Annotated in this window: 56 protein-coding genes and 3 pseudogenes (1 of these 59 running past the window's edge); 28 read left to right on the forward strand and 31 right to left on the reverse strand. The window is 69.7% G+C overall.

All coding sequences use genetic code 11. The annotated features are described in order from the left end of the window. Positions 1-659: 659 nt before the first annotated feature. Together ABD908_RS06395 and cofG are read right to left on the reverse strand one after the other, a co-directional pair. Complete coding sequence (locus ABD908_RS06395) at positions 660-2,144, reverse strand: flavin-containing monooxygenase (protein ID WP_344992547.1); 1,485 nt, start codon at positions 2,142-2,144, stop codon at positions 660-662. Further along, positions 2,141-4,504, reverse strand: coding sequence for a 7,8-didemethyl-8-hydroxy-5-deazariboflavin synthase CofG (cofG, locus tag ABD908_RS06400; protein ID WP_344992550.1), 2,364 nt, complete (start codon positions 4,502-4,504; stop codon positions 2,141-2,143). The genes ABD908_RS06395 and cofG overlap by 4 nt, the downstream gene beginning before the upstream one ends. A 233-nt stretch (positions 4,505-4,737) precedes the next feature. On the opposite strand from cofG, the gene ABD908_RS06405 reads away from it, so the two are divergent. Next, the gene (locus tag ABD908_RS06405) at positions 4,738-5,550 is read left to right on the forward strand and encodes a class I SAM-dependent methyltransferase (RefSeq protein WP_385923064.1); all 813 of its coding nucleotides are present in this window, start codon (positions 4,738-4,740) and stop codon (positions 5,548-5,550) included. Between the two features lie 44 nt (positions 5,551-5,594). On the opposite strand, the gene ABD908_RS06410 is transcribed toward ABD908_RS06405, so the two are convergent. Further along, the gene (locus ABD908_RS06410) at positions 5,595-5,840 is read right to left on the reverse strand and encodes a hypothetical protein (RefSeq protein ID WP_344992553.1); all 246 of its coding nucleotides are present in this window, start codon (positions 5,838-5,840) and stop codon (positions 5,595-5,597) included. A 5-nt stretch (positions 5,841-5,845) separates the two neighbouring features. Beyond that, a complete protein-coding gene (locus ABD908_RS06415) occupies positions 5,846-7,072 on the reverse strand; it encodes an MFS transporter (protein ID WP_344992555.1) in 1,227 nt (408 codons plus the stop codon). A gap of 53 nt (positions 7,073-7,125) precedes the next feature. Here ABD908_RS06415 and ABD908_RS06420 point away from each other — a divergent pair, with 53 nt between their 5' ends. Then, positions 7,126-8,337: an ROK family protein gene (locus ABD908_RS06420; RefSeq protein WP_344992558.1), complete on the forward strand. Its 1,212-nt coding sequence runs from the start codon at positions 7,126-7,128 to the stop codon at positions 8,335-8,337. 6 nt (positions 8,338-8,343) lie between these two features. Here ABD908_RS06420 and ABD908_RS06425 read toward each other — a convergent pair whose 3' ends face one another. Together ABD908_RS06425 and ABD908_RS06430 are read right to left on the reverse strand one after the other, a co-directional pair. Then, a complete protein-coding gene (locus ABD908_RS06425; protein WP_344992561.1) occupies positions 8,344-8,682 on the reverse strand; it encodes a DUF1801 domain-containing protein in 339 nt (112 codons plus the stop codon). A gap of 32 nt (positions 8,683-8,714) precedes the next feature. Beyond that, on the reverse strand, positions 8,715-9,605 hold the full coding sequence (locus tag ABD908_RS06430) for a DNA-3-methyladenine glycosylase family protein (RefSeq protein WP_344992563.1): 891 nt from the start codon (positions 9,603-9,605) through the stop codon (positions 8,715-8,717). Positions 9,606-9,739: 134 nt separating this feature from the next. On the opposite strand from ABD908_RS06430, the gene ABD908_RS06435 reads away from it, so the two are divergent. Then, positions 9,740-9,916, forward strand: a complete 177-nt coding sequence (locus ABD908_RS06435) for a hypothetical protein (protein WP_344992565.1) — start codon at positions 9,740-9,742, stop codon at positions 9,914-9,916. Between the two features lie 18 nt (positions 9,917-9,934). On the opposite strand, the gene ABD908_RS06440 is transcribed toward ABD908_RS06435, so the two are convergent. Beyond that, on the reverse strand, positions 9,935-11,146 hold the full coding sequence (locus ABD908_RS06440; protein ID WP_344992568.1) for an alpha/beta hydrolase family protein: 1,212 nt from the start codon (positions 11,144-11,146) through the stop codon (positions 9,935-9,937). A 115-nt stretch (positions 11,147-11,261) separates the two neighbouring features. Between ABD908_RS06440 and ABD908_RS06445 the strand changes: the two genes are divergently transcribed. Then, positions 11,262-11,867, forward strand: a complete 606-nt coding sequence (locus ABD908_RS06445; protein ID WP_344992570.1) for a TetR/AcrR family transcriptional regulator — start codon at positions 11,262-11,264, stop codon at positions 11,865-11,867. A 33-nt stretch (positions 11,868-11,900) separates the two neighbouring features. Here the strand turns inward: ABD908_RS06445 and ABD908_RS06450 are convergent, their stop codons facing one another. After that, positions 11,901-12,776, reverse strand: a complete 876-nt coding sequence (locus tag ABD908_RS06450) for a helix-turn-helix domain-containing protein (RefSeq protein ID WP_344992573.1) — start codon at positions 12,774-12,776, stop codon at positions 11,901-11,903. Positions 12,777-12,957: 181 nt separating this feature from the next. Here ABD908_RS06450 and ABD908_RS06455 point away from each other — a divergent pair, with 181 nt between their 5' ends. Both ABD908_RS06455 and ABD908_RS06460 read left to right on the forward strand, forming a co-directional pair. Next, on the forward strand, positions 12,958-13,995 hold the full coding sequence (locus ABD908_RS06455) for a zinc-binding dehydrogenase (RefSeq protein ID WP_344992576.1): 1,038 nt from the start codon (positions 12,958-12,960) through the stop codon (positions 13,993-13,995). 50 nt (positions 13,996-14,045) lie between these two features. Next, the gene (locus tag ABD908_RS06460; RefSeq protein ID WP_344992579.1) at positions 14,046-14,465 is read left to right on the forward strand and encodes a (R)-mandelonitrile lyase; all 420 of its coding nucleotides are present in this window, start codon (positions 14,046-14,048) and stop codon (positions 14,463-14,465) included. Positions 14,466-14,501: 36 nt separating this feature from the next. On the opposite strand, the gene ABD908_RS06465 is transcribed toward ABD908_RS06460, so the two are convergent. Then, a complete protein-coding gene (locus ABD908_RS06465; RefSeq protein ID WP_344992582.1) occupies positions 14,502-15,173 on the reverse strand; it encodes a TetR/AcrR family transcriptional regulator in 672 nt (223 codons plus the stop codon). Positions 15,174-15,291: 118 nt separating this feature from the next. Between ABD908_RS06465 and ABD908_RS06470 the strand changes: the two genes are divergently transcribed. After that, on the forward strand, positions 15,292-16,134 hold the full coding sequence (locus ABD908_RS06470) for a class I SAM-dependent methyltransferase (RefSeq protein ID WP_344992585.1): 843 nt from the start codon (positions 15,292-15,294) through the stop codon (positions 16,132-16,134). On the opposite strand, the gene ABD908_RS06475 is transcribed toward ABD908_RS06470, so the two are convergent. Further along, positions 16,110-17,648, reverse strand: coding sequence for an adenylate/guanylate cyclase domain-containing protein (locus ABD908_RS06475; RefSeq protein WP_344992588.1), 1,539 nt, complete (start codon positions 17,646-17,648; stop codon positions 16,110-16,112). The two genes, ABD908_RS06470 and ABD908_RS06475, sit on opposite strands and share 25 nt — an antisense overlap. Positions 17,649-17,777: 129 nt before the next feature. Then, positions 17,778-18,023 (reverse strand): hypothetical protein, encoded by a 246-nt coding sequence (locus ABD908_RS06480; RefSeq protein WP_344992591.1) that lies wholly within the window; start codon positions 18,021-18,023, stop codon positions 17,778-17,780. Positions 18,024-18,145: 122 nt separating this feature from the next. Between ABD908_RS06480 and ABD908_RS06485 the strand changes: the two genes are divergently transcribed. Together ABD908_RS06485 and ABD908_RS06490 are read left to right on the forward strand one after the other, a co-directional pair. Continuing rightward, the gene (locus tag ABD908_RS06485; protein ID WP_344992594.1) at positions 18,146-18,316 is read left to right on the forward strand and encodes a zinc-binding dehydrogenase; all 171 of its coding nucleotides are present in this window, start codon (positions 18,146-18,148) and stop codon (positions 18,314-18,316) included. After that, positions 18,313-18,996 carry an alpha/beta fold hydrolase gene (locus ABD908_RS06490; protein ID WP_344992597.1) on the forward strand — a complete coding sequence of 228 codons (684 nt, stop codon included), beginning with the start codon at positions 18,313-18,315 and terminating at the stop codon, positions 18,994-18,996. The genes ABD908_RS06485 and ABD908_RS06490 overlap by 4 nt, the downstream gene beginning before the upstream one ends. A 451-nt stretch (positions 18,997-19,447) precedes the next feature. On the opposite strand, the gene ABD908_RS06495 is transcribed toward ABD908_RS06490, so the two are convergent. Beyond that, a complete protein-coding gene (locus ABD908_RS06495; protein WP_425584346.1) occupies positions 19,448-19,690 on the reverse strand; it encodes a hypothetical protein in 243 nt (80 codons plus the stop codon). Positions 19,691-20,119: 429 nt separating this feature from the next. Further along, positions 20,120-20,242: pseudogene (locus tag ABD908_RS27600) on the reverse strand (IS3 family transposase); the annotation flags it as partial. Positions 20,243-20,264: 22 nt separating this feature from the next. Here ABD908_RS27600 and ABD908_RS06505 point away from each other — a divergent pair. Beyond that, positions 20,265-20,936: a transposase gene (locus ABD908_RS06505; protein ID WP_425584347.1), complete on the forward strand. Its 672-nt coding sequence runs from the start codon at positions 20,265-20,267 to the stop codon at positions 20,934-20,936. A gap of 350 nt (positions 20,937-21,286) precedes the next feature. Here ABD908_RS06505 and ABD908_RS06510 read toward each other — a convergent pair whose 3' ends face one another. Genes ABD908_RS06510 through dnaB form a run of 3 tightly spaced genes read right to left on the reverse strand, consistent with a single transcriptional unit; the run spans position 21,287 to position 23,443 of the window. Then, a complete protein-coding gene (locus tag ABD908_RS06510; RefSeq protein ID WP_344992600.1) occupies positions 21,287-21,706 on the reverse strand; it encodes a type II toxin-antitoxin system VapC family toxin in 420 nt (139 codons plus the stop codon). Then, complete coding sequence (locus ABD908_RS06515) at positions 21,703-21,996, reverse strand: type II toxin-antitoxin system Phd/YefM family antitoxin (protein WP_344992603.1); 294 nt, start codon at positions 21,994-21,996, stop codon at positions 21,703-21,705. Before ABD908_RS06515 ends, ABD908_RS06510 begins: the two co-directional genes overlap by 4 nt. Positions 21,997-22,051: 55 nt before the next feature. Then, positions 22,052-23,443 carry a replicative DNA helicase gene (gene dnaB / locus ABD908_RS06520; RefSeq protein ID WP_344992606.1) on the reverse strand — a complete coding sequence of 464 codons (1,392 nt, stop codon included), beginning with the start codon at positions 23,441-23,443 and terminating at the stop codon, positions 22,052-22,054. A gap of 593 nt (positions 23,444-24,036) precedes the next feature. On the opposite strand from dnaB, the gene ABD908_RS06525 reads away from it, so the two are divergent. Beyond that, a complete protein-coding gene (locus tag ABD908_RS06525) occupies positions 24,037-24,537 on the forward strand; it encodes a hypothetical protein (protein ID WP_344992609.1) in 501 nt (166 codons plus the stop codon). Positions 24,538-24,650: 113 nt separating this feature from the next. On the opposite strand, the gene rplI is transcribed toward ABD908_RS06525, so the two are convergent. The 4 genes from rplI to rpsF are packed head-to-tail and all read right to left on the reverse strand — an operon-like array spanning position 24,651 to position 26,284. Then, a complete protein-coding gene (gene rplI, locus ABD908_RS06530) occupies positions 24,651-25,103 on the reverse strand; it encodes a 50S ribosomal protein L9 (protein WP_344992612.1) in 453 nt (150 codons plus the stop codon). A gap of 11 nt (positions 25,104-25,114) precedes the next feature. Next, a complete protein-coding gene (gene rpsR / locus ABD908_RS06535; RefSeq protein ID WP_344992614.1) occupies positions 25,115-25,372 on the reverse strand; it encodes a 30S ribosomal protein S18 in 258 nt (85 codons plus the stop codon). 53 nt (positions 25,373-25,425) lie between these two features. Beyond that, positions 25,426-25,974 (reverse strand): single-stranded DNA-binding protein, encoded by a 549-nt coding sequence (locus ABD908_RS06540; RefSeq protein WP_344992617.1) that lies wholly within the window; start codon positions 25,972-25,974, stop codon positions 25,426-25,428. 25 nt (positions 25,975-25,999) lie between these two features. Next, positions 26,000-26,284, reverse strand: a complete 285-nt coding sequence (gene rpsF / locus ABD908_RS06545) for a 30S ribosomal protein S6 (protein WP_344992620.1) — start codon at positions 26,282-26,284, stop codon at positions 26,000-26,002. A 221-nt stretch (positions 26,285-26,505) separates the two neighbouring features. Between rpsF and ABD908_RS06550 the strand changes: the two genes are divergently transcribed. Then, positions 26,506-26,973: a hypothetical protein gene (locus ABD908_RS06550; protein WP_344992623.1), complete on the forward strand. Its 468-nt coding sequence runs from the start codon at positions 26,506-26,508 to the stop codon at positions 26,971-26,973. 25 nt (positions 26,974-26,998) lie between these two features. Here the strand turns inward: ABD908_RS06550 and ABD908_RS06555 are convergent, their stop codons facing one another. Continuing rightward, positions 26,999-28,198 (reverse strand): TetR/AcrR family transcriptional regulator, encoded by a 1,200-nt coding sequence (locus ABD908_RS06555; protein WP_344992626.1) that lies wholly within the window; start codon positions 28,196-28,198, stop codon positions 26,999-27,001. A gap of 137 nt (positions 28,199-28,335) precedes the next feature. Between ABD908_RS06555 and ABD908_RS06560 the strand changes: the two genes are divergently transcribed. Then, on the forward strand, positions 28,336-29,256 hold the full coding sequence (locus ABD908_RS06560; RefSeq protein WP_344992629.1) for an oxygenase MpaB family protein: 921 nt from the start codon (positions 28,336-28,338) through the stop codon (positions 29,254-29,256). A gap of 158 nt (positions 29,257-29,414) precedes the next feature. Here ABD908_RS06560 and ABD908_RS06565 read toward each other — a convergent pair whose 3' ends face one another. Further along, positions 29,415-31,028, reverse strand: a complete 1,614-nt coding sequence (locus ABD908_RS06565; RefSeq protein WP_344992632.1) for an AMP-binding protein — start codon at positions 31,026-31,028, stop codon at positions 29,415-29,417. Between the two features lie 133 nt (positions 31,029-31,161). Between ABD908_RS06565 and ABD908_RS06570 the strand changes: the two genes are divergently transcribed. Both ABD908_RS06570 and ABD908_RS06575 read left to right on the forward strand, forming a co-directional pair. Continuing rightward, a complete protein-coding gene (locus tag ABD908_RS06570; protein ID WP_344992748.1) occupies positions 31,162-32,370 on the forward strand; it encodes an acetyl-CoA C-acetyltransferase in 1,209 nt (402 codons plus the stop codon). A gap of 9 nt (positions 32,371-32,379) precedes the next feature. Next, complete coding sequence (locus tag ABD908_RS06575) at positions 32,380-34,581, forward strand: 3-hydroxyacyl-CoA dehydrogenase NAD-binding domain-containing protein (protein ID WP_344992635.1); 2,202 nt, start codon at positions 32,380-32,382, stop codon at positions 34,579-34,581. A gap of 68 nt (positions 34,582-34,649) precedes the next feature. On the opposite strand, the gene ABD908_RS06580 is transcribed toward ABD908_RS06575, so the two are convergent. Beyond that, entirely contained in the window at positions 34,650-34,907 is a 258-nt protein-coding gene (locus ABD908_RS06580) for a type II toxin-antitoxin system PemK/MazF family toxin (RefSeq protein WP_344992638.1), read from the reverse strand. Positions 34,908-34,948: 41 nt separating this feature from the next. Then, complete coding sequence (locus ABD908_RS06585; RefSeq protein WP_344992641.1) at positions 34,949-35,179, reverse strand: hypothetical protein; 231 nt, start codon at positions 35,177-35,179, stop codon at positions 34,949-34,951. Positions 35,180-35,360: 181 nt separating this feature from the next. Between ABD908_RS06585 and ABD908_RS06590 the strand changes: the two genes are divergently transcribed. Both ABD908_RS06590 and ABD908_RS06595 read left to right on the forward strand, forming a co-directional pair. After that, positions 35,361-35,825 (forward strand): MarR family transcriptional regulator, encoded by a 465-nt coding sequence (locus ABD908_RS06590; RefSeq protein ID WP_344992644.1) that lies wholly within the window; start codon positions 35,361-35,363, stop codon positions 35,823-35,825. 49 nt (positions 35,826-35,874) lie between these two features. Continuing rightward, positions 35,875-37,659, forward strand: a complete 1,785-nt coding sequence (locus ABD908_RS06595; protein ID WP_344992647.1) for a chloride channel protein — start codon at positions 35,875-35,877, stop codon at positions 37,657-37,659. A gap of 173 nt (positions 37,660-37,832) precedes the next feature. Here the strand turns inward: ABD908_RS06595 and ABD908_RS06600 are convergent, their stop codons facing one another. Further along, positions 37,833-38,618, reverse strand: coding sequence for an enoyl-CoA hydratase (locus ABD908_RS06600; RefSeq protein WP_344992650.1), 786 nt, complete (start codon positions 38,616-38,618; stop codon positions 37,833-37,835). A gap of 209 nt (positions 38,619-38,827) precedes the next feature. Continuing rightward, positions 38,828-39,004, reverse strand: a pseudogene (locus ABD908_RS06605) (nitronate monooxygenase); the annotation flags it as partial. A gap of 190 nt (positions 39,005-39,194) precedes the next feature. Here ABD908_RS06605 and ABD908_RS06610 point away from each other — a divergent pair. The 4 genes and pseudogenes from ABD908_RS06610 to ABD908_RS06625 all read left to right on the forward strand — a co-directional run. Further along, on the forward strand, positions 39,195-39,371 hold the full coding sequence (locus ABD908_RS06610; protein ID WP_344992654.1) for a hypothetical protein: 177 nt from the start codon (positions 39,195-39,197) through the stop codon (positions 39,369-39,371). Next, positions 39,372-39,896 carry an aldehyde dehydrogenase family protein gene (locus ABD908_RS06615; RefSeq protein ID WP_344992751.1) on the forward strand — a complete coding sequence of 175 codons (525 nt, stop codon included), beginning with the start codon at positions 39,372-39,374 and terminating at the stop codon, positions 39,894-39,896. Beyond that, entirely contained in the window at positions 39,893-40,276 is a 384-nt protein-coding gene (locus tag ABD908_RS06620) for a hypothetical protein (RefSeq protein WP_344992657.1), read from the forward strand. The genes ABD908_RS06615 and ABD908_RS06620 overlap by 4 nt, the downstream gene beginning before the upstream one ends. 572 nt (positions 40,277-40,848) lie before the next feature. Further along, a pseudogene (locus ABD908_RS06625) lies at positions 40,849-41,385 on the forward strand (glycosyltransferase 87 family protein); the annotation flags it as partial. A 263-nt stretch (positions 41,386-41,648) separates the two neighbouring features. Here ABD908_RS06625 and ABD908_RS06630 read toward each other — a convergent pair. From ABD908_RS06630 to ABD908_RS06640, 3 genes are all read right to left on the reverse strand, one after another. Beyond that, on the reverse strand, positions 41,649-43,220 hold the full coding sequence (locus ABD908_RS06630; protein ID WP_425584352.1) for a glycosyltransferase family 87 protein: 1,572 nt from the start codon (positions 43,218-43,220) through the stop codon (positions 41,649-41,651). Positions 43,221-43,291: 71 nt separating this feature from the next. After that, positions 43,292-45,547, reverse strand: coding sequence for a transglycosylase domain-containing protein (locus ABD908_RS06635; protein WP_344992757.1), 2,256 nt, complete (start codon positions 45,545-45,547; stop codon positions 43,292-43,294). A 787-nt stretch (positions 45,548-46,334) separates the two neighbouring features. Next, a complete protein-coding gene (locus ABD908_RS06640) occupies positions 46,335-46,733 on the reverse strand; it encodes a DUF5318 family protein (protein ID WP_344992661.1) in 399 nt (132 codons plus the stop codon). A gap of 184 nt (positions 46,734-46,917) precedes the next feature. On the opposite strand from ABD908_RS06640, the gene ABD908_RS06645 reads away from it, so the two are divergent. Both ABD908_RS06645 and ABD908_RS06650 read left to right on the forward strand, forming a co-directional pair. Next, positions 46,918-47,481, forward strand: a complete 564-nt coding sequence (locus ABD908_RS06645; protein WP_344992664.1) for a PadR family transcriptional regulator — start codon at positions 46,918-46,920, stop codon at positions 47,479-47,481. Then, entirely contained in the window at positions 47,474-48,571 is a 1,098-nt protein-coding gene (locus ABD908_RS06650; RefSeq protein ID WP_344992667.1) for an inositol-3-phosphate synthase, read from the forward strand. Before ABD908_RS06645 ends, ABD908_RS06650 begins: the two co-directional genes overlap by 8 nt. Before the next feature lie 84 nt (positions 48,572-48,655). Here ABD908_RS06650 and ABD908_RS06655 read toward each other — a convergent pair whose 3' ends face one another. Further along, the gene (locus ABD908_RS06655; RefSeq protein WP_344992670.1) at positions 48,656-50,641 is read right to left on the reverse strand and encodes an OPT family oligopeptide transporter; all 1,986 of its coding nucleotides are present in this window, start codon (positions 50,639-50,641) and stop codon (positions 48,656-48,658) included. Positions 50,642-50,758: 117 nt separating this feature from the next. On the opposite strand from ABD908_RS06655, the gene ABD908_RS06660 reads away from it, so the two are divergent. Together ABD908_RS06660 and ABD908_RS06665 are read left to right on the forward strand one after the other, a co-directional pair. Then, complete coding sequence (locus tag ABD908_RS06660) at positions 50,759-51,640, forward strand: LLM class flavin-dependent oxidoreductase (RefSeq protein WP_344992673.1); 882 nt, start codon at positions 50,759-50,761, stop codon at positions 51,638-51,640. 273 nt (positions 51,641-51,913) lie between these two features. Then, positions 51,914-52,327, forward strand: a complete 414-nt coding sequence (locus ABD908_RS06665; RefSeq protein ID WP_344992676.1) for a helix-turn-helix domain-containing protein — start codon at positions 51,914-51,916, stop codon at positions 52,325-52,327. A gap of 393 nt (positions 52,328-52,720) precedes the next feature. Here ABD908_RS06665 and ABD908_RS06670 read toward each other — a convergent pair whose 3' ends face one another. Beyond that, a complete protein-coding gene (locus ABD908_RS06670) occupies positions 52,721-53,254 on the reverse strand; it encodes a phosphoribosyltransferase (protein ID WP_344992679.1) in 534 nt (177 codons plus the stop codon). A gap of 131 nt (positions 53,255-53,385) precedes the next feature. Here ABD908_RS06670 and ABD908_RS06675 point away from each other — a divergent pair, with 131 nt between their 5' ends. From ABD908_RS06675 to ABD908_RS06685, 3 genes are all read left to right on the forward strand, one after another. Continuing rightward, entirely contained in the window at positions 53,386-53,961 is a 576-nt protein-coding gene (locus ABD908_RS06675) for a TerD family protein (RefSeq protein WP_344992682.1), read from the forward strand. Positions 53,962-54,088: 127 nt separating this feature from the next. After that, the gene (locus tag ABD908_RS06680; RefSeq protein WP_344992685.1) at positions 54,089-55,198 is read left to right on the forward strand and encodes a DUF475 domain-containing protein; all 1,110 of its coding nucleotides are present in this window, start codon (positions 54,089-54,091) and stop codon (positions 55,196-55,198) included. Between the two features lie 17 nt (positions 55,199-55,215). Beyond that, on the forward strand, positions 55,216-55,961 hold the 5' portion of the coding sequence (locus ABD908_RS06685) for a hypothetical protein (protein ID WP_344992689.1). The gene runs 448 nt beyond the window's last position; the window shows 746 of its 1,194 coding nt (coding positions 1-746); the start codon lies at positions 55,216-55,218; its stop codon lies beyond the right edge, outside the window.

A 55,961-nucleotide genomic window follows, 5' to 3' on the forward strand; every position in this document is an offset into this window, starting at 1 on the left:
TTCTGTGAGCCAAGGAGTTGGGACTAGTGGTTGTCTTCCTAAGACCGCTTGGCCTCCGACTTCGACGACGATGCCGTCCGCCACCCGTCCGGCCCGGCGGGCGGTGACCGGGCCGCCGGCCCAGATCTGCACGGGCGGGGCGTCACCGTCGGCCCACAACCGGCTGCCCTCGAGCCGGAAGTGCGGGCCGGCGTGCCGCACGTCGGCGCCGCGCCGGACGGTGCCGAGCAGCTTGCGGATCACCTCGTGCGCCTCGAACAGCCGCTCCGCGCGCTCCGCCGCCTCGGGCCAGTAGGCGCCCACCACGTGCTCGTCGATCGCGTCGCCGGAGGACAGCAGCAGGCGATGGCGGCCCGGGTGCAGCGATGCAGCGGTCGCGGCGGCCTGCGCCACCGACGCCGGGTGCGTGCGGTAGCCGGGGACGGCGGATACCGCGACCCAGCCGGCGGTCCGCTCCCCCAGCGCGCCGGCGACCGTCCATACGTGGGACGCGTGCCCGTGCGCGGGCAGCCACGGCTGGAACCGGTCGGCCACCACCACCCCGTCGAAGCCGTGCTCGCCCGCCGCCGTGGCGAGTTCCACCGCCTCTCGGGGGGAGAACTGCTCGAGCGACGACACGAAGCCGATCTCTGCCATGCCCGTGACGGTACCGGCCTGGCTCAGACGGGGACGCGGGCGCCGATCTCAGCGGGATCGGCGTCGCACGGGCCGAGCCCGCACGGAGCGGGTTCGAACGGCCGCGGGTCGAAGGTGCCGTTGACCCGTCGGAACAGCCCGGCACGCTCGGGCCACAGCAGGGTGAGCCGGTGGGAGTCCTCGTCGAGGTACCAGCTGGCGCAGCCGCCGCGCTTCCAGACGGTGCGATCGGCGAGCTCGTCGATGAGGGCGGTGTACGCCGCCTCAGCCGCCGCCGTCACCTCGAGCGGGCGTAGCCCGGCGGCGATGTACTCCAGAGCGCCTAGGACGTAGTCGATCTGGGCCTCGATCACCTCGAAGGCCGAGTGGTGGCCCAGCGCGGAGTTGGGCCCGTCCAGAACGAACATGTTGGGGAACCCGCTCACGACCGTGGACGCGTGACTGGTCATCCCGTGCGCCCAGTGCTGCGCGAGGGTCTCGCCGCGGCCCGTCACGAGCCGCGCGAACGGCGGCCTCGTGGTCTCGAATCCGGTGGCGAACACCAGGACGTCCACCGCGTGCCGGGCCCCGGAGGCCGCGACGGCAGCGCCCGGCTCGACCGCCGCCAGCTCGGTCGGCTCCAGCGTCACGTGCGGCAGTTGCAGCGCGGGGAGGTAGTCGTCGCTGAACACCGCACGCTTGCAACCGATCGCGTAGTCGGGGGTCAGGCGGGCCCGCAGCCCGGGGTCGGCGACCTGGCGGTGCAGATGCTCGCGGGCGCGGGCCTCGAGCGCCGCCGCGGGCCGGGAGTCGGCGATGCGGGCGGCGAACAGCTGTTCCGCCTCCGCGCTCAGCGCCGCGCGGGTCGGACGAGGCTCCTCCGCCTCGTAGGCGCGGTCGCCGCGGGGCAGGACCCAGGCGGGGGTGCGCTGGAACACGACCACCGACGCCGCCTCGCGGGCCACTTCAGGAACGATCTGCACGGCGCTGGCGCCGGTGCCCACGACACCCACGCGGAGCCCGGCGAGCGAGCCGGCGCGCCAGCGCGCGGAGTGGAAGGCGTTGCCCACGAACGTGTCCAACCCGGGAACGACGGGGATCCGGGGCTCGCTGAGCCGCCCGGCCGCCAGCACGAGGGCTCGGGCGGCGAGCCCACCCGAGCCGGTCTCGAGCCGCCAGCACCGTGCGTCGGCGTCCCACCGGGCACCGTCGAGGGGCGTGTCCAGCCGCAGGTGCGGCCGGAGGCCCTCGTCGCGCGCCGCGGCGCGGAGATACTCGTGCAGCTCACCGCCGGTGGCGAAGCGCCGCGCCCAGTCGGCCTTCGGCAGGAACGAGTACTCGTACAGGTGGCTCGGGATATCGCATGCCACACCGGGATACACGTTGTCCCGCCACGTGCCGCCCACATCGTCGGCGCGCTCGAGGATCACGAAGTCGTCGCGACCGGCGCGCGCCAGCCGGATCCCCATGCCGAGCCCGGCGATTCCCGCGCCGACGATCACGACGTCGTGGATCCGATTACTGCTCATGGGATCTCGCCGTACACGGTGGTGCGCTGCCGCACCGGCCGGCCCAGCCCGTCGGCCAGCGCAGTCACGTCGTCGACGGTGAGCTGCCGCCCCTGCTCGGGACCCGCGTGCGGATCGAGCGCGCCGTCCAGCAGGACACCACCGAGATCGTCGGCGCCGCCGGCCAATACGAGCTGCGCGGCCCGCAACCCCAGCTTGGTCCACGCGGCCTGGATGTGATCGATCCGACCCGCAAGCATCATCCGCGCCACGGCGTGCACCGCCCGCGACTCCCGCAGACTCGGACCGGGACGGGCCCCCGGCACCGGCAGGGGCGACTCGATCGGCAGCCACGGCATGGGGATGAACTCGGTGAATCCGCCTGTCTCGTCCTGGATCCGGGCCAGGCGCCGGAGGTGGGCCACCTGCTGGGCGGCGGTCTCGACATGCCCGTAGACCATCGTGGCCGTCGAGCGCAGCCCCGCGGCGTGGGCCGCGCGGATGGACCGCTCCCAGTCGTCGGCGGGGATGTCCGTGCCCGCGGTGAGCCTGCCCCGGACCTCGTCGTCGAGGATCCGCGCCGCGGTGCCGGGGACGGTGTCGACGCCGGCCGCCCGCAGCCGCTCCAGCCACCGCTCCACCGGGACGCCCGCGCACCCGGCACCGTCGAGCACCTCCGCCGGGCGGAACGCGTGCAGGTGGATCGCGGAACCAGCCGCGGCCGCACCGGCTTTCACGGCCCGCGCGAACTCGAGGTAGCCGCCGTCGGGCGCCGGGCCCTGCGCGCACACCTCGGTCGCGCCGAGCGCGACGGCCTCGGCCACCAGCTCGCCGATCCGCTCCGCGGACAGCCCCAGTGTGGGGTCGAGGTTACGGTTCACGGCGTAGGTGACGGTGTCGCCGACCCGCGCGGACCGCACCCGATCCGCCAGCCCCGCAAGTGATTCCAGGTCGTCACCCGCGGCGTGTAGGAGCGCGACGTACTCGGCGTCGGTGAGCCCCGCGGGGTCCTGCTCGGCGCGCCGCAGCACCGATTCGAGGTACGCGTCGCGCCGAGCCAGCCCGTAGTCGTCGGCGAGCGCCAGCAGGCGCGAGGCTAGCCGGTCGTCGAACCAGTCCGTGCCGTGCGCACCCCGCCCGTCGACCGCGCCGCGGGCCGCGCGGAGGTAGTGCGGATGCGCCGTGAGCCGCTCGCGCAGGACGTACCCGCCGAGCGCGGTGAGGCGGGCCAGCTCCTCGATCTGCGGCCACGGCCGTTCGGGGTTGACGTGGTCGGGCGTGAGCGGGCTGACACCGCCCCAGTCGTCGATGCCGGCACGGATCAGCAGCGACAGCTCGGCGGCGTCGGTCAGGTTGGGCGGCGCCTGTACGCGCATGCCCGGCCCGAGCAGCAGGCGGGTGACGGCGACGGCGGCCGCATACTCCTGGGTCTCGAGATCGACGACCCCACGCATGGCGGTCGCGGGCTTCGCGCGGAAGTTCTGGACGATCACCTCCTGGATGTGGCCGTGGCGGTCGTGTGCGGCGCGCAGCGCGAGTACTGCGTCGACGCGGTCGGCGTAGGTCTCGCCGATGCCGAGCAGCACGCCGGTGGTGAACGGTATCCGGGAGCGACCGGCGTCCTCGATCGTGCGCAACCGCACGGCGGGGTCCTTGTCCGGCGAGCCGTAGTGTGCCTCGCCCCTGGTCTCCCAGATCCGGGTGGACGTGGTCTCGAGCATCATGCCCATGGACGGGCCGATGGGGCGCAGGCGCTGCAGCTCGGCCCAGCTCATGACGCCCGGGTTGAGATGCGGCAGCAGGCCGGTCTCGTCCAGGATCCGGCGGCCGACGGCGGCGACGTAGTCGAGCGTCGAGGCGTAGCCGTGCTCGTCGAGCCACGCGCGGGCCTCGGGCCAGCGGTCCTCGGGCCGGTCACCGAGGGTGAGCAGGGCCTCCTTGCAGCCGAGCTCGGCGCCGGCGCGCGCGACGGCCAGCACCTCGTCCTCGGTCATGTACATGCCCCGCCCGGCGCGGGCGAGCTTGCCGGGGGTCTGCACGAAGATGCAGTAGTGGCAGCGGTCGCGGCACAGGTGGGTGAGCGGGATGAAGACCTTGCGGGAGTAGGTGATGACCGCGGGGCGCCCCGCCGCACGCAGGCCCCGGTCGCGGACGGTGCCGGCAGCCGCGAGCAGGCGTTCCAGGTCGTCGCCGCGGGCGGTCAGCAGCAGCTCGGCGTCGGCGCGCGACGGCGCCCGGTACGGCTCATGCCCGGCGTCGCTACCGCCTACGACGTCGCCGAGCCGGTCCAGCGCCGCATCCAATCCGGCGGGTCGCTCCGACACGGCCGCCCGGGTCGGCGCGGCACTGAGCGTGAGGTCGATCGATGTGGGGACGGCCATGGATCTCCCGGTACCTGCCGCTGGTGCGGCGCGCTGGTCCGCGGGCATGGTTCACCCCGCAGGCTGACGGTGCCGGTCCCGCGCCCGCCAATCCCGGCCGACGCGTCCCGGCGGCCCAGGACCGGGCCGAATGAGAACACTCCCGTCCGAGTGTAGCCACCGTCGCCTGCGGGCCGGGATGCGCGCGGGCCGGCACCGTCGACGGCCGGGCCCCGCGGACCTACAGTGGGCACGTGTCCGCGTCCTCACCTGAGCCTCCTCGGCCGCCCGAACTGCACCGCGCCCGGGCGATGGCGGAGTCCTTCGGCACCGATGCAGCGGCCTACGACACGGCCCGCCCCGGCTACCCGGTCGCCCTCATCGCACGTGTCGTGCACGGACTGCCGGACCGGGAGGTGCTCGACGTCGGCTGCGGGACGGGGATCGCCGCTCGGCAGCTCCAGGCCGCCGGGTGCGCCGTCCTCGGTGTCGAACCGGATCCGCGGATGGCCGCATTCGCTCGGTCCCGTGGGATTCCGACCGAGGTGGCCACCTTCGAGGAGTGGGAACCGGCCGGACGGACGTTCGACGCGGTGACGGCGGCGCAGTCGTGGCACTGGGTGGATCCCGAGATCGGCGCGGCCAAGGCGGCGCGTGTGCTGCGTCCGGGTGGTCGGCTGGCGGTGTTCGGCCACGTCTTCGAGCCACCCGCCGAGGTAGCCGAGCCCTTCGCCGTCGCGTATCGGACCGCGGTGCCCGACTCCCCGTTCAGGGGCCCCGCGCGCCGTCCAGTCGAGGCGTACCGGCGTCTGTACGACGATGTCGCGGACCGGATCCGCGGGACCGGTGCGTTCGACGAGCCGCAGTCCTGGCGATTCGACTGGGAGCGGCGGTACACGCGCGACGAGTGGCTCGCGCTGCTGCCCACCACGGGCGGCCTCACCCGCCTGGCCCGCGGACTCCTGCAGGGGATCCTGGACGCGGTGGGCGCCGCGATCGACAGCCTGGGCGGTGGATTCACGATGGAGTACACCACGCTGGGCACCGCCGCGGTCCGCGTCGGCTGACGCCTCGGGCGCCGTCCCCGCCCGGCGCGCGACTCGCGCGCCGATCAGCTCGAGTGGCGGATGAGATACTCCGCGACGGCCTTTCGCACGAGCTCGGACGGGGTCGTCCCCTCGGAGCGGGCGGTGTCGACGAGGCGGCAGTCCATGTCGGTCGGCAGGCGGAATGTGCGGACGGGGCTCTGCCCCCGGCGCTCGCCACCTGCCGGCCGGCCGATCTCCAGGTGCGCTGCGAGCGCCGCCGAACGCTCCGCCCCGGGGTCTCCAGCGGTCCTCCGGATCGCTCGCGCCATCTGCCTCACCCCTCCCGCACGCGCGACTCGTCGCGGCGTGCATCTCCTTCCAGCGCACCGGAGAACGCGCGCCGCGCCGCGGCCGCCACGCCCGATCCGGTCAGTACCAGGACGGCTCCGACCAGCGTCAGATGCGCTACGGCGGAACCGGACCGCAGGATCGACCCGCCGATCAGGGCGCCGGCGGCGATACCGAGATTGGACGTCGCGTTGATCCACGCTCCGGCCAGCTCCGGCGCGCCCGACGCCGCCCGCCCCGCTGCGGCCTGAAACATCGACGGTGTACCGCCGAACGCTCCGCTCCACGCCGCGACGGCGATCACGGTCCCGACGAGCCAGCGATGCGCGACCCCGACACCGAGGATCGACACGGCGAGCGCCATGAGCACGACGAGCACGGTGGCCCGCATCCGGCGGTCGATCCACCGGCCCGTGCACCACAGCCCGACCAGCCCGCACACTCCGCACACCATCAGCAATGGGCCGATCGCCGCCTGCCGGGCACCTGCGGTGACCAGGACGACGCTCACATAGGTGTACACCGTGTAGTGCCCTACGAAGGTCAACATGTTCGACGACGCCACGAGCCCGAGATCGACACGACCCGTGCGACTCTCGGCCCGCTCGCTCGGTCCCCCGCTCCCCACGGGGGGCAGGAGGCGCGTGATCCCGACGATCGCGAGCGCCAGCACCACGGCCAGGACCAGGAACGACGCGCGCCATCCGACCGCCGCCCCGAGCACCGTCGACAGCGGTACACCGAGGACGAATCCCGCTGTGGAGCCGCCCGCGACGATCGCCAATCCCCGTCCCACCTGCCCCGGCTCCACCAGCCGGAAGACGTACCCGATCGCCACCGCGAAGAACAGCGCGTGCGCCAGCCCGCCCACTGCGCGTCCGACGGCCACCATCGCGAACGTCGGTGCCACGGAGATCAATACATTGCTCGCCACGTAGGTGCTCACCGTCGCCAGGATCAGCGGCTTGCGCGGCAGCCGGCGGGTTGCGATCGCGAGCGGGACGGAGAAGGCTGCGACCATCCCGGCGAACGCGGTCACGAGCAGCCCGGTGGTCGACGGGGCGACGCCGAACGTCGCGCCGATCGACGGCAGCAGGCCGACCGGCAGCATCTCGGTCGTCACCGCGAGACAGGTGGCGAGCGACAGCGACAGCAGGCCGACCACATTGTCGCGGACACCGGACCGGGTGGCTCCGGTCGGCGTGGTCAGCATGGGCGAAAATATACTCGTATATCGAGTTTATTGGAAGTGGGATCATCGGCACCGTGGCGCGTCAGTCAGGAGATTCACAGCAGAGCCCGGCAGCGTCGGCGCGCGCACTCACCGCGGCCAGGCTGGTCGAGTTGGTTCGCGAGCGGCCGGGGATAACCCGGACGGCGGCGGCCGCGGGGCTCGGGATCCGCAGCGGGGCGGCGACGGAGCTGCTCGCTCGCCTCCGCGAGGGCGACGTCGTGGACGAGACCCCCGCCCCCGCCCAGGGCCGAGGCCGACCCACCACGATCCTGCGGCCACACCCACGCGGGCCGCTGGTGATCGCAGCGGAGCTGACCGTTACCGGCTGGCGGGTGGGACACGCGGACATCGGCGGCGAGCCGGTGATCGACGCGCAGGCGACACGTCTGCAGGGAGACCCCGAGCGGGTCCTCGGCGACATGGCCGACGCCATTCGGGAGATCCACGCGCACCACGCCGACCGCGTCCGGGCGGTATCGCTGTCGGTGGCGGGGACCATCAGTGACGACCGTCTGGTGCAGTTCAGCTCCCGTGGGTGGCGGGACGTCGACCTGTCGCGGCTCACGGCCCAGCTGCCCACCGACGTCGATCTGCCCGTGCTGGTCGGCAACGACGCGACCCTGGCCGGGCTCGCCGAGGCGCGGACGGGCTCGGCACGCGGGGTAGGCACGGTGCTCCACCTGATGGTCGGGGCCGGCATCGGCGGCGCGCTGATCGTAGGCGGCGTGCCCGCGATGGGCGCGCACGGCGGCGCCGGCGAGTACGGGCACGTTCCGTTCGGGGACCGCACGCGGCTGTGCCCGTGCGGCGCGTACGGCTGTTGGGGCCTCACCGTCGACGGTCTGGCGCTCGCTGCGCTCCTCGGCGAGCGGCCTCCGCGGAACCCCATCACCTACACCCGCCGGGTGATCACCCGAGCGCGTCGGACGGGCTTCGACGACGTGGCCCGGCGCGCCTTCGACACCGTCGGCGCCTCGCTGGGCAGCGGTATCGCCGGGCTGGTCAACATCCACGATCCGGACATGGTCACGCTGGGCGGGCTCGCGACGCCGCTGCGCGACGCGGCCGTCACCGCCTTCGACGAGGCGTACCTCGCCGGCCTGATGGCGTTCCGCAAGCAGGCGCCGCCGCCGGTGGTCGACGGTGTCCACGGCGAGGACGGACCGCTGCGCGGCGCCGCGATCCGCGGCATCGACCACATCACGACCGCCGACGCTCTGGCGCTCTGGATCGAACGACGGTGACTGCCCCTACCCGCGGTTGAGGTCGGCCGCCTGACGGATCAGCGCGACGAACGCGTCACCGTCGAGCTCGTCGGACTCGTGGATGTCGATGGCGCGCCGCGTGCCCGCGCCGAGGCTGGCGTTGAACAGACCGGCCGGGTCGTCGAGCGATGCGCCCTTGGCGAACGTGACCTTGATCTTGTCCTTGTAGGTCTCAAGGGTGCAGATCAGCCCGGACAGCGAGAACGTCGGTACGCCATCAGGATTCGACGGCTTGCGCCACTTGCTCTCCTCGACCACGTCGGGCTCGGCCCGGGTGATCAGCGACCGCACCGTGGCCGCCCGCTGTTCCCGCCAATCGCTCATGGCCGCCACGCTACACAGGCGCCGCCGCAGGCTCAGTGCGGATCGGTGGTCGCCGAGGGCCCCGGGCCGGCCATCTCATGCGTGCGCTGCTCGCGCAGCGCGCGCAGGTGCACCGCCGCCCAGGTCCGGAACGGCCGCCACGCCTCGGCTACCTCGTCGAGAGTCTGCGCCGCACCGTATCTCTCCTCGATCTCGGCGTCGAGGCGACGCTCGTTGTGCGGCAGCGCATCCGGGGCGTTCGCGCCGCGCAGCACCACGAGTTCGGCGGCGAACGGGCCGATCCCCTTGATCGTCTGCAGCTCACGCACAGCCACCTGCGGGTCGGCGGCATTGAGCGTCGCACCGTCGAGCCGGCCGTCCAGCGCGGCGTCGGCAACCGCGTGCAGGTACTCCGTCTTCCGCCCGGGCAGGTCGAGATCGAGGGTGAGTAGCCGGGCGGGCGCGGGGAACGCGCCCTGGTCGCCGTGGTCGCGCACGAGCGCCGCTCGCAGCTTCGCGGCGTGAACGACCCGCAGTCGCTGGGACAGCACCGCCCAGGCCGCGGCCTCGTACGGGGAGTGGAAACCGCACGGGCGCAGTCCCGGAAGTCGGGCCTGGGCGTCGGCGATCACGGGGTCCCGCCGTCCGACCTCGGGCCACCGGGTCGCGTCGACATCGAGCGAGAGGAAGCGCGCGACCTGCGCCGCGGCGGCGTCGAGGTCGCCGTCGCCCTCGACGGTGACGATCGCGGTCTGCCCGTCCTGGGTCACCTCGGCCGCGGCCGCCGTCCAATCCGCGTCGACGCGGAAGACGGTGCGCAACGTGCCGGCGGCGTCTCCGATGCTCGCCTGGAGAGCCGCGGGCGTGAAGCCCTCCCAGAACACGCGGCTGGTGGCGAGGGACCAGGGACCGCGGACTCGCGTATGGACGGTGTGCCGAGCCATCGGTGGCGCCTCTCGGGTCGGGTCCGGTCGTTACCAGGTATACGCCGCATACCGGCTCGGCGTGGATACTCCGAGCAGCGGCGGTGGTGCGCAGATCGCGAGCGTACGAGTGGCCGCGGGCGTACAACGGACTCATGGGACGGCAGGCACCGATCGTACTGACCGTGATCGCAATGGTGGCGGTCATCGTGGGTGTCGACTTCCTGGTGTTCCGGCACCACTTCTGGCCGCGACTGATGGTGAACGTGGGGATCGTCCTCGTGTTCGGCGCGTTCTATCTGCGCTACATCAGCCCCACGAAGGGCGCTTAGCCGGCCGTAGTCGCCGAGTCAGGACCGCTTCGACGCCGAGACGTCGTCCAGCCAGTCGAACATCACCTGGTGGGAGTAGCCGGTGGCGCCGACATGACAGTGCTCGCCGGCCCCGTCGTACTCCGTCAATGTGACAACCGTGCTGGGAGCGGCGCTCATCGCCGCTTGTAGACGTTCCGGCTGTCCGCGGAAGAAGGCGTCGTTCTCGGCGTCCATGACCAGGGTCGGCGCCTGGATCCGGTCCGCGACGCCCTCGAGGGTGTAATCGGCGACCTTGCGCAGGTACTCGGCCGGCGTGGCGGCGCCGAGGACCCACAGGCCGTTGTCGATGCCCCAGCGCACCTGGGTGTTGCCGGCGGCGATTCGACCGATAGCGTCATTGAACTCTGCGTCACGCCCGCCATGGAGAGCCGCGAGTAGGGCCGGGGGGATCTTCGTCTCGTAGGCCGCGCTGAAGCTGAGGAAACCGTCGTCGAGGATCACGGCGTGCACCCGATGATCGAATGCCGCCGCGCGAGCGACCAGGTAGGCGCCGAGGCTGTAGCCGAAGAGCGTGATCTCATCCGCCTTGATCTCGGGGCGCGTCAGAGCGAAGTCGATGACCGGGTGGATGACGTTCTCCCAGTCGTGGCGGAAGACGAGACCCTGCTCCCGGATGACCTCCCCCTGGCCCGGACCGTCGAACGCGAGCACGTTGTAGCCCCGGCGTAGTGCACCGGCGCCGACGGCGAACCACGACTCCTCCAGTGTCGAGTCGAAGCCGTTGTTGTAGACCACGGTCGGCCGGGCCACGCGGTCACCGTCGACCAGGAACAGGTAGCCCGGCAGGGTCGTGTCACCGTAGGGGATCGCGACCCGCTCCACTGGAGCGTCGAAGAACGCGACCGCGGCGGCGAACGTCTCGCGGGAGAGCCTCGAGAGCTCCTCGACCACCGGATCGTTGCCCGGGTCCGCACGCCGGAAGAACTCCGATGTCCGGTAGTAGTTGGACGCCCGCAGGTACGCCTCGCGGGCACTGACGCGGTGACCGGCGCCGCGGGCACCGTCGGCGATGCCGTGAACGCGTCGCGCGAGTGCACTCCACTCGTTCAGCCAGCTCTCCTCGTCGCCATCCGTCACGCGGCCCGCGAGTGCGATCACCTCTCCGAGCTGCGCTCCGCCGTACTCACTGAAACCGGTGGTCCGCAGGGTCTCGAAGGAGAACGCCTCGTCGTCGAACAGGAACTTCATGAGCTACGCACCCTTCAATGAAACGATTTCGTCGCTACGCATACGTTTCGACCTAATTCAGCGTAGGTCGCCTAACGTCGATACGCAAGCGTTGCGACGCAGTAGGATCTCCGACATGGCCCAGACCCGAGCCGGCGGACGGCGTCCCGCAGGCGCCGCAGTGCCGAGTGAGCGCGTGACGGAGGCGATCCGCACGGCGACCTTCGCGTTGTTGGCCGAGGTCGGCTTCGGTCGGCTGTCGATCGAAGCAGTGGCGGAGCGTGCCGGGGTGAGCAAGACGGCGATCTACCGCCGCTGGTCCTCGAAGCAGGAACTCGTCGTCGGTCTGGTCACGCCCGTGGCGATGACCGGCCTGACCGTGCCCGACACCGGTGCATTCGTCACCGACCTGGAGGCCTACCTCCGAGCGGGGCGCGACGTTCTGTCGCATCCACTGGTCGGCGTGATCGCACCGGACCTACTTGCCGAGGCCGCACGTAACCCGGAGCTGTCGCAGTCACTGGTGGAGGCCCTACGCGAGCCGCGCCGGGCGCAGGCAGCCGGCCTCCTCGACCGCGCGATCGATCGGGGCGAACTGCCGGCGGACACCGACGTCGACCTCGCTCTCGACCTGGTCGCCGGCCCCTTGTACTGGCGGCTCGCCGTCACCCACAGCGAGGTGAGCGACGACTACCTTCAGCGGCTCGTCACGGCGCTGACCAGGGCATTCGATGCGCGTTGAGCACCGCGTCGGCGAACCGGAGCGGCAACCGCGTCAGTCGCGTTGCACCGCGACCTCCGCGAGGCTCTCGGTAGCCGCCCAGCTGCCCAGCAGATCGAGGGCGTCGGCGGTGGGAGTACCGGTCGGGGCGGTGTAGACGAGCAGCGTCAGCCCGGGATGGGAGGGAAACTCCATCGCCTCGAAATCCAATTCGAGGTTCCCGACGATCGGGTGGTGGAGCTTCTTCTGCCCCGCGCGATGGAACCTGACGTTGTGGGCGGCCCAGCGTCGACGGAACTCCTCGCTGCGCGTCGACAGCTCCCCGATCAGTTCGATGAGTTGCCTGTCGTGCGGGTTGCGTCCGGCCTCGGACCGGAGCATGGCCGCGATATCGTCGGCGGCGCGTTCCCAATCGGTGTAGAAGTCGTGCGCCGCAGGGTCGAGGAAGACGAACCGCGCGTTGCTGGCAGGACGCCGCGGGTCTGCCAGCACGGGGGCGTACAGGGCGCGGGCCATGCGGTTCGCAGCGAGCATGTCGTGGCGCGCGTTTCGCACCCACGCCGGTGAGGTGATCGCGTCCAGGACCTGTTGGATCCCCGCGGTGACGCCGACCGGTTTCGTTCTGCGCTTGCCAGCCGGGGTGGGTTGGGCGGCGCGAGCGAGATCGAACAGATGGCTCCGCTCCGCCTCGTCGAGGTGCAGGGCGGTGGCCACGCCTTCCAAGACGGCATCGGAGGCCCCGGACAGGTGTCCACGCTCCATCCGGACGTAGTAGTCGATGCTGACACCCGCGAGCAGCGCGACCTCCTCCCGGCGCAGGCCCTTGACCCGCCGATTACCACCACCGTAGGCGGGCAGGCCCGCCTGGGCGGGGGTGATGCGCTCGCGGCGTGAGCGCAGGAACTCGCGCACCTGGTCTCGGTTGTTCATGCCTCCACCGTAGGTCTGCGCCCGGGTACGAGGGAGGTACCGGCGGTACCCGGAAGACCAGGCACTCCCGCATGCGGTGAGTAGGGCATTGACTGGATGACGCGCACTCACCGCCACGCGGCACGGGCCCCTGCGCTCGAATCCCGCCGAAATGACCATGAACCACGAGGAGGAAGACCCCTTGCGAGCAACCTTCATGTACGGCGCCGGTGACGTCCGCGTCACCGAAGTCCCCGACCCCGCCATCGTCGACCCGACCGATGCGATCGTGCGCGTCGTGCGGGCATGCATCTGCGGATCCGATCTGCACCCTTACCACTCGTTGCCCGACACACCGACGGGCAGCTCGATGGGCCACGAATGCGTCGGCGTCGTCGAGGACATCGGCGCCGAGGTCACCACCATCGAGAAGGGCGATCTGGTGATCACGCCGTTCGCCTGGTCCGACGGCACGTGCGAGTTCTGCCGTGCAGGCCTGCAGACCTCCTGCCGCCACGGCGGATTCTGGAATGCGGGCGATGTCGCCGGAATGCAGGCCGAGGCCCTGCGGGTACCGCTCGCCGACGGCACCCTCGTCGCCGTCCCGGTCGACGAGAACTCGCCGCTCATCCCGTCGCTGCTGACGCTCTCCGACGTGTACGGGACCGGATACCACGCCGCGATCAAAGCCGGGGTCGGCCCGCACACGACGGTCACCGTCATCGGTGACGGCGCCGTCGGACTCATGGCGGTGCTCTCCGCCAAGCAACTCGGCGCCGAGCGCATCATCCTGATGGGCCGCCACACCGACCGGACCGACCTCGGACGCGACTACGGCGCCACCGACGTCGTCACCGAACGGTCGGACGAGGGCATCGCGCGGGTCCGCGACCTGACCGGCGGAGACGGCACCCACGTCGTCATCGAGGCCGTCGGGCATATGCCCGCCTACGAACAGGCAGTCGGCACCGTCCGCGCCGGGGGCGTGATCAGCCGCGTAGGCGTCCCGCAGTACGAGGAGGCCCCCATCGGGTTCGGCAGCCTCTTCGGCCCGAACATCACCCTCACCGGTGGTCCCGCGCCCGCCCGCGCATACATCGACACCCTGCTGCCGCGCGTGCTCTCCGGCGACGTCGACCCCGGCCGAGTATTCGATGCGGAAGTGCCCTTGGCCGACGTCGCACGCGGGTACCAGGCGATGGATTCCCGTAGTGCGTTGAAAGTCCTTGTCACACCATAAGTTCCATATCACCCTGAACACAGATCACCCCGAACACAGGAGGAGTACCGATGAACCTGACTCCCGTCACCCCGACCGCCAAGGGCCCTGCCGACCGCTTCACCGGCGACGTGTACGTCACTCCGATCGCGGCCCCCGCCGCGCCGGCATACCTGTCGGCCGGCATCGTTCATTTCACCCCGGGCGCCCGCACCAACTGGCACGTGCACCCCAACGGGCAGACCCTGCACGTGCTCGAGGGGATCGCGCTCGTCGGCACCCGTGACGGCGACGTCATCGCAGCCCGCGCCGGCGAGACGGTGGATTGCGACCCGGGCGTAGAGCACTGGCACGGAGCCACCTCCCAGACTTTGGCCGTCCACGTCGCGGCGGTCGTCGCCAGCGCGTCCCACAGCGGCACGGATTGGAACGACGCCGTATCGGACGACGACTACGCCGGCGCGCAGAGCGCGGTGACCGAACAGCGCTGACCACCGGCGGGTATATGCCGTCAGGTCCTGATCCGTTCAGCCGGGTGGGCCGGACCGGTCACGGCGCTGGACGAGGGGAAGCTGGACGAGGGGAAGCTGGACGAGGGGAAGCTGGACGAGGGGAAGGAAGACCTGGTCGACGATGTCGTCGACCGCCTGCGGCGACGGTGGGCTGCGGCGCACGAGCAGTTCGTGGCGGAACAGGTCGACCGGTAGCGTAGCGACCCGCGCGGGGACGTCCGCCACGATCTCGCCTCGCGCGCGCGCCCGGTCGAGGATCGCGGCCATGACATCTGCCTGGATATGCAGCACATGCTCCTGGACGCGGGAGACCATCTCGGCGTCCGCGAAGAAGTCACCGAGCAGCCCGAAGACGGTTTCCGGCCCGAGCTCGGTCAGCCGCTGTGCCACGCGGGTCAACAACGCGCGCACATCCCCCCGCAGACTCCCGGTGTCCGGCGCCTCACCGGAGAGCATCGGGCGGTGCCGGCGCAACGCGGCGATCATCAACTCCGGCCGGTTGCGCCAGCGTCGATAGACCACCGCGCGACTCGTCCCGGCCCGCGCGGCGACGGCGTCGATGGTCACGGCGGCGTACCCCACCGCCGCCAACTCCTCCCACGCCGCGTCCAGCAGTGCCTGCTCCAGAACGGCGCCGCGGCGACGTGACCGACCGTCACCGCCCGCCTCTCCGGACCGAACCGACATCGACGACATCACCCTCCTTAAGAGACGCTTGTATCCTAACCCGTGTGGTGATTAGATACGTGTGTATCTAATTACCGGAGGCTGCACCAGCAGTGCCCGACCTCGGAGGGAGCCGGCCATGGCCGACAAGATCACCGCTCAGCTCGGCGGCGCCGAAGAGACCCTGTTCATCCCGCTCGCCGCTCGCGCCCGCGAGACGGGTAAGCGACACCCGCTCCTATCCGACCCGAGAGCGGTCGAGCTCGTGCAGTCGATCGACCTCCCGGTCGGCAAGTACGACCGCGGCCGGGGCTCGGTGGTCATGGTGCTGCGCACCGCGCTGTTCGACGCGTGGGTGCGCTCGTTTCTGGACACGCACCCGCACGGCACGGTCGTGGAGATCGGTACCGGACTCAACACCCGCTTCGACCGCGTCGACAACGGCACCGTGCACTGGTTCGACCTCGACCTCCCCGACACCATCGCACTACGCCGTCGGTTCTTCGCCGACACCGACCGCCGCCACAGCTTGGCCGCGTCCGTACTCGACGACGACTGGATGGACCGGGTCGCTACCAGTCCGGGGCCGTATCTCTTCGTGGCCGAGGCCGTGCTGGTCTATCTGCCCGAAGACGACGTGCGGCGCACGCTGACCCGGATCGCGCACCGCTTTCCCGACGCCGGCATCGCACTGGACACCTACAGCCGCCGCATGATGCGCATGCAGCACAATCGCGTCGAGGCGGCTGGTTTGGACGCTCGATGGGGATGGGCCTGCGACGATCCACGCGCCCTGGAATCACTCGGCCTGCGCCTTGTCGAGTCGACCACCATCGCTCGACCACCCCAGCCACTGCGCCGCCGACTCCCCCTCGGCTACCGGATCACACTGCCCCTCCTGCACCAGTTCCTACTGCGGATCGGCGCGTTCCGGGTGGCCCTGCTGCACACCCGGCCTCACCCTGATGGTCCGGGCGCGTAGAGCGCGACCGGTTCGGTCTTGCCCTTCAGCGGAAGCAGTGGCCTGGCAGCCATCGTGGCCTGACGGGGTGTAGGCAGCATGCGGTGAGTGTGTTCGCTCAGGAGCACCGTGTCACCGGTCTGTCGGGTCGCGGATTCGACGCGCGCGGCGACGTTCACCGCGTCGCCTATCACGGTGAAGTCGAATCGTCCTGCTCCGCCGATGTTTCCGACCACGACGGTGCCGGAGTTGAGACCGATACCGATCCTCGGTTCGTCGCCGGGGCGGGCGTCGACGGCCGCGGCGATGGCGAGCGCCGCACCCAGCGCACGCTCGGCGTGGTCGGGGTGGCGGTACGGGACGCCGAACACAGCGAGTAGCCCGTCGCCGACGAACTTGTCCACGTACCCGCCGTGCGCACGGATGATCGGGACGGCGGTGGCGAACAGCCGATTCAGCATGGCGACGACCTCGCGGGCCGGGTGGTGCTCGGTGTAGCCCGTGAAGCCTCGCACGTCGAGGAACATGGCGGTGATCTCGACCTCCTCGCCTGTGGCGAGCGAGTCGTCGCCGACCGCGAGGATGTGGTCGGCGACGGAGCGGTCGACGTAGGTGCCGAACGCGGTGCGGATACGTTCACGTTCGCGGAGCCCGGCGACCATGGCGTTGAAAGAGCGTGCCAGGGTGCCGATCTCGTCGGTAGCGGTGACCGGTACCCGCACGTCGACGTCCCCGCCGCTGACCCGGTCGGCTGCATCACGCAGGTCGGCTATCGGCTCCGTCACCGACCGGGTCACCAACAGCACGAGCGCGCCGGCGATGGTGACAGCGACCCCGATCGATACACCCGCACCGATCGCGACGGTCGCGATGGTGTGATCGCCGACGACCCCCGCGACTACGGTTCCGGCGATCACGGTGATTGCCGGTATTGCGAGGAAAAGCCTCTGCGCCAGCGTGATCCGCACCGCGACCGGGGTGTCGACGCTGCCCTCGCCGGTGACGCTGATATCGGCGAGAATCGGGCGCACCAGCTGCTCGACGAGCATGAACCGTAGTGCCAGCCAGTACAGCCAGAACAGGATCGCTCCGGGAACGAACAGCGGTAGCTCCCTCGCAGGAAGGCTCTGCAGCGCCACCATCGCGACGATCCACGCCGCGTTGAGCGCGGCGACGAACAAGGCCGTCCGGCGGCGGCCCAGCGTCGCGAACGGCACATCGGCGGCCGCCTGCCACGCTGTCGCAGCGGTCGCGGGGTCACGCGTGCGCAGCCACTGCTCGAGTGTGCGCAGGTGCGGGCCGACGGCGACGGTGGCGAAGACGATGTCGGTCACGCAGATGGCGAGCGCGAGCCCGGCCAGGATCAGCAGATCCGCGACCGTCAGGTCCGGCGCGAACAGTCGGGTCAGCAGCGGGCCGACGGCCGCGAACACGACGGCGACCCCCAGCTGGCCGAGCAGCATCGCGCGCCGCAGGAATCCGACCCCGTGCCGGGTGTAGGCCGCGGCGACGCCGCGCATGATCGGCGGATGCACGGGTCGATCATCCTCGCTCAGCGGGCTCTCCGATCGAGAAGGACGGGACGTCCCGCGGGCCGAACCCGAGGATGTCCGTGACGCGCACCCGGGCCGGGCCGGGCCGACGGGTGACGGCTTCCTCGCAAATCAGGTACGACCTGCGACAGGTGGCGACTGCCGGGCAGTCGGTGGTTCGGTGACGTCGTCGACGGCGGAGGCGTGGCGGTTGAGGAATTCCAGTTCTACCCGAAGAACGTCGGCATGGTCGATGCCGCCGAGGTAGACGTCGTAATGTCCACGGCGGCTGCGGTACAACTCGCCGCGCGGCGCGCGGGCGGCCATGCGAGTGGCCGGCTTGGTGGGGGCCATGGTGTCGGTGTCGGCGACCACCATGAGCAGCGGGCAGGGAATCCGGTGAGCTCTGCGGGCCGGACGGTGGCGAGCGATCTCGAGCCCTCGGCGCCCGGGTCAACATCGATGAGTTCCGACCCGGCCTCACTCCGCTGACCGGTCTGATGTCGGAGTATGCGTCCCTGGCCGCACAGGGAGCGTTCCGACTTCCGATCGCGAAGTCCTTCCCGTTCGAGCAGTGGCGCGACGCCGTCCAGCTCAGTCTGTCTGGGAATCCGCACGGCAAGGTCGTGCTGCTCCCCAGCCGGCTCGGCCGCGCAGAGGTGTCGGCATGACCCAGCTGTGGTCGGACACCCTCGAGGTCCGGCGAGCAACGCTGTCCTTCGACGTTCGAGAGGGACACGGCCCCACGGTCGTCGCGCTGCACGGCCTCGGCTCGTCGCGAGCGAACGATGTCGCCTCGGGGATCTTCGACTGGTCACCCGCGATCGGACACGGGCGTCGCCTGGTGCGCTATGACGCGCGCGGCCACGGCGACTCCGCCGTGAAGCACCCCGCGCCGGACGACTTCACCTGGCCCCGGCTCGCCGAAGACCTGCTCGACCTCCTCGACGTGGTCTCGCCGGAGGAACGAGTCGATGCCGTGGGCGTATCGATGGGCGTGGGCACGCTGCTCCACGCGGCCGTCCGCGCACCCGAACGCTTCCGCTGTCTCGCGTTGGTGCTCCCGCCCACCGCCTGGGCCACGCGCGTAGCCCAGCGCGAGATGTACCTGCAGATGGCTGGGCTGGTCGAAACACGAGGTGCGGCGGCACTCGCGGCCCTCATGACCATCCACCAACCGGTGCTGCTGCGCCCGTGGATCAACGACCCCGCACACCCGATCTCGACCGCTGAGCGTCTCGCCGACCTGCTCCCGAGCGCCGGCATCGACACCGTGGCCACAGCAGCGCAGGTGCGAGCGCTCACGGGCGAGGTCGCCACGTTCTTCGAAACACACGAATCCGAGGAGTAGGACGACGTCGACTTCGGCGGATACGGTGACCACCGAATACGCCGGACCCCGAGGCCACCTCGCCACCGATCAGAGGCCCTGGCCGAGTCCTCGTCAGATGAGGCGGTTCTTCGCCGGCCCGATCCTGCTCGACCGACTGCTCCACCGCTCTGTCGTCCTCAAACTCGACTCTGTCGTCCTCAAACTCGACGGCGACAGCTACCGCCTGCGAGATCACCACGCCCGCAACGAAACCCACCGAACAGCGATCGCACCCAGCCGACGCCCCTTATAACGGCGTCGCACCCAGGTGGGGAATTTCGATGAGCCTCATCGACTCGTCCAGACGGGTCTGTGAGCCACTGTGAGAGGTAACCCGTAGATCACTACGCGATGACCCACACGCCCCCAGATCGGGAGCGACACACCCCCGCTCGACGCAGGCTCGGGCCCTGCCGCGATTCCCACTACCTCAGGGGTGAATCGCCTGAGGTTTCGTGCCGTCCCTATACGGGTCGACACTCGAGTTCGCGGGTAGCGTAGCGGCCTCGGACTCGATAGGTGGGACGAGGCCGATGCTGTGGTGCAGGCGGTCGTCGTCGTACCAGCTCACCCAGCCGGCGGTGGCGTACTCGATGTCGGCGAGGGCGTTGTCGTACGCGTCGGCGACGGACCCGATCGACGCGACGTCTCCTGGAGCTGCGGGCGTTGCCACGATCCGCCTCGAGAAGGTGCCGATGATGAACACCACGTATTCCCAACAGGATTCAGTCCTCACGTAGGTGAATTCGGTGACCCGTTTGCGGTTCGGTTCGGTGTCGCCGAAGTTGCGATGCAGCAGTTCCGGGCCCGTGTCGCTGCCGGATCCGCCACCGTGATCCGGACTCCCTTAGACCACCGGATAACCTGCAGTCCAAGGTATCTCATCGCCAGTTCCACCGAGCCCGGGGTCGCGTCGGGCAGGTGCCGACGGTGGACGAGGGCGGTCATCCTCCTCCGGCCGTACAGGCTCTCGAGGTCATCCTGCGGCGACCGTCGACGGCGACCGTGAAGACGATCGCGATGACGACGTCGATGACCTTCGCGTCCATGATCGTGCGCGACGAGGCCGGTCGGGTGCGCCGGGCGCAATCAGCGCCCGTGCCTTGAGGCGATTGATCTCCTCCGACTCCGCCGAGGTGGTCTCGGGGCGTCGCCCGGCGTCGATCTGCGCCTGGGCGCCCCAGCGGCGCACGCTCTCGGCGCCGACACCGAGTTGCTTGGCGACGCCGGGCACGACACGCTGCTCGATGCGGAGGCCGCCGCCGCGGCCGGGCCAGGCCGGCACCTCGACCCGCAGACCGGGCAGCGGGTGTGGCGGGATCGGTTCGACACCTGCATCGTCGACGCGACTGGCCGCGCCGGGCAGGGGGCAGGTCGAAGGTCGCACGAGCAGCGACGTCATCGCGTGGCCGGCCGCGCAGCCGTGGTGCTGGCGGCAGCGCATCCGGTACGTCACCCTCGACATGTCCACCACGTATGCGAAGGTCGCGCGGGAGGCGCTGCCGCACGCGCAGATCGTCATCGACCCGTTCCACGTGACCGCTGCGGCCAACCGGATGGTCGACGAGGTCCGCCGCCGGGTCACCCGCGACCGGCGTGGGCGCCGCGGCCGCCGCCACGATCGGGAGTGGCAGCTGCGCCGCCGGCTGCTGCGCGGTGCCGAGCATCTCACTGACGCCCAGCAGTCTGAGCTGCTCACCAGCCTGCATCGGGTGGACCCCGACGATCAGATCTTCGCTGCCTGGATCGCCAAGGAACTGCTGCGCGGCGTCCTCGCCTGCGCCGCGGTCGACGACCTGGCCGCCCGACGCCGCGCGTTGCGGGAGGCGTCGAGGTGCTCTACCGGTTCGCCGCCGACACCACTGTTCCCGAGATCCACACCCTCGCAACCACTGTCGACACCTGTCAGCAGCCGCTGATCGCCGCGGTCGTCACCGGATAAGCAACGCCACCGCCGAAGGCCTCAACCGCCTCGCCCGGCACCTCGGCCGCATCGGCTACGGCCACCGCATCCGCATCCGCATCCGCCGCCGTCGGATAGCCTGTGCCTGCACCCGTCCCCCAACGACGGGGAATCACCTGGGCCCCGACAGCTACGCCCCTGCTAAATCGGAAGAGCCGGTATAGGAGGTAGACGGACTGCGACCGGAGCGGTAGGTGCGGCGCGCACCGCGGAGATGAGGTGCCGACGCTCGTCGAACACCCTTGGGGACGTGGCGTTCGACCCGTCTCTTTTTGGACATCACGTACTGCGCTGCCCGCGTGTCGCTCAGGGCCGGTCCGGCAGGTCGATCACCGCCAGTGCGGAGTGCAGGCCGGTGAAGTCGTCGCCGTTGCGGGTCAGCAGTATCAGGCCGTGTTGCACTGCGGACGCGGCGATCTGCAGATCCATGCGGCGTGGCCGCGGGTTGCGGCCGTGCTGGCGCACGAGGCCGGCCAGGGCGCCGTAGTACTCGGCTGTGGTCGCGTCGAACGAAAGCACCTCGAACCGGTCGAGGATCGTCTGCACACGTCGCCGCCGAGACATCTGGGTCAGCGGGTCGCTCGCGACGGCGACACCATATTGCAGTTCGGCGATGGTCACCGCGGACACCGCGACCTCGTCGGCGACGTCGGCGATCTGCGCAGCCGGGTAGTCGATCACCACGGAGGTGTCCAACAGGGCACGACGAGGCTCGTCGGGGGTCAACGGCTGCGCCGCTCGAACGGGTCGGTAGGTACGTCGAGGCCGTGGAACTCATCGGCGGCGGCCAGGTCGGTTCGCCAGCCCGCAGGGTCGTGCACCGGTTCCGCGGCGAAGGCCGCGGCGGCTTCGGCGACTGGAAGGAACCGACGCCGACCCGTCTCCCGCCGATGCGGCACTACATCGGCGACGGGACGCCCGTTGACGGTCACCACAAAGGACTCACCGTTAGCGACCCGGCGCATGACTGCCGCGTTGTCGTTGCGCAATTCGGACTGCCGTATCACCACGCTCATAGCGTTATAGTAGCGTTTGGTTAGCGTCGCCATCGGGTAGGACAGCAGCAGCGCCCTACCCCTTCGCCATGTCCACGAATCGTGAATAGTGCAACTGGTGGGCGACGGTGACGGTGGACGTCGGCCCGGCACGGTGCTTGCCGAGGATGATGTCGCACTCGCCGGCCCGCGGGTCGTCGCGCTCGAAGGCGTCGGGGCGGTGCAGCAGGATCACCATGTCGGCGTCCTGCTCCAGTGATCCGGACTCGCGAAGATCTGCCACCTGCGGCTTCTTGTCGGTGCGCTGCTCGGGACCACGGTTCAGCTGTGCAACCGCGATCACCGGCACCTCGAGCTCCTTCGCCAGCAGCTTGAGCTGACGGGAGAACTCGGATACCTCCTGCTGCCGGGACTCGACCTTCTTGCCGGACGTCATCAGCTGCAGATAGTCGATCGCGATCAGCTTCAGGTCGTGGCGCTGCTTGAGCCGCCGCGCCTTCGCCCGGATCTCCATCATCGTGAGGTTGGGCGAGTCGTCAATGAACAACGGCGCCTCGGAGATCTCCGACATCCGTCGCGCGAGGCGCGTCCAGTCGTCGTCGTTCATCTTGCCCGAGCGCATGTCCGCGAGCTTGATCCGTGCCTCCGCCGACAGCAGGCGCATGACCACCTCGGTCTTGCTCATCTCCAGCGAGAACAGCGCGCTGGCCATCCCGTGCTCAATCGAGCAAGATCGTAAGATATCCAAAGCAAGAGTACTTTTGCCCACACCCGGCCGGGCAGCGATGATGATCATCTGCCCGGCGTGCAGGCCGTTGGTGACGGCGTCGAAATCGGTGAAGCCGGTGGGTACGCCCTGGCTGATGCCGCCGCGGGACGCGATCGCATCGATCTCGTCCATCGTGGGCTGCAGCAGCTCCTCGAGGATCACGTAGTCCTCGGAGGTGTTGCGCTCGGTGACGTCGTACACGGCGGCCTGTGCGCGGTCGACGACCTCGGCAACGTCGGCGCCCTCGGAACCGGAGTAGCCGAACTGCACGATGCGCGTGCCGGCCTCGACGAGCCGACGCAGGATGGCCTTCTCCGCGACGATCTCGGCATAGAAGCCCGCATTGGCCGCGGTGGGCACCGTCGAGATCAGGGTGTGCAGGTAGGGCGCCCCGCCGATCCGCTTGAGCTCGCCCCTGCGGTCCAGTGAGGCGGAGACGGTGATCGCGTCCGCGGGCTCACCCGCGCCGTACAGGTCCAGGATCGCGTCATACACGGCCTGGTGCGCCGGCTTGTAGAAGTCACCCGGCCGGATCAACTCGAGCACGTCGGCGATCGCGTCCTTGGAAAGCATCATCGCGCCCAGCACCGACTGCTCGGCAGCGATGTCCTGTGGGGGCTGCCGGCCGAAGTCCTCGGGGGCCGGCTCGGCATCGCGTGCACCCGGCGGTGAGAACTCCCGATCGTCCACGACCGCCATGTGTGCTCCTTCATCTCAGCCTCTGCGGCGTACCGCACGGCCGCCACCGTCGTCACACTCACCGTCACCCGAACCAGAGATCGAGCGCGCGTTCGACTCCGTCACACGTTCTACCCGCACCCTCCGACAGGTTCGATCGGGCGTACGCGGGCGACGACGGGGAACGGTATGCGCATCGCCGGATCCGATCAAACGGACCTGTGGACGGATCTGTGGAGCATGTGTGGAGAACACGCGGCAGCCATGGGGACCCCGGTGTGGACCATTGGGGAGAACCTGTGGACAGATCGTCGGATTCTGAAGAGTTCGCAGGTCAAAGCTATCAGCGAGATGTGGACGTCTGTGGAATGAAATGCTTCCGCGTGTCGCAGCGATCTTTCAGCCGGGCGTGTCGAGCAGACGTCACGGCGCCGGGCATGACCCCGAGGCGTGATGTCGTTTTCCGGAAGTTCACCAACAGCCACGATGCGTCACCTGTCGGTCACCTAACCAACTCGTGGACCTGCACGAATGCTTTGCTGCGCTCACCGAGAGCCGGATACCGGCGGGCGCGTACGCTGAGCACCGACTCTCGAACGGAAGGACGCACCTCGATGCGCACATTCTCGACCGCGGCCCGCGCAGCCGCCGCGACCCTCGGACTCGCAGCCGCCCTCACCGCCAGCGCCGGCGCCGCACAGGCCGCCCCCGCCAAGCCGCGGCCGCAGCCGAGCGCTCCGACAGTCGCCACCGGGCAGTGCTCCAGCCTCGATCCTGTGGGCCTGCTGACGCAGAGCCGGGTGCAGTGGACCCTGAAGCTGGTCGTGACGCGCCCGGGCGTGGTCACCGTGTCGGGCACTGCCACCGTCGGCCAGCGTGACGTGATCATCCAGACGTTCGGTAGCACCGCTGTGGTGAGCTGGAACAACACGACCACCGGCAAGTACGGGACGGTCGTCCTCCGCGGCACCGGTCCGAACCCCGTCCTGGACCCGACGCCGATCGTGACGGGTAAGGGCCCCGTCACCGTCAACGCCGTGATCAAGGTCGGGGCCGGCGCAACCTGGATCGCACCGCAGACCTCCACGCCCTGCGTCGCGACGGTCGTCGCGTAGCCGAGCAGTCACCGTAACCCAGGCAGTCGCGTAGTCAGCGCATACCGCAGATACCCCCACGACCTCACGGCCGCGGGGGTATCTGCTGTGTCCGGTGCGTACCGGCGGCGGCGTTACTTGGCGCCGACGGTGAGCGAGAACGTCGCGCGCACATCCGGGTGCAGCGAGACCTCGACGGGGAACTCACCCGTCGACTTGATGTGGCCCTTGGGCAGGCCGATGATGCGCTTGTCCACGGTGGGGCCACCGGCGGCCTTGAGCGCGCCGGCGACGTCGGCCGCGGTCACGGAGCCGAACAGCTTGCCGGACTCCGAGGTCTTGACCGCCAGGGTGACGGTCTCGAGACCCTCGATGCTCTGCTTGAGCTCGTTGGCATGCTCGATACCGCGGACCCGCTTGGCCTCCTGGCTGCGGCGGATGCCCTCGACCTGCTTCTGTGCGCCACGGGTGGCGAGGATCGCCAGGCCGCGGGGCAGCAGGTAGTTGCGGCCGTAGCCGTCCTTGACCTCGACGGTATCGCCGGGCACGCCGAGGTTCTCGACGTCGGCGGTGAGGATGAGCTTCATGGAAGGCCCCCTTATCGCGTGGTCGACGTGAACGGCAGCAGGGCCACCTCACGCGAGTTCTTGACGGCGACGGCGACGTCGCGCTGGTGCTGGACGCAGTTGCCGGTCACCCGACGGCTGCGGATCTTGCCGCGCTCCGACAGGAAACGACGCAGCAGCGTGGTGTCCTTGTAGTCGATGACGAGGTTCTTCTCTTTGCAGAAGGTGCAGGCCTTAGCCTTGACCGTCTTCTCGACGCGCGCCTTCCGCCCATTGCCCTTGCCGGCCATGGTGGTAGCTCCTTATTGATGCAAAGTGTTTCTGGTGATGTGGTGCGGGCCGGTCAGAACGGGGGCTCCTCCGAGCCACCGCCGAAACCGCCGCCCGCTGCCGGGGCGCTGCCCCACGGGTCGTCCTGCGGCTGGTTCTGCCGCGGCGCCGGCTGCTGGGCGGCCGGCTGGTTGCCGTACCCGCCCTGCGATCCGCCCTGGCCGCCGCCGTAACCGCCGCCACCGCCTCCGCCGCTCCGCTGGGTGCGGTTCGGCTTCGCCGTCGCGTACCGGAGGGAGGGACCGATCTCGTCGACCTCGAGCTCGACGACGGTGCGTCGCTGACCCTCGCGGTCGTCGTAGCTGCGCTGCTTGAGGCGGCCCTGCACGATCACGCGGGTGCCCTTGGTCAGCGACTCGGCCACGTTCTCGGCTGCCTCGCGCCAGATGTTGCAGCGCAGGAACAGCGCCTCACCGTCCCGCCATTCGTTGCTGTTGCGGTCGAACGTGCGCGGCGTGGATGCCACGGTGAAGTTCGCGACAGCCGCGCCCGAGGGGGTGAAGCGGAGCTCGGGGTCCGCGGTCAGGTTCCCGATGACCGTGATGATCGTCTCGCCTGCCATGTGTCTCTCCCAGTCCGGTTAGGGGTCAGTTCTGACGCAGGACCTTAGTGCGCAGCACCGACTCGTTGAGACCGAGCTGGCGATCCAGCTCGCTCACGGTGGCCGGCTCGGCGGTGATGTCGATGACCGCGTAGATGCCCTCGGAGTTCTTGTTGATCTCGTAGGCCAGGCGACGCTTGCCCCAGATGTCGACTCCACGGACCGTGCCGCCATCCTTGCGGACCACGTTCAGGAACGTCTCGAGCGACGGAGCGACGGTGCGCTCGTCCAGGCTGGGATCCAGGATCACCATCAGTTCGTACTTACGCATAGGCTTTGAGCCTCTCCTCCTGTGGACTATGCGGCCGCGGACTTTCCGCGGCAGGAGTGTGACCGCTTAGCGGCAACCGCCCCAGGGTACATCAGTGGCCTTCTACCAGCGAAATCGCACGCGGCGACTCCTCTCGTCGACCTCTCGTTCGCCGATCGGCCGGTTTTCGCCCGCGGCCCCTCTGTGTCACGCTGGTTGTGCGTCGTTGAGGAGCCTCACCGATGTCGATCAGCCCTGGCTGGACTGTGGAAACGATCCGTGAGTTCGTGTACGGGTACCAGCGTATGCCGCACGGGACGAAGGTCGCTTTCATGCGGGAGCGCGGGGTCACCAGGCGTCAGTTGACGCGGTGGTGCGATGCGGTGTTCGACGGCGATCTGGACGCGGGCCTGATCCCGCGAGAGGGTGGGCAGGTGACGAAGGCACCCCAGCGGCGGGTTGCAGCTCGGGCGCAGGCGTCGCGGGACGCGGAGGTCGACCAGCTGCGGAAGCTGGAGGCGACGAACGAGGCGTTGGGAAAAGCTATCGGGCTCTTGCACAAGCTGAACGCGGCCGACTCCGTGTACTCCGTGACCGTCGACCGCGGTCAGAACTGGCTGATCACCCAGGTGGGCGATCCCACTTCGGGTTTCGCGCTGCGCGGAGACGGCCCGGCCCCCGGCGCGGCTGCACCGTCCGGTACCCGATAGACCGGCCCCGCTGCTGCCGAGCGTGTTACGCCGCGGGGCCCAACAGCACCTGACGCACCAGGCCCAGCAGCAGCTCCTGGAACTCCGGCGCCGGGTCGAAGCGGCGGGTGCGGCCCACGTCGAACACCACCGCGAACGCGGCGTGCACGAGGTAGGTGGCCTCGGCGGACGACAGCTCGGGCCGCACACCGCACACCGCGGCGGCGTACCGCCCGATGTTCTCCCGCTGCAGCGCCGCGAGCCGGCGACGCTCGGCGTCGGGCACGTTGCCGATCTCGCGGAAGTACACCGTCATCACCTTGCTGGCGGTGAACGACAGTCGGACGTATGCCTCGCACAGTTCGTCGACTACCGCGCGTGGATCGCCGTCCTCGGAGGTCGCGGACTCGATCGCCTGCGCAACGCCCGCGGCCGCACGGTCGAGCACCCCGACGAGGATCGCAGCCTTCCCCGGGAAGTACCGGTACACACCCGACGGCACGATGCCTGCGGCCGTGCCGATCTGGCCCATGCTGACACTGTGGTACCCCTTGGCGAAGAACAGCTCGACGGCGCAGTCCAACAGTTGCTCGGCGCGGGTGCCGGCAGAGCCGGGCTCCGGATCGGTCGGCGGTCGGTAGACGGCCGCCGGGACCGGGGCGGGGTCGAACAGCGACCGCGCCGCCTCGAGCAGGACGATATCGGCCTTGCGCTGCGCGAGCACCGTGCGGTGGGCCGTGACGCTGCCGAGCACCGATGTGGCGGCCACCGCCCGCAGCTCCATATCGCTCCGCGGGACCGCCGGGTACACCTGATCGGCGACATCCGTGATGTCGCTGATCATCTCGTTCAGCTGCTTGCGGATCCGAGCGCGGTCGTCGGCCTCGAGGATCCGCTGCTCCCAGCGGAACAGGCCACCGGTGTTGCGTCGCTCGAAGGAGACCTCGAGGATCGCCGCGAGCGCAGCGTCCAGGCGGTCCGACGGTGACGCGTCCCGATCGCCGTCGATCGCACTCGACACGGCGTCGCACATGGCGTCGGACAGCGTGGTGATCGCGTGCTCCAGTAGCGCGTATTTATTGGGGAAGTGTCGATACACCGCGGGGCCCGAGATGTCGAGGGCCGCAGCGATGTCCTCGATGCCGACGCCGTGGTAGCCGCGCCTGCTGAAGTCGGCCGCGGCCGCCTGCGCGATCTGTGCGCGACGGTCCTTGGGCCGTTTGCGCCGCTCGGGCGTCGCCGTCATGAGAGCGGAGTTTCCCTTCTCCTCGAAGGATCCCAGCGTACCGGGCCCGTCGCCTGCCTCGCCGGTGTACGGTCGCAGGAAGTAAGTAAGTCACTATTCTTTCACCTATCGGGCGCCGCCGTAGCGAAAGGCCACACATGATCGCCGTCGAAATCCGTTCCGGCACCGGACGAGACGATCCCAGCCCCGCACAGCGGGCCGGATGTCGCATCGTGATCGCCGCGCCGCACCGGCCCGAGCACGTGCTCTCCCGCTTCCGGGACTCGGCCGAGGGCCTCTCCGTCACCGCGGGGCCGGCCAATGTGATCATGCAGCTGTCCTGGCCGGGCGTCGGCTACGGCGTGATGGAGTCGCGCGTGCACTCCGGCGCCCTGTTCCGCCATCCGATCAAGCGCACCCGCACCACGTTCACCTACCTGGCCGTGGTGATCTTCGGCTCGGACGCCGATCGTGCGAGCTACCGCGCCGAGGTGGATCGCCAACACCGCCAGGTGTTCTCGGATCGCGACACCGCCAGTCCCGTCAAGTACCACGCCATGGACCCGCACCTGCAGCTCTGGGTCGCGATGTGCCTGTACGTGGGATTCGAGGACACGCACGAGCTGCTGCGGGGGCGGATGAGCGACGAGCAGAAGGAGCTGTTCTACGTCGGCTCGGAGAAGCTGGGGACGACCCTGCAGGTGCGCCCGGGCATGTGGCCGGCGACCCGCGCCGAGTTCGAGACACGGTGGATCGAGATGTGCCAGAAGATCCTCACCACCGACGCGACGCGGGGATACCTGCGGTCGATCGTCGATATGGACTTCGTCAGCACCTCGCCGCTCCTGGGCCCCCTACGGCGCGTCCAGCGCTTCCTCACCGCCGGCTACCTGGCGCCGGTGTTCCGCGAGGCGATGCAGATCGAATGGTCCGCTCGAGACCAGCGGAGCTTCGACCGCACGCTCGCTGTCCTTGCGCGTGTCGAGCGCGCGATCCCGCTGCCGCTGGCGCAGCTGCCCTACCGGATGCTGGTGTGGGACCTGCGGATCCGACACCGGCTGGGCCGGTCCGCCGTCTGATCCCCGGCAGCTCTGATCCCCGACAGCGGCACGCACTCCGGAACTCGGGGTGCACACCGCCGAGCGGCCGATCTCGCCGCTCGAGGTAGAACTCCTGACTGTGCGGCTCGGTGCCGCCGCCCGAGCGCGCGTCGCGCTGCTCGCTCGGGTCGGCCCGGTCAGCTGATGCCGGCCGTGCCGAAGTCGGTGCGCAGCGGCGCCTTGGTGATCTTCCCGGCGGCGTTGCGGGGCAGGGTGTCCACGACGATCACGTCGCGGGGGTGCTTGTAGCGGGCGATGCGTTCGGTGAGGAACTGCGACATCTGCTCCGTGGTGACCGGCTCGGCCCCCGGCCGCAGCTGCACCACGGCCACGACCGTCTCGCCCCACTTCGGGTCGGCGCGGCCGATGACGGCGGCGTCGAGCACGGACGGGTGCGCGGCGACGGCGCTCTCGACCTCGACGCAGTAGATGTTCTCGCCGCCGGAGATGATCATGTCCTTCGCGCGGTCGATGATGTAGACGAAGCCCTCCTCGTCCTGGCGCACCAGGTCACCCGAGTGGAACCAGCCGCCCGCGAACGCGGTCTCGGTGGCCTCCAGGTTGTTCCAGTAGCCGGCCATCAGATTCGGCCCGCGGTAGACGATCTCGCCGACCTCGCCGACCGGCACGTCGTTCATGTCGGGGTCCACGACGCGGGCGGCGCAGGTCCGGACGACCCTGCCCACCGAGCCGATCTTGCGCAGCGTGTCGTCACCGGTGAGCGCGCAGGTGATCGGCGACATCTCCGTCTGACCGAAGACCGCGCAGACGGTGGCCTGCGGAAACGTCTCGTACAGCGACTCGAGCAGGGTCCGCGAGGCGGGTGCGGCACCCCACCACACATACTTCAACGCCAGCCTCCGCGGCCTGGCCTGCTGCTCGAGCACTGCCTGCTGCCATTGCGCGGGCACCATGAACATGGTGGTGATGCCCTCGGCTTCGAGGGTGTCGAGCACCTCGGCGGCGTCGAACGCCCCGAGCGGGAAGATCACCGCGAGTACGCCGTCGAGCAGCGTCGATGCGAGTACGCCGAGGGCCGCGATGTGGAACATCGGCACCGCGACGGCGCCGATCGCCGCGTGGTCGACGCTACCGGGTGCCAGCAGATTGTTGAGGGCCTGCGCCTGCATGTTGGCGTGGGTCAGCACCGCGCCCTTGGGGCGACCCGTGGTGCCCGACGTGTACATGATCAGCGCGGGGGTGTCGTCCGGCACGTCGACGATCGGCGCGGGCCGTCCCTCGGCGACGAGATCGTCGAAACCCTCCGACCGGACACCGTCGGCGCCGTCCCGCGCGCCGTCGAACCTGATCCGGGCGCCGAGCGCCGCGCCGCTCGCCGCCGTCGCCTCGACCAGCCGGTCGAACGGCGCCTCGTAGACGATGGCGGCCGCGGCGGTGTCCTGGGCGAGGAACGCCACCTCGGGTGGGGCCAGCCGGAAGTTGACCGGGACGGCGATCGCGCCCAGCGCGGTGACGGCGAGCACCGCCTCGACGTACTCGGGCCGGTTGAGGCCGAGCACCAGGACCCGGTCGCCGAAACCTACGCCGCGTTCGGCGAGCGCGCCCGCCAGCGCGCCGACGCGATCGGCGAGCTGCGCCCATGTGCGCGTCGCACCGCGGTACCGCAGCGCGGGCGCGGCACCACGCATCAGCGCATGTACGCGGACCTGGTTGTTCCAGTTCCTGCGCTGGGAGAATCGAGGCTCTTCGACCTGGGGGAACCACGGGATCCGGGCGTCTGAATCTGTCATGCATGTGATTGTGACCCGGGCCACGACGATCCGAGCGGAAAACCGCCGAAGTGAGAGAATGTTGCTTAACTTCTTTGAGGTGGCGTCGAGTATCGTGGGCGAGAGCAAGCACGACGAGCAAGGAAGGCACCCCGTGTCCGAGGCATTCATCTACGAGGCGATCCGGACGCCGCGCGGTAGGCAGCGCGGCGGATCGTTGCACGCGACCAAACCCATCGACCTCGTGGTCGGTCTGATCGACGAGATCAAGGCCCGCTTCCCGACGCTCGACCCCGCGTCGATCGACGACATCGTCCTCGGCGTGGTGTCACCGGTGGGCGAGCAGGGTGGCGTGCTCCCGCGCGCGGCGGCGATCGCCGGCGGCCTACCGGAGACGGTGGCGGGCGTGCAGATCAACCGGTTCTGCGCCTCCGGCCTCGAGGCCACCAACATCGCTGGTCAGAAGGTCAAGGCGGGCTGGGACCAGTTGGTCCTGGCCGGCGGCGTCGAGTCGATGTCGCGCGTGCCGATGGGTTCCGACGGTGGCCCCATGTTCCAGGACGTCACCACCAACTACGACAGCTACTTCGTGCCGCAGGGCATCGGCGCCGACCTGATCGCGGCGATCGAGGGGTTCTCCCGCGAGGACGTCGATCGCTTCGCCGCCGAGTCGCAGGCCAAGGCCGCGCAGGCGTGGGACGAGGGCCGGTTCGCCAAGTCGGTCGTCCCGGTGAAGGACCAGAACGGCCTGCTGGTACTCGACAACGACGAGCACCGACGCCCCGGCACCACGGTCGAGAGCCTGGCCAAGCTCAAGCCCGCGTTCGAGGGCATCGGCGCCATGGGCGGCTTCGACGCAGTCGCGCTGCAGAAGTACTACACCGTCGAGAAGCTGCCGCACGTGCACACCGGCGGCAACAGCTCCGGCATCGTCGACGGTGCCGCACTGCTGCTGATCGGCAACGAGAAGGGCGGCGAGAAGGCCGGCCTGACCCCGCGCGGGCGCATCGTCGCCACCGCGGTCACCGGCTCGGACCCGACGATCATGTTGACCGGTCCGACCCCGGCCACCGAGAAGGTGCTGGCCCTCTCCGGCCTCTCGAAGGACGACATCGACGTCTGGGAGCTCAACGAGGCCTTCGCGTCCGTGGTCCTCAAGTGGATGAAGGACTTCAAGCTCGACCGCGAGCAGGTGAACGTCAACGGCGGCGCGATCGCCCTCGGCCACCCGCTCGGCGCGACCGGCGCGATGCTGGTCGGCACCGTCCTCGACGAGCTCGAGCGCACCGGAGGCCGCTACGGCCTGATCACGCTGTGCATCGGCGGCGGCATGGGTATCGCGACCATCATCGAGAAGCTCTGAGGTAACCAGATGTCTGACAACATGATCCGCTGGGAACAGGACGCCGACGGCGTCGTCGTGCTGACCATGGACGACCCGGCCAGCTCCGCGAACACCATGACCGAGCTGTATCGCACGTCGATGCGGGAGACCGTCGACCGGCTGGAGGCCGAGAAGGACTCCATCACCGGCGTCGTGCTGACCTCCGCCAAGAAGACGTTCTTCGCGGGCGGCAACCTCGAGCTGCTGAGCAAGGCCACGCCGGCCGATGCCCAGGCCTTCTACGACGAGTCGATGGGCATCAAGGCCGACCTGCGCCGCCTGGAGCAGCTGGGCAGACCGGTGGTGGCCGCGATCAACGGCGCTGCGCTCGGCGGCGGCCTGGAGATCGCGCTCGCGACGCACCACCGCATCGCGGCCGACGTCCGCGGCTCGCTGATCGGTCTGCCCGAGGTGACACTGGGCCTGCTGCCCGGTGGCGGCGGTGTCGTTCGCACCGTCCGGCTGCTCGGCCTGCAGGGCGCCCTGATGGGCGTGCTGCTGCAGGGCCAGCGGATGCGGCCGGCGCAGGCGAAGCAGGTCGGGGTGGTCGACGAGGTCGTGGGGTCGGTCGACGAGCTGCTGCCCGCCGCCAAGGCGTGGATCGCGGCGAACCCCGAGGCCACGCAGCCGTGGGACAGGAAGGGGTACAAGATCCCGGGCGGATCGCCCAACTCCCCCGCGATCGCGGCGAACCTGCCGGCGTTCCCCGCGAACCTGCGCAAGCAGCTCAAGGGCGCGCCGATGCCGGCGCCGCGCGCGATCATGGCCGCCGCCGTGGAGGGCGCGCTGGTCGACTTCGACACCGCCGCTGTGATCGAGGGCCGTTATTTCGTGTCGCTGGTGATCGGTCAGGTCGCGAAGAACATGACGAAGGCGTTCTTCTTCGACCTGCAGCACATCAACGGCGGCGGGTCGCGGCCCGGGGGCGCCGGGAGCGGGCCCGACGCAACCGTGTACGACAAGTACACCGCCAAGAAGGTCGGCGTGATCGGCGCCGGCATGATGGGCGCGGCGATCGCGTACGTCTCGGCGAAGGCCGGCATCGAGGTCGTGCTCAAGGACGTCTCCCTCGAGGCCGCCCAGCGCGGCAAGGGCTATTCCGAGAAGCTCGAGGAGAAGGCCCTTGCGAAGGGCCGCACCACCGCCGAGAAGTCGGCCGAGCTGCTGGCGCGCATCCACCCGACCGCCGACGCCGCCGACTTCACAGGTGTCGACCTCGTGATCGAGGCCGCCTTCGAATCGGTCGACGTGAAGCACAAGGTGTTCCAAGAGATCCAGGACGTCGTCCTGCCCGATGCCGTTCTCGGCTCCAACACGTCCACGCTGCCGATCACCGTGCTCGCCGAGGGCGTCAAGCGCTCCGAGGACTTCATCGGTATCCACTTCTTCTCCCCGGTCGACAAGATGCCGCTGGTCGAGATCATCCGCGGCGAGAAGACCTCGGATGCGGTGCTGGCCAAGGTGATCGACTACACGCTGCAGATCCGCAAGACTCCGATCGTGGTGCACGACAGCCGCGGCTTCTTCACCTCCCGCGTGATCGGCACCTTCATCAACGAGGCGATCGCGGCCGTCGGCGAGGGCGTCAGCCCGGTGCTCATCGAGCAGGCCGGCGCGCAGGCGGGCTACCCGGCGCCGCCGCTGCAGCTGATGGACGAGCTCACCCTCACGCTGCCGCAGAAGATCCGCAAGGAGACGTTCGCGGCACTCGAGGCTGCGGGGAAGCCTGTGCCGGAGCATGGTTCGACCGCGGTGGTCGACTGGATGGTGGACAACGCGCGGACCGGTCGGAAGGACGGCGCCGGCTTCTACGACTACACCGACGGCAAGCGCACCGAGCTCTGGAAGGGCTTCCAGGAGCACTACCATTCCGGGTCCACGCAGATCCCGTTCCAGGACATGAAGGACCGCATGCTGTTCGCCGAGGCGATCGAGACGGTGCGCTGCCTCGACGAGGGCGTGCTGACCTCCGTCGCCGACGCCAACATCGGCTCGATCTTCGGCATCGGCTTCCCCGCCTGGACCGGTGGCGTTCTGCAGTACATCAACGGCTACGAGGGCGCCGACGGCTCGATCGGGCTCAAGCCGTTCGTGGCCCGCGCGCAGGAACTGGCCGCCGAGTACGGCGCGCAGTTCACCCCGCCCGCGTCCCTGATCGCCAAAGCGGAGGCCGGCGAGACGTACGTCTAGCCTGACCGACCGGCTGCGGCACGGCTCCCCGTGGAGCCGGGCCGCAGCCCCGCAGAATCGAGAAGCCGCTACCTGTCCGGCGTGGCGAGGATCTTGAAGAGCATGTTGTTCACTCCCGTCAGGATCTGGACGTCGACGCGGCGGACGATCTCCGCCAGCGCCGACTTGCGCAGGCTGGTTATCAGGCCGGGGGCGGCCCACGACGAGTCCCCCAGCAGCACACCGAATCCGGTATCCGGGTCGTCGGCGAACACCGGGACCACGACCACCGTGGGCTCGCTGGGGATCTCGTTGTAGACCGTGGACGAGATGACCAATACATCCACTCCGGCGGCGGTCGACCAGATCTCGCCTCGGCGCGGTGGACTCAACGCTCGCCCAAGTCGCCGAGATTTCGGTCGGCCCACGCCTCGCTGAACGCGACAGACTCCGGATGTTGCTGCATCCACCGATCGTGGGCATCGCATCGGCGCCGCATGTCCTCGACGTCGAGCACTCCTTCGATCCAGGTGTTCATCGAGGTGCGATCGGCATCGGCGTACCTCTTCACCGCCTCGTAAGCACTGTCGGACAGGCGCAGCGTCACAGTCTTTGCCATTATCAGATGATAGCGACGATCGATGGCAGATACCGATGCAGACCGTGATGACGCGGGCCGCGAACCCGACGATGGTTGCACGGCAGGCGACGGCCGGACGCGGGCGGCACCAGCACTACTGCCGATGTGGCAGGCTGATACGAGGCGGCGAGGAGGCGGAACCATCGAAAGCCAGCGCGGTGTGGCAGCGGGCGACGACGTGGATTCGATCACCGACGCGATAGTGACCGCCTCGCGTGTGCTGGTCTCCCTTTCTGCGCGATCGATCGCCTCCGTAGACCCGCAGTTGACGATCCCTCAGTTCCGGGTGCTCGTGATCCTCGAGACGCTCGGCGTCGCCACCCTCACCGAGCTCGCCGGCCGCCTCGACGTCCAGAAGTCGACGGCGGGCCGCATGGTCGACCGGCTGGTGCAGTCGGGCACCTTCACCCGCACCGAGAACCCCGAATCCCGCCGCGAGCGCAACGTCGAGCTGACCCCCGCGGGACGGCGCATCGTCGAGCGGGTCACGCGGCGCCGTCGGGCCGAGATCGGCGAGATCGTGGCGGGTATGCCCGACCGCCAACGAACGGGTCTCGTCCGGGCCCTGGAGGCCTTCGCGGCGGCGGCGGACGAACCCGCTGTGGACGCCGCGTACTGGATGTGAGACGGGCCCTCACCTAGATAAGCCATAGCAACTGTTGCATACTGCTATCGTGTCCTTCTCCTTGCCGTCCCGGTGGTCCCCGCGCGCCCCGATCACGGTTCCGCACCGGGTCCCCGTGGGCCGGTGGATCCGCGAGAGCCCCGCGGCCATCGTTCCGCTCGCGCTGTTCGTGGGCTCGGGAACGGGGCTCGGGGCGATCGCGTTCCGCTGGTTGATCACCGCCGCCACCCGGCTGTTCACCGGAGTCTCCGACTACTCCGCCGTCGGCCGGGTCGGCAACCCGTACCTGCCGTCGCTCGGTGTCTGGTTCGTCCTGGTGGTCCCGGTGATCGCCGGCGCCGTGTACGGGCCGCTCGTGTACCGGTTCGCGCCCGAGGCCCGCGGGCACGGCGTGCCGGAGGTGATGTACGCCGTCGCCGAGCGCGGCGGCCGGATCGCGCCCCAGGTGTCGGTGGTCAAGGCGCTGGCGTCGGCGCTGTGTATCGGCGGCGGCGGATCCGTCGGGCGCGAGGGACCGATCGTCCAGATCGGCTCGGCGCTCGGCTCCACGGTTGGCCGCCTCACTCGGCTCGGCACGCCCCGGATGCGGATGCTGGTCGCCTGCGGAGCCTCCGGCGGCATCGCGGCGACGTTCAACGCCCCGCTCGCCGGCACCTTCTTCGCGATGGAGCTGATCCTGCGCGATTTCACGGCGGAGTCGTTCGGAGCGGTGGTGCTGTCGTCGGTGACGGCCAGCGTGGTCGGGCGGTCCGTGCTGGGCGACCACCCGTTCCTCACGCTGCCACCGTTCAGCGTGCGCCACCCCGCCGAATACCTGCTGTTCCTGCTGCTCGGCGCGGTGGTCGGCGCGATCGGCGTGTGCTTCTCCAAGGTGCTCTACCTGATCGAGGACGTGTGCGACTGGGCGTGGCGGGGCCCGGAGTGGCTGCGCCCGGCGGTGGGAGGCATCCTGCTGGGCGCGCTGCTGCTCGCGCTGCCGCAGATGTACGGCGTGGGCTATCCGGTACTCGAGTCGGCCGTCGAGGGCCACTACATGATCGGGATGCTGGCGCTGCTGCTGGTCGGAAAGATGGTCGCCACCAGCCTCACGATCGGCATCGGCGGGTCCGGCGGGGTGTTCGCGCCGACCCTGTTCATCGGGGCGATGGCGGGCACCGCGTTCGGGGACGTGGTCCACGACCTGCTGCCGTCGATGACCGCCGCACCCGGCGCCTACGGGTTGATCGGGATGGGCGCAGCGCTGGCGGGTGCGACCCGGGCCCCGATCACGGCCGTCGTGATCCTGTTCGAGATCACCGGCGAGTACACCATCATCCTCCCGCTCATGGCTGCGGTCGCGCTCGCGGCGGGGGTCAGCCATCTGCTCAGCCGGGACACGATCTACACACTGAAGCTGCTCCGCCGCGGCGTCGACATCGATCGGCCCCGAGCCGGCGCGGCACTCACCGGACTCACCGCTGGGCAGATCAGCAGTCCCGTGCCACCGCCGCTCCCGGCGACCACCGACATGGCGCACGCGGCGCAGGCGCTGTCGCACTCGCCACTCGGCATGCTCCCGGTCGTGGACGCCTGCGGCGAGTACACGGGCTGCGTGACGGCCCGGTCCGTGGCCGAGGCGCTGAGCGACCCGGCGAACGACACCGCCACCGTCGGCGCCCTGGCCGAGCTGCCCCCGACGGTGACCGACGACGAGCACGTCGCCGACGTGCTCCGCAGGCTGGCCGACCACCCCGGCACCGGCCTGCCCGTCTTCGATCACGACCGGACGCGCCTCACGGGGTGGATCTCGCACGAGGCGGTGCTGGCCGCCATCCATCCCACTGATACCCACTGACGGAGTCCCCATGTCGCGCATCCACCCCGCTCGCTTCGATCTCGGTGAGCGCCCCGAAACCGACGGCGAGCTCCCGGCGCACCCGCTGCGCGGCGGCGGGATAGGGCAGTGCGACAGACCGACTGAGGGCGACGCTCACCTCGGAGACGCCCACCGGCTCAGTGAAGGTCGAGTCAGCGGCCGAAGACCGCCTTGCGTTTACCGAGCATGGCGGCGACCCCCTCGCGGTGATCGTCGGTCCCGAGCAGGACGATCTGGTCGCTGGTCTCGCGATCGAGCGAGGGACCCAGCTCGCCGAGGGTCGCAGCGTTGATCGCGCGCTTGGTCGCGCGGATCGCCTGCTGCGGGCCGGACGCCAGGCGCTCGACGACACCGTCGACCTCCGCGTCGAGCGCACCGTCTGCGCACACGCGGGTGATCATGCCCTGCGCCAGCGCCGCGGCGGCACACACCCGATCACCGAGCAGTGCCATCCCCAACGCGCGCATCCGTCCGACCCCGGCGGGCACGAGCGCGGTGGTGCCGGCGTCGGGCATGAGGCCGATGCCGACGAACGGCAGGAGAAAGTAGGAGGATTCGGCGGCGATGACGATGTCGCACGCCAGCGCTAGGCCCACGGCCATGCCCGCGCACGGCCCGTTCACCTTGGCCACCACGGGAATCGGTGCTGCGGCGATCGCGCGGACGTACGAGTTGACCGCCTCCATCGCCGCGGCGGGCGCGATCGCGGGGCCCGACAGGTCGGCACCGGTGCAGAAGGCCCGACCCTCCCCCGTGATCACCACGCAACGCACCCGCGGGTCGTCCCCCGCCGCGCGGATCAACTCCGCCAGCCGCGCGGACGTGGCCGCACCGAACGCGTTGAGCCGCTCGGGCCTGGTGAACGTCACCGTCATCGCCCCGGCGTGGATCTCGACCCGGAGATCGTCGTTGCCCAGCAACACGTCCGACGCGGTCACGACACCGCCTCAGCAGGCTCGGCCACCACGTCGGCGAGCCGGCCGGAGATGACGCGCTCGGCGCCGGCGACCATGCAGTCGACCAACTCCCGCACGATAGGCACGTCGTGGATCAGACCCCGGCACCGGCCGGCCGACCGGAAGGTCAGGCGGGTGTCCAGTTCGGAGGCGGCGACGATCCGGGCTTCGACGGTGTCGGCGCCCGCGGCGCGGGCGATCTCGGACCGCAGCGCCGCGGGCGCCGGCTGCATGAGCGCCGTGATGACGCCCAGCCCGCCGGCCTCCGACACGGCCGCCGCGAGCTCTGCGCGGCCGCCCCACATCATGCCGCCCTGCACGATGGGGTGCCGCACCCCGAACAGCTCCGTGAACCGTGTGCGCAACACCACTGAGGACTCCCATCGTGATCGTCGAATCGAATGCGGGCGACGGGATCCGGCGCCGACGACACATCCTGGAAACTACCACCGCCGCGTGAATATTCAATAACTTTCCGAGAAGACGTGGAGCACGCGGATGTCGCGGCGCCGCGCTACCATCGTGAGAGCACTCACTAACTTATCCGACGGTCTCGGAATGCCGGCACCATCGACCACGCAGCGCGACGACCTCGTCTCGTTCGATCCCCGCACCGGCGCCGAGGTGGGCCGCCACCGGGTCGCGACACCGGAGGACGTGGTCGCCGCCGTCACGCGCGCACGATCCGCCGCCCGATGGTGGACCGGAATCGGGCCCCAGGCGCGCCGCTTCTAGCTGCTCGAGTTCCGGCGCGAACTCGCCGGCCGCGCGCCCGAGCTCGCCACCGTCGTCACCGCCGAGACCGGCAGATCCGGCGAGGATGCCCTGATCGAGATCCTCACCGCTGTCATGCATCTCGACTGGGCGGCGAAGCACGCCGAGTCCCGGCTGCGCCGCCGTCGAGTGCCGGCCGGCCCGATGAACGTCCACCTCGCGGCACACCTCGAGTACCAGCCGTTGGGCGTGATCGGCGTGATCGGGCCGTGGCGCCACCCGGTGTACACACCGCTCGGTTCCATCACCTACGCGCTCGCCGCGGGCAACGCCGTCGTGTTCAAGCCGAGCGAGCCGTCCCGTCGTGAACCTGCTGACCTCCGACCGCCGCGACCGGGACGTGAAGGTGGTCGACCTCATGCTCAGCCGGGTGTACGGGCGGCGCTGACGCCGCCTCTGCACGGCCGGATCGTGATGGCGGATACCGGACGATCCTTCGAAGGCCGTGGCGCACACCGTCGGGTCGCACGCATGATGGGGCTGTGACCACCTTTCACAGCGACGTGACTCATGGTGACGTGACCGGGCTCCCGGAGTCGGCGCAGGAGACGAGCGCGACCGTGCGGATCGCCGTCCGGCCGAGCCGGTCGCGCGGGCTGCTGCGCCGCCGAGGAGACGCGTACGTCGCCGTCGACGGCGTGGAGCAGCCGTGCGCCTGGGGCCGGCCGATGACGATCCCACTCGCCCCCGGCACACACCAGATGTCCGTGTTCGCTCAGCTCCGCGGCGGCCTGGGACGACCCGGCGGCCCCGGCCGCGGGACCCTGCGCCTCACGCTCGGGGCAGGGGACCTCGTCACCGTCGTCGCGGCACCCGAGGGACGCGGCGACGGGACGTTCCGACTGAGCGTGGTCGACGACCTGTAGTAGCCCGCACTCCCCACCCACGGGCTCCGCCGGAGCCGATCGTTACGCTGGGCCGCATGTCACGCCCCAGGGTTCACCTCGACCGGGTCGCGTGGGCGGTACTCGCGTGCACCGTGCTGGCCCTCATCACGGGCCTCGCGATCAAGTCGCACTGCACCGGCGCCCCGTTCGACGCCCTCGGACGGTCCGACGGCTTCGCCGCCACGCCCGGCCGGATCTGCTATTCGGACATCCAGTTCCTGTGGGTCGGGCGCGACATCAACCAGCACGTGTTCCCATACATCCACGGCTGGATCGACAGCCAGGGCCACCTGCAGGGCGGGGCCATCGAGTACCCGGTGCTGTCCGGGCTGCTGTACTGGCTCGGCGCGATCGGCGCTCACAACGACCAGCAGTACCTCTGGCAGATGTCGCTGATCCTCACCCCGTTCGGGCTGCTCACGGGGTGGGTGCTGGCGAAGCTCTCGGGGCGCACCGCGCTGCTGTGGGCGCTCGCACCGCCGCTCGCGATGTACGCGTTCCACAACGTGGAGCTGCCGGTCGTCGCCGCCGCGACCTGCGCCGTGGCCGTGATGGAACGGGCCCGCCGGCGCGGTACGGCGCCACGCGGGCCCGCGCTGGCCGCGGCCGCGCTGCTGGCGATCGGCTTCGATCTCAAGCTCTACCCGGGTATCTTCGTCGTGCCGCTCGCGCTGTACGTCCTCACCTACGGCACGCGGGACGATTCGGGCCGCCGGATCGGGCGGTTCGACGTGCGGGGTGCGCTGTCCGTCGTGGGCGTCGGGGCGGTGGTCGCGATCGCGCCGAACGTCCCGTTCATGCTGCTCGGGTACGACGGCTGGCGCGCGTCGCTGACGTTCCAGGAGCTGCGCACCGCAGACCTGTCGACGAACTCGATCTGGTACTGGGGCGTCCAGCACGCCTTCAGCTCAGCCCACGCTTACGACGCCTTCGTCAAGATCGCCTCCCCGGCGGCGATCGTGGTGGCGTTCGTGATGATCCTGGTCCTGGGCTGGCGCCGCTACCTGCGGATCGGCGGGTACCCGTGGATCGGCGTGAGCGCCGCGCTGCTCTCCGCGTTCGTGCTGCTGCACAAGGTGCACTCGCCGCAGTACATCCTGTGGCTGCTGCCGTTCTTCGTGCTGCTGCGAATCGACTGGCGGCTCGTCGCCGCCTACCTGGTGTGCGACCTCAGCCTCGAACTCACCGTGTGGAGCTACTTCCAGGAGCACGCCGACCACACCCCCGTCAGCTGGTGGGTGCAGTGGGGCGTGTGGATCGGCGTGTGGGGCCGCGCCGCGCTGCTGGCGGTGTTCCTCTTCTACCTGCCCGGACGTGCGGTGCGCAGGCGCCCGCCCGGGCCCGACGGTGACTACGAGGCGGGCGCCGGTTCCGACCCGCGTGACGGCTCCGATGGCACGTCCGACCCCGACGACGCGTCGGGTGCCCCGTCGAGCACCCCGCCGTGGGGATCGTCGAGTGGCGGGGAGTACGGCCCCGGGAACGTGGCCCGGACCAGGTCCTCGTCGGGCCGGTAGATCTGCCGCAGTATCAGCGCGCACAGGCCGACGACGGCGAGGTCGCGCAGCAGAACCGTGGCCGTGAACGCCTGCTCGGGGAGGCCCTTGTTCGACACGCCGAGGAAATACATCATCCGCGGCACCCACACCAGGGCGTCGAGGGTCATCCAGGCGAGCAGGATCCGTGTGTGCGGCACGGCGAGTACCGCCAGCGGCACCAGCCACAGCGAGTACTGCGGGCTCCACACCTTGTTCACCAGCAGGAATCCGGCCACCAGCAGGAACATCAGCTGCGCGACGCGGGGGCGCCGCGGCGCGGTGAAACACACGTAGGCGACGCCTGCCACCACGCACAGGAACAGGATCAGGGTCGCGATGTTCGCGACGGTGGACGCGCCACCGTCGGGGCCCACCCCACCGAACACCCAGTTCCCCGTGAAGGAGCTGATCACGTTGTAGATCGAGTCGATGTCCACCGGGCGGATGGTGTTGCGGTGGAAGAACTCCCACCAGCCGGGGCGGGCGAACAGGATGAGCGGCAGGTTCAGCACGAGCCACGTCACCACCGCGGTCGCCGCGGCGGATCCCCAGGACCGCAGCCGGCCCGCGCGCAGGCAGAGCATCAGCAGCACGACCAGGAGGAAGGCGGGATACAGCTTCGCGGCGGCGCCGAAACCGATCGCCACACCCGCCCACACCGGCCGTCGGCGCGCCCATGCCAGCATCGCCAGCGCCAGCGCGGCCACCGCGATCGCGTCGAAGTTGGTGAAGATCTGTGCGATCACCAACGGCGACAGCGCCATCAGCATCGCGTCCCAGGGCCGCCGGGATCCCGCCGATAATCGGGTCGTCGCCCAGATCCCGACCAGCCACAGCAGGGCCAGGCCCACCGCGACGACGTTGAAGAACAGCACCACCTCGAGCGCCGCCGGCACGCCGAACTTCTCGTGCAGGTTCTCCCACGCCTTGGCGACACGCATGGCCCCGTACTGATACATGCCGGTGACCACCGGGTACTCCATATACCGCAGCTGCTGCTTGCCCGTGGGCCCGACGTCGTAGAAGTGATGGAAGTAGGGCATCACGCCCTTGTCCAGGAGTTCCGCATGGTACAGCGGGACCGTGTCGGTGTAGCACATCGCCGTGTACGGCCGGTTGTTCTGCCAGTCCAGGACCATGTGGTCACCGTCGGGCCGCTGCTGCAGGCACCCCGCCTTGGTGAACCAGCCGAGCGCGAGGAACACCAGCGCGACCAGCAGGATGATGCGCAGAGGTGTCGCGAACCGCTGGAATCCGACCAGCGCATGCCGGCCGACGGGGCCGCCGACCGCGGTCGAGAAGTCCCGAGCGACGGGATCGGTGTAGCTGGGCACGTCCCGGTCGGGCTCCGTCACCGTCGCCGGCGCGAACCGGCCCGGGCTCACGTAGTCGCGCTCGCCGGGGTCCGGCACGCCACCGTCGGGCGCGCCGGTCACCTCGTCGTCGTACCCGGCCGTCACGGCGGCGTGGGCGCGACTCGGGTGTAGGTGCCGCCGTAACCACCGTTCGCGCCGGTCCCACCGCCGCCGCCGTATCCACCCGCACCGTATCCACCGGTGCTGCCGGCGCCACCCCGGCGCCGAGGCACGGTGGTGTAGCCACCGTCACCGGTGCCGTCGCCCGCGCCGTACGCGCCCGTCGGACCGCCGAAGCCGGGGAAGGTGGGCATCGGCACCCCGGGCAGCCCGGGGATGGTGCGCGGCGCGCTGCCGTAGCCGCCGTCCGACGACGCGTCGCCGGTCGGGTAGCGGCCGAAGCTGCGATCCCGCGACGTGGACGGCGCGTAGGTCGTCTCGACCGGGACGCCGGCCTGACCGCCGATCTCACCCGGAGTCGGGAAGGACTCGTCGTCGGTGCCGTCGAGGGCGCCGTCCATGGTCGCCTGCCAGATGTCGGACGGGAGCTGCGAGCCGTAGATGATGCCGCCCGACGAATTGGTGATCGGAGATCCGTCGTCGGCGCCGACCCACACCGCGGTCGACAGCGACGGGGTGAACCCGACCATCCACGCGTCCTTGTTCTGGCCCGTGTCCTTGTACTGCGCGGTGCCGGTCTTGCTGGCGGACAGTCGGCCGTCCGCGAGGCTGTGCCCGTTGGAGTACGCGGCGATCGGTTCCATGGCCGCGATCGTGTTGTTGGCGACGTCGGCGCTGAACTCGCGCTGACCGGGATCCGCGCCGCGGTCCAGCAGCACCCGGCCGTCCGCCGTGACGACCTTCTGGATGAGGTGCGGCTTGCGGTAGACGCCGCTCGCGGCGATGGTCGCGTAGGCCGAGGCCATGTCGATCGGGCGGGTCAGGTACTGGCCGAGCACCACGCCGCCCTGTACGACGCCGTTGGGCTGCTGCAGAGTGTGTGCGATATCGCCGAAGCTCTCAGCGACACCGGCTTTGTGCGCAGTGTCGGCGACCGTCTGCGCCTGCCCCTTGAGGTCGAGCATCAGCCGGTAGTACACGGTGTTCAGTGACATCTTCAACGCGGTCGCGAGGTTGCAGCTGCCGCACGACTCGCCGTCCGAGTTGGTGATGTGCACGCCGGCCGCGTCGAGAGGCGCGGACGAGTACACCCGCGACAGGGGGATGCCCTGCTCGAGCGCCGCGAGCAGCGCGAACACCTTGAACGACGAGCCCGTCTGCAGGCCGGCCTGCACGCGGTCGTAGCCGTTGCCGTCGTCTCCGCCGTAGTAGGCCGAGATGCCGCCGGTCTTGGGATCCACCGATACCACCGCGGTGCGCAGCTTCTTGGGTTCGCCCGTGAGGGTCGAGTGCGCCGCCTTGACCGCTGCCGCCTGCGCCTGCGGGTCGATGGTGGTGGTGATCTGCAGACCCTGGGTGTTGAGGTCCTGCTCGGAGATCCCCGCGTCCTTGAGCTCCTGCAGCACCTGTGTCTTGATCAGGCCGTTCGGCCCGTTCGACAGATCGTCGGTCTGCCTACCGGCTCCCGGCGCCACCGTCTTGGGGAACTTCTCGGCGTCACGGTCGGTCTTCTGCAGCGTGCCCATGCTCACCATGCCGTCGAGCACCCAGTTCCAGCGGTCGATCGCCGCCTGAGGGGTCACGGCCGGGTCGTAGTACGACGGTGACCGCACGACCGCCGCGAGCAGCGCCGACTGCGCCACCGTCAGCTTGCTCGCCGGCTCGTTGAAGTACGCCCGAGCCGCCGCCTGCAACCCGTAGGAGTCGCGGCCGAAGTAGATGGTGTTGAGATACGCGGCCATGATCTCGTCCTTGGACCAGCTGCGCGACATCTTCGTGGAGATGATCAGCTCACGCCACTTGCGGGTCAGCGAATGCTCGTCGCCCACCAGCGCGTTCTTGACGTACTGCTGAGTGATCGTGGAGCCGCCGCCCGCATCGTCGCTTCCGCCGAAGCCCGGCAGACGCCCGAGCACCGCGCGGGCGAATCCGCTGACCGAGAAGCCCGGGTTGGTCTTGAACGAGCGGTCCTCGGCCGCCATCACGGCGTCCTCCATCGACTCCGGGATCTGGTCGGCGGCGATGTCGGAGCGGTTCCCCTCCGGGGGGACCACCCGGGCCAGGACCGTCTTCCCGTCCTTGTCGAAGATCGTCGCGACCTGGTTGGTGCGCAACTCACCGGGCTGGGGCACGTCGGCGCGCACGTAACCGATCGCGAAGGCGAGCACCGCGACCACCACGATCAGCGCGATCGCCGCCACACCGCCGACGACCACGCGTCGGACAATCTTCACGATGCCTGCTCTCCGCCCGGGGCCCTCGCCGCCGGTGCCGTCTGACCCCCCGGGACCACCGCCACCCGGTCCGTCCCCGCCCGGACCGTCGCCGCCATTCGAACCGCCGCCATTCGAACCGCCGCCATTCGAACCGTCGCCGCCGGGCCGCGGCTCGACAGCCGCAGCCCTCGGCGGGACGCCCGCAGCGGCGGACGCGACCGGCACGGTCGGCGCCACCGGCTCCCCGGATCGCGCTGCGATGCGGTCGAGATCCGGCACGTCGTCACGGATCGCGGGCTGGATCCGGGTCACGTCATCGTTCCCGGCGTATCCCCCCGCGACCTCGTCCGCGAGCTCGCGGGGGTCGACGGGACGTCCGGACAGCGGTTGGTACGCGGGCCGTGGGACGACCGCGGGCTGCTGATCGCCGGCGGCTGCCGGCGGCACACCGATCCGCGGCTGCGCCGCCGGTGGCGTCCAGACCGCCGACGGTGGCGGTGGCGATCCAGGATCGACCCGCCGCTGCACCGCGGTGGCACCGAGGTCGGGCTCGGGGGGTAGGGGCAGGCCCGTGCGTGCCCGACGGTGCCGGGAACCACCGGCCCCCTGCTCATCCGTCGGACCGTCGCCGTCGACTGAGCCGTAGTGATCGTCGAGGCCGTTCCCGTCGCCCGGGCTGTTCACTGCTGCGTCTCCGTATCGTTCATGCGCGGCGCCGCGCAGTTGCTGGTCGCCGGTGTCCGCCGACCCGTCCATCGCGCCGTCTCCGTCCATCGCGCCGTCCGCGGCGCTCGGCCTCGGCCGGCCGTCACCGCCCCGCCGCCCGGCGACGCTTCCGTGGGGTCGGCACCCGGCCGGTCACGTACGACTGCACCAGATGATTCCAGCTGCACGATCGGCAGACCTCCACGACATGCACGGAGAACTCGGTCCGGGTCTCCGCGAACTCGGCGATCTCGGCCGCGTTACGCGCCGACCCGTCCGCCGGCCCCAGTGACTCGCCGAACACCCAAGAGGTGAGCGTGAGCTGTTCCTTGCGGCAGATGGGGCACAGCACGTCGCTCGGCACCCCGTGGAACCGTGCGGCGCGCAGCAGATAGGGATCCGCGTCGCACACCGCCTTCACCGCGGTCCGACCGGCGTGGACGGACGCGAGCAGCGAGCGCCGCTGCAACGCATAGTCCACGACCTGTCTCTCCGTACGCACGCGGACAAGCGTACGTGGAGAGTCCAACGCTTGCCCTGAGGCTGCCTCTCATCCGGTTTCCGTTCACCTTCTCGCCACCCTCGAGGTATGGTCCTATATATCGGCTCGATACAACTGCCGATCGCATAAGGTCGATAGGTTCATCAGCTCGGGGCGTTTCCAGCCGCGGATCGGAGGAGGTGGCGTGCTCGAACTCGCGATTCTCGGGCTACTGCTCGAGTCTCCGATGCACGGCTACGAGATCCGCAAACGCCTCACGGAGTTGCTGGGCCCGTTCCGCGCCTTCTCATACGGCTCGCTGTATCCCGCCCTGCGACGCATGCAGGACGCGGGCTACATCACCGAGGAGGAGGGGCCCGTCGTCAAGAAGAGGCGGGCGCGTCGCGTGTACCGGATCACGTCGGAGGGACAGGCTCGGTTCTCGGCCCTGGTCGCCGACACGGGTCCGCAGAACTACACCGACGACGGCTTCGGCGTGCACCTCGCGTTCTTCAACAGCACCCCCGCCCACGCCCGGCTGCGCATCCTCGAGGGTCGCCGCCGGCAGGTCGAGGAGCGCCGCGAGGAACTGCGGCGGGCCGTCGAGGCACGCGGACCGGGCGAGAAGTACACCCGGCAGCTCCACCAGCTCAGCCTGGAGACCAGCGAGCGTGAGGTGCGTTGGCTCAACGAACTGATCGCAGCGGAATCCCGCTCGGCTTCCGCCGAATCATCCACACCGAGAGAAGGGGAAACCAACGGTGTCTGACACTAATAAGGTGCGCGTTGCGATCGTCGGGGTCGGCAACTGCGCCTCGTCGCTGGTCCAGGGCGTGTACTACTACCGCGATGCGGACGAGACCAAGACCGTGCCCGGTCTGATGCACGTCAAGTTCGGCAAGTACCACGTCCGCGACGTGGAGTTCGTCGCCGCGTTCGACGTGGACGGTAAGAAGGTCGGCTTCGACCTCGCCGACGCGATCTACGCCTCCGAGAACAACACCATCAAGATCGCCGACGTCCCGCCCACCGGCGTGACCGTGCAGCGCGGCCACACGCTCGACGGCCTCGGCAAGTACTACCGCCAGACCATCGAGGAGGCGCCGGGCGAAGGCGTCGACGTGGTCCAGGTGCTCAAGGACAACGAGGTCGACGTGCTCGTGTCGTACCTGCCGGTGGGCTCGGACGACGCCGACAAGTTCTACGCGCAGTGCGCCATCGACGCGGGCGTCGCGTTCGTCAACGCGCTGCCGGTGTTCATCGCCTCCGACCCCGAGTGGGCCAAGAAGTTCACCGACGCCGGCGTCCCGATCGTCGGCGACGACATCAAGTCGCAGGTCGGTGCCACCATCACCCACCGCGTGATGGCGAAGCTGTTCGAGGACCGCGGCGTCCGGCTGGACCGCACCTACCAGCTCAACGTCGGCGGCAATATGGACTTCAAGAACATGCTCGAGCGCGAGCGCCTGGAGTCGAAGAAGGTCTCCAAGACGCAGGCCGTCACGTCCAACCTCACGTCCAGCCCGTTCGCCGGCAAGGTCTCCGACCGCAACGTGCACATCGGTCCGTCGGACCACGTCGCGTGGCTCGACGACCGCAAGTGGGCGTACGTGCGGCTCGAGGGCAGCGCCTTCGGCGAGGTGCCGCTGAACCTGGAGTACAAGCTCGAGGTGTGGGACTCCCCCAACTCGGCCGGCATCATCATCGACGCCGTGCGCGCCGCGAAGATCGCCAAGGACCGCGGCATCGGCGGCCCCGTCATCCCCGCGTCGGCGTACCTGATGAAGTCGCCGCCCAAGCAGATCGCCGACGACGTCGCCCGCGAGCAGCTCGAGGCGTTCATCATCGGCGCCGAGTAGTCGACCCGATACCGTCGGCCCCACGTTCGGCCCCCTCCCGGCTCGCCGGGCGGGGGCCGTCGGGTTTTCGGGCAAGCAGGCCGGTCAGCCCGCGGCGATCCGGCGCGTGCGCTGGTACAGACCGCCGATGATCAGGACGAACAGGACGACGCCGATCAGCTCGGCCCAGTTGGCGAAGCCGTCGGGGATGCCGAGCCAGTTCTCGTTGCCGGTGCCCGCGACGATCGCGGCGACGATCACCCCGCAGATGCTCTCGCCCACGATCAGGCCGGTGGCGAGCAGGATCCCCATCCGCTTCTTCGACTCCGCGCGGTCGCCCGAGCGATCCGCCCAGCGGTTGTACCAGTGCCCGATGAGCGCGCCGATCGGGATCATCAGGGTGACGCTCATCGGCAGGTACATGCCCATGCCGACGGCGAGCGGCGGCAGCCGGAAGCGCGTCGCGCGGGCCAGCACCTCGTCGATGACGATCACGACGGCGCCGATCCCGACGCCGAGCCAGATGAGCCCCCAGTCCAAGTCGCCGCCCAGGACGCCCTTGGCGAGCGTCGACATCAACGTCGCCTGCGGCGCCGCGAGGGCGTTGGGGCCCGCGCCGGCCATGCCCGCGAAGCCGTAGGAGTGGTACATCACGCCCAGGACCGGTGGTATCACGATCGATCCGAAGACGACGCCGATCACCAGCGCCACCTGCTGCTTCCACGGCGTCGCGCCGACCAGCTGACCGGTCTTGAGGTCCTGCAGGTTGTCGTTCGAGATGGTCGCCACACCGAACACCACCGACGCCGTGAACAGCGTGTAGGCGATCAGCGCGGGTGTCTGCGAGCTGCCGGCATGGCCGTAGACGGCCTTGATCAGCAGCGCCGCGAACAGCACGACCAGGATGCCCACGCCCGAGATGGGGCTGTTCGACGAGCCGATCAACCCGGCCATGTAGCCGCACACCGACGCGACGAACAGACCGATGACCAGGGTCAGGATCATGCTCACGACGATGATCCCGGCCGCGTGGCCGCGCAGCACCGAGTCTTTGACGAACGAATAGAGCAGCCACCAGATCGGGATCAGCGAGACCAGGATGACGGCACCCACCACGGCGATCGGAACGTCCCGCTCGGTGATGTCCAGGTCCTCGCCGGCTCCGCGCTTGCGGGCCGCCTGCGCCGCCGCGATGATGCCCTTGAGGATCGGACCGATGACCTTCAGCAGCGTCCACACGGCGGCGACCGCGATCGCACCCGCCCCGATCAGGCGGACCTCCGACGAGAACACGTGGCTGACGGTGTCGCCGACCGCCCCCTCGTGCACGAAGCTGCCAGAGGTCCGGATCGGCAGCAGGAACGCGAACGAGATCACCAGTCCGATGACCATCGCGATACCCACCGTGAGACCGACCAGGTGGCCGACGCCGACCAGCGCCGCGGACAGCCCGAGCGAGACGATGGTGCCACCCGAACCGATGCGGAGCACACCGCCCAGAACACTCCGGGAAGTCTGCACATCGCCCAACTCGGCGGCAGCCACCTTCAGGGAGCCGAGCAGGTAGAACACGGCGGACCCGATGGTGCCGAGCACGATCGCCACGACACCCTTACGGTTCTCCTCCGCGCCCTCTGCGGAGTCGCCGAGCTTGAGCACCTCGGCTGCGGCCACCCCCTCGGGGAACGGTAGGTCGGACCCCGTCACCAACGCTCGGCGCAGCGGGATCGAGTACATGACGCCGAGGACGCCGCCCACGGCACACACCGCTGCGGTGGTCCAGTACGGGAACCCGCTCCAGAAGCCGATCATGATCAGGCCCGGCAGCACGAAGATGATCGCCGACAGTGTGCCCGCCGCCGACGCGATGGTCTGAACGATGTTGTTCTCGACCACCGAGTGGTTGGCGAAGTAGCGCAGCACCGCCATGGAGATGACTGCGGCGGGGATCGAGGTCGCGAACGTCAGCCCCACCTTGAGGCCGAGGAAGATGTTCGCTGCGGTGAAGACGAGCGTGATGATCCCGCCGATAATCACTCCACGGACCGTCAACTCGCGGGCACCGGCCAGGGTGGAGCCGGGTGCGGTCATATGTCACCTTCTTCGGATCAGGCCGATTGGCCGGTTTCTGGGTGCACCGAACATTAGGCGGGTGAGCCCGGTTCCGCTCAGATTCGGCTCCGGGCGTCCCCGGCTACGCTGCAGGGCATGCGGTTCGGCATCGTCGTCCTCCCCCAGTTCTCGTGGCCCGAGGCCCGTCGCCGCTGGTCGAAGGCCGAGCAGCTCGGCTTCGACACGGCCTGGACGTACGACCACCTGTCGTGGCGCTCCCTGGCCGACCAGCCCTGGAGCGCGACGGTGCCCACGCTGGTCGGTGCCGCCCTGGTGACGGAGCGCATCCGGCTGGGCACGTTCGTGACGTCGCCCAACTTCCGCCACCCGGTGCCGTTCGCGAAGGACATCGCGACCCTCGACGAGATGTCCGGCGGCCGCGTGACGCTCGGGATCGGAGCAGGCGGTACGGGTTTCGACGCGTACGTGCTCGGGGAGCGCGAGCTGACGGGGCGCGAGCGCTTCGCCCGGTACGCCGAGTTCGTGGCCGGGCTGGACACGCTGCTGCGGTTCGAGCCCGACGGCGGAGGCGCGGTCTCGTTCGACGGTGACTGGTTCACGGCGGTCTCGGCGCGGATGGTCGGCGAGCCGGCGCAGCGGCCGCGGATGCCGTTCGTACTCGCCGGCAACGGGCCGAAGGGCATCGCGTTGGCGGCACGGCGCGGCCAAGGCTGGGTGACGACGGGGCCGGAGGGCGCGACCGCCGACGACTGGTGGGCCGCGGTGGCACGGCTCGGTTCCCGCCTCGACGGCGAGCTCGCCGCCGCCGGCCGGGACGGGGAGCGGTTCGACCGCTACCTGTCCATCGACTCGGGCGGGACGTACTCCCTGTCGAACCCGGCGTATCTCGACGACACCGTCGGGCGTGCGGCCGAGCTCGGCTTCACCGACCTCGTCCTGCATTGGCCGCGCGACGGGGAGCCGTATGCCGGCACCGAGGACGCGCTCGACGACTTCGCCGCGCGCTACCTGAGCTGACGCCCGATTCGCCCACTTCTGTGCCCTAGCGACGCTAGGGTCGACCGCGGGGAGACGCCGGGGTCGCGGTGCCGGGGTCGAAAACAGGGTGCTTGTGAAGCCCACCAGCTACGACCTGCTCGGCGAGCAGGAGACGCGGGACTTGCAGAACGCGGCGACTGTATCCGCGACGGCCCGGATCGCAACTCATAACCCGGCTTCCGAGGATTACACTTGCGGAGAACCGCAAGGGAAGACCGAAGAACATCCGCCCAACGCCGGAGGAGAGACGCCGTGACCGATCCTTTCGCGATCGACCCCGACAATGCCGAGGAGCAACTCGCCGCCGAGCTGGCAGCTGTCCCCTTCCGCCTCGTCGACGATCTCGTTTCGGTTCGACACCGCCGCGATCTCACACAAGCCCAGGTAGCCCGGCTGATGAACCGCCATGAGGCACAGGTCTCCCGTTTCGAGAACGAGGTCAGCGATCCACGGCTGTCCACCGTCATGCGTTACGCATACGCGATCGGTGCTCGGATCCACCTGCGCATCGAGGAGGTGGATGTGCATGGACACCCCATGCCCGACGTCCCCGGAAACGTTCTGCGCTTGGCAGACCACCCCACCTGGGACAACGACCCGTTCAAGATGTTCGCAGAGACCGCGCCGCTGAATACGAAGGTGGAGAAGTGGGTCGCAACCGACTGAGTCCTGCGGCCGTCAAGGCGACTCACGTCCGCTACTACGCGCGCCTAGCGCGGCACCTCGGGAACCACACTGCCAGAATCGGACACGGCGCCTCCGAGGAGGTCGCCTTGGGTGCCAGCGCGCAGTACTACGCCGAACCGGGCCAGCCTCAGCTCCGAGTGCTCTTGACAACGCGGACTCACGACTGCGAATTGTCGATCGACGCAGGTATGACGTGGATGCTCGCATCGCAGGACAGCTACTCCTTCGAAGACGCGCGGAATTTCCTGGCCGAGTACGGTGCACCACGCTTCGCGGCAGTACTCGGCACCGAGCTGTCGACGCTTATCGACAGTGTCGGCGGGCAGCGAATGGCGTACCCACCAGACATCGAGGAACAACTCCGCGAGGCGATCAGCAGCGCGAAACCACCGGCAGCCCGCTCGCCGAACTCACCGGCGGCTCGGCCGACCACGGAAACATGATCCACTCGTCGGTACGCCGCCAGACGAAGTCGGGTTCGACGACCGCCGCGGACTTGACGTACAGCACGGCCGACCGCGCCTCCGCGCAGTGGCCGCGCAGCAGGTCGAGTACGAGCGCGAGTGTCCTGCCCGAGTCCGCGACGTCGTCGACCACCAGCAGCCGCTTGCCGCGGATCGCATCGGTGTCCAGCATCGGCGCGAGTAGAACGGGATCCGGCAGCGTCTGGTGCACGTCGGTGTAGAACTCGACGTTGATGGCATCCGCGAGCTTGACCCCCAACGCGTATGCGAGGTGCCCGGCGGGTAGCAAACCGCCACCAGCCACGGCGATGACGATCTCGGGCCGGTAGCCGCGGTCGACGATCACCTGCGCGAGCTCCCGGCCGGCGATCCCGAACAGCTCCCACGTCAACACCTCCTTGGTGTCGAGATCGGACGAGTCGGCGTGGTACGCGGCGGCCATCCCGCAGACCCTAAGCGAACCCGGCCGATCGCTCCAACCGAAGCGCAAGCCGCGCTTCAGCCTCTCCGCTACGCTCGGACAAGACGGAATAAACGGCACAGAGTGTGCCGATCCGGACACCGGGAGGATTCATGGGCGTCAGCCTGAGCAAGGGTGGGAACGTGTCGCTGACCAAGGAGGCGCCGGGCCTGACCGCCGTCGCCGTCGCGCTGGGCTGGGACGCCCGGACCACCACAGGCGCGGACTTCGATCTGGATGCGAGCGCCCTCGCGCTGGGCGCAAATAAGAAGGTGCTGTCGGACCAGCACTTCGTGTTCTTCAACAACCTGCGGTCGCCGGACGGCTCGATCGAGCACACCGGCGACAACCTCACCGGCGAGGGTGAGGGCGACGACGAGACCATCCACGTCGACCTCGCAGCGGTGCCGCCGAACGTCGACACGATCACCTTCCCGGTGTCGATCTACGAGGCCGACCAGCGCGGGCAGTCCTTCGGGCAGGTGCGCAACGCCTACATCCGCGTCGTCAATCAGGCCGACGGGCGCGAGGTGGCGCGATACGACCTCAGCGAGGACGCGTCCACCGAGACCGCGATGATCTTCGGCGAGCTGTACCGAGGCGGCGCCGACTGGAAGTTCCGGGCCATCGGACAGGGTTACGCCTCGGGCCTCGCGGGCATCGCACGGGACTACGGCGTCAACGTGTAGACGCGCGGGCGGCCCCGCGGCATGGCCCGACGGCCGAGCGGCATCGTCGCCGCCCGGCCGTCGCCGCCTACCGAAGCCCGATTCATCCCCTATGCTCCCGTTGCCCGCCCTGGAAGGTACTCGAAAAGTGGTCGTTCGGATATTCGGGATGTCGGTGGTCGTCGCCACCGTCTCGCTCGTCGTCGCATTCGTCTACGGAGGCACGACCGCCCTCGCACTCACCGCGATCCTCGGCGTACTCGAGGTGACCCTGTCGTTCGACAACGCCGTCATCAACGCCACGATCCTCGAGCGCATGAGCGCGGTGTGGCAGAAGATCTTCCTCACCGTCGGTGTGCTCGTCGCCGTCGTCGGCATGCGGCTGTTGTTCCCGCTCGTCATCGTGTGGCTCTCCGCCGGGCTGACCCCCGTCAAGGCCTTCGATCTCGCGCTGAACCCGCCGGCCGGGGGCGCCGCGTACTTCGCGGACGGCTCACCCAGCTACGAGACCATCCTCACCAGGGCGCACCCGCTCATCGCCTCGTTCGGTGGCATGTTCCTACTGATGCTCTTCCTGGGCTTCCTCTTCGAGGAGAAGGAGATCACCTGGCTCACCTGGATCGAACGGCCACTCGCGCGCATCGGCAAGCTCGATCAGCTGCCGGTAGTGGTGGCCGGGGTCCTGCTGCTGGTCACCGCCGAGTTCATCACCCCCGAGCACGAGCGCTACAACGTGATGGTCTCGGGTGTGCTGGGCATCATCACGTACCTGTTAGTCAACGGTCTCGGCGAGCTGTTCTCACCTCAGGACCACGCCGAACACGCCGCCGAGGGCCATGCGGGCCCCACTGAGCTGGCGAAGGCGGTCGGCAAGGCCGGCTTCTTCCTGTTCATGTACCTCGAGGTGCTGGACGCGTCGTTCTCGTTCGACGGTGTGATCGGCGCGTTCGCGATCACCGCGGACCCGATCATCATCGCGCTCGGCCTCGGCTTCATCGGCGCGATGTTCGTCCGCTCACTGACGGTGTATCTGGTCCGCAAGGGGACGCTGGCGGAGTACGTGTACCTCGAGCACGGCGCCCACTGGGCGATCGGCGCCCTGGCGGTGATCCTGCTGTATTCCATCGGTACCGAGGTGCCCGAGGTGGTGACGGGCCTCGTCGGTCTCGTTCTGATCGGTGCGGCGCTGGTCTCCTCCATCATCCGGAAGCGCAGCCGGCCCGACCGGGACGCCGAGCCGTCGAAGACCCTCGTGTGACCACTACCATCACGGACGTGGCCCGGAACCGTACGCGGCGCATCTTCGGGGGCCGGGGGGACGACGATCTCACCGGTCCCTCGCCGGCCGCGGCGGCGATGACCCAGGCGTTTCTCGCAGCCGACGGGCTGTTCACCGAGATCGACGTCGATGTAGCGACGGCGTCCGAGGTCGGGCGTGGTGAGCCGGCCCGACGCTGGGGCCCGATCCGCGACCGGTACGCCGCTGCCACGGACCAGTACATGCAGCTCATCCGGAGCGACGAGGCCGGGCGGCGACCGAATCCAGCCGCGTACGACGCGTGCACCCGGCTGCTCACGGACACCAACGCCCTCATGCAGCGGTTCGCGAGGGAGAATCGGAACGAGTTGATCGCCGCCCGCGGCGCACGGTTCGAGGCGGAACGGAGCCTCCACGACGCGCGCGTCTCTGCCGCACGGGCCGCGGAGGCGCTCGCCACCGTCGACGCCCGCTACGCGGTGTACCCGTCCGTCACCGGCGCCGCGGACGCGCTCGAGCGGGCGCTCGGCCTACTCGAGACCACGCTCGGGGCGCCGGACGGTGCCGCGGCGGCCGCCGAGATCATGCGTGCCGCGGACGCCGCGCAGGCCGCCGTCGACGCCGCACCCGGTCGAGACACCGAGGCGCGCAACGCCCTGTCGTCCGCACGGACACGTCTCGCCGCCGCGCGCACGCGCACGGACCTGATCGCACCGATCCGTTCGGCGCTGCTCCGTGAGTTCAGCGCCACGTGCTCCACCGA

The sequence above is a fragment of the Tsukamurella soli genome, from assembly GCF_039541155.1.
Taxonomy (GTDB): domain Bacteria; phylum Actinomycetota; class Actinomycetes; order Mycobacteriales; family Mycobacteriaceae; genus Tsukamurella; species Tsukamurella soli.

Coding starts and splice junctions, on each gene's coding strand:
- ABD908_RS06395 (WP_344992547.1), bottom strand. CDS start 2,144: ATGAGCAGTAATCGGATCCACGACGTCGTGATCGTCGGCGCGGGAATC.
- cofG (WP_344992550.1), bottom strand. CDS start 4,504: ATGGCCGTCCCCACATCGATCGACCTCACGCTCAGTGCCGCGCCGACC.
- ABD908_RS06410 (WP_344992553.1), bottom strand. CDS start 5,840: ATGGCGCGAGCGATCCGGAGGACCGCTGGAGACCCCGGGGCGGAGCGT.
- ABD908_RS06415 (WP_344992555.1), bottom strand. CDS start 7,072: ATGCTGACCACGCCGACCGGAGCCACCCGGTCCGGTGTCCGCGACAAT.
- ABD908_RS06425 (WP_344992561.1), bottom strand. CDS start 8,682: ATGAGCGATTGGCGGGAACAGCGGGCGGCCACGGTGCGGTCGCTGATC.
- ABD908_RS06430 (WP_344992563.1), bottom strand. CDS start 9,605: ATGGCTCGGCACACCGTCCATACGCGAGTCCGCGGTCCCTGGTCCCTC.
- ABD908_RS06435 (WP_344992565.1), top strand. CDS start 9,740: ATGGGACGGCAGGCACCGATCGTACTGACCGTGATCGCAATGGTGGCG.
- ABD908_RS06440 (WP_344992568.1), bottom strand. CDS start 11,146: ATGAAGTTCCTGTTCGACGACGAGGCGTTCTCCTTCGAGACCCTGCGG.
- ABD908_RS06445 (WP_344992570.1), top strand. CDS start 11,262: ATGGCCCAGACCCGAGCCGGCGGACGGCGTCCCGCAGGCGCCGCAGTG.
- ABD908_RS06450 (WP_344992573.1), bottom strand. CDS start 12,776: ATGAACAACCGAGACCAGGTGCGCGAGTTCCTGCGCTCACGCCGCGAG.
- ABD908_RS06460 (WP_344992579.1), top strand. CDS start 14,046: ATGAACCTGACTCCCGTCACCCCGACCGCCAAGGGCCCTGCCGACCGC.
- ABD908_RS06465 (WP_344992582.1), bottom strand. CDS start 15,173: ATGTCGGTTCGGTCCGGAGAGGCGGGCGGTGACGGTCGGTCACGTCGC.
- ABD908_RS06470 (WP_344992585.1), top strand. CDS start 15,292: ATGGCCGACAAGATCACCGCTCAGCTCGGCGGCGCCGAAGAGACCCTG.
- ABD908_RS06480 (WP_344992591.1), bottom strand. CDS start 18,023: ATGGTGGTCGCCGACACCGACACCATGGCCCCCACCAAGCCGGCCACT.
- ABD908_RS06485 (WP_344992594.1), top strand. CDS start 18,146: ATGTCGGAGTATGCGTCCCTGGCCGCACAGGGAGCGTTCCGACTTCCG.
- ABD908_RS06490 (WP_344992597.1), top strand. CDS start 18,313: ATGACCCAGCTGTGGTCGGACACCCTCGAGGTCCGGCGAGCAACGCTG.
- ABD908_RS06505 (WP_425584347.1), top strand. CDS start 20,265: ATGCGGAGGCCGCCGCCGCGGCCGGGCCAGGCCGGCACCTCGACCCGC.
- ABD908_RS06515 (WP_344992603.1), bottom strand. CDS start 21,996: ATGAGCGTGGTGATACGGCAGTCCGAATTGCGCAACGACAACGCGGCA.
- dnaB (WP_344992606.1), bottom strand. CDS start 23,443: ATGGCGGTCGTGGACGATCGGGAGTTCTCACCGCCGGGTGCACGCGAT.
- ABD908_RS06525 (WP_344992609.1), top strand. CDS start 24,037: ATGCGCACATTCTCGACCGCGGCCCGCGCAGCCGCCGCGACCCTCGGA.
- rplI (WP_344992612.1), bottom strand. CDS start 25,103: ATGAAGCTCATCCTCACCGCCGACGTCGAGAACCTCGGCGTGCCCGGC.
- rpsR (WP_344992614.1), bottom strand. CDS start 25,372: ATGGCCGGCAAGGGCAATGGGCGGAAGGCGCGCGTCGAGAAGACGGTC.
- ABD908_RS06540 (WP_344992617.1), bottom strand. CDS start 25,974: ATGGCAGGCGAGACGATCATCACGGTCATCGGGAACCTGACCGCGGAC.
- rpsF (WP_344992620.1), bottom strand. CDS start 26,284: ATGCGTAAGTACGAACTGATGGTGATCCTGGATCCCAGCCTGGACGAG.
- ABD908_RS06550 (WP_344992623.1), top strand. CDS start 26,506: ATGTCGATCAGCCCTGGCTGGACTGTGGAAACGATCCGTGAGTTCGTG.
- ABD908_RS06555 (WP_344992626.1), bottom strand. CDS start 28,198: ATGACGGCGACGCCCGAGCGGCGCAAACGGCCCAAGGACCGTCGCGCA.
- ABD908_RS06560 (WP_344992629.1), top strand. CDS start 28,336: ATGATCGCCGTCGAAATCCGTTCCGGCACCGGACGAGACGATCCCAGC.
- ABD908_RS06565 (WP_344992632.1), bottom strand. CDS start 31,028: ATGACAGATTCAGACGCCCGGATCCCGTGGTTCCCCCAGGTCGAAGAG.
- ABD908_RS06575 (WP_344992635.1), top strand. CDS start 32,380: ATGTCTGACAACATGATCCGCTGGGAACAGGACGCCGACGGCGTCGTC.
- ABD908_RS06585 (WP_344992641.1), bottom strand. CDS start 35,179: ATGGCAAAGACTGTGACGCTGCGCCTGTCCGACAGTGCTTACGAGGCG.
- ABD908_RS06610 (WP_344992654.1), top strand. CDS start 39,195: ATGCCGGCACCATCGACCACGCAGCGCGACGACCTCGTCTCGTTCGAT.
- ABD908_RS06655 (WP_344992670.1), bottom strand. CDS start 50,641: ATGACCGCACCCGGCTCCACCCTGGCCGGTGCCCGCGAGTTGACGGTC.
- ABD908_RS06660 (WP_344992673.1), top strand. CDS start 50,759: ATGCGGTTCGGCATCGTCGTCCTCCCCCAGTTCTCGTGGCCCGAGGCC.
- ABD908_RS06670 (WP_344992679.1), bottom strand. CDS start 53,254: ATGGCCGCCGCGTACCACGCCGACTCGTCCGATCTCGACACCAAGGAG.
- ABD908_RS06675 (WP_344992682.1), top strand. CDS start 53,386: ATGGGCGTCAGCCTGAGCAAGGGTGGGAACGTGTCGCTGACCAAGGAG.